Here is a 56879-nt window from a genome sequence, read left to right as displayed (position 1 = left end):
ATCTCGCCAGCGGCGCTCGCGGTCGCGAGCAGGTGTACGGCAACGGCGACGTCGAAGGCGGCCTCTGGTGGGCAAGCCAGGCCCAGGGCCTGATCCACGACATCGGCAGCTGTGAGGAGGTAGTCGACTCGATCCTCACAGACGCACAACACATCATCACCCGAACATTGCGCGACCAACTCGCCGGCTGAACGGGTCTTCTCACGCGACACCTGACACCCCGAAGACGCGCGCGGTCCGGCCGATAAGCTGGGCCGGGTAACCGCGTGACGGAGAGGATCGGCATTCGTGACCACGATGCACGACGTTGCCCGGGCGGCAGGCGTGTCCCAGGCGGCGGTCTCGTATGCGTACAACCAGCCTCACAAGCTGTCCGCAGCCCGGCGCGCCCATATCTTCCAGGTGGCCGCGGAACTCGGCTACGCCGGCCCCAACCCCGCCGGGCGCAACCTGCGCACCGGGCAGGTCGGTGCGCTGGGGCTGATGATCACCGACTCGTTGCGCTACGCCTTCGACGATCCGGCCACCTCACAGTTGCTGAAGGGCATCTCGGAAGTCGGTGAACTCGCCGAGGTCGCGCTGACGCTGCTGCCCTGCCCACTCGAGTCCACCCGGGTGGCCGAGGGTTCCGGGGTGCTGGTGCGCGGCGCGGTGGACGGCTTCCTCGCGTACGCGATGCCGGAGGGCCACCCCGGTATGCAGACGGCGATGAGCCGCCGGCTGCCAATCGTCGTGATCGACGGGCCGAATCCGGGCGGGCTGCCGCGGGTCGGAATCCGGGATCGGGAGGCCGCGAAGGAGATCGCGGAGCACGTGCTGTCGCTCGGGCACCGCCGTGTCGGGTTTCTCGTCGACCGCCTCGTGCCCGACGGCAAGGGCGGGCGCGTCGACGCCGCCCGCACCCGGGCAGCCCGCGACCACGTGATGAAGGAACGCCTCGCCGGCTACGCGTCCGCGTGCCGCAAATTCAAGGTCCCGTGGTCCACCGCCGTGGTCGTCGAAGCAGGCGGGTTCGACTACGAGTTGTCCCGCACCGCCGTCGAGACGCTGCTCGACGCCGGACCCGTGACCGCCGTCGTCGCAGCCTCCGACCTGCTGGCCCTCGCCGCGATCGACGTCGCCCAGGAACGCGGCCTCCGGGTGCCCGAGTATTTGTCGGTGGTCGGTTTCGACGACATTCCCGCGGCCCGAGCCGCGGGACTCACGACGGTTCGGCAACCCCTCGTCGGTAAGGGCCGCGAGGCCGCGCAACTGCTGCTCGACATCATCGGCGGCGGCGCGGGACGGGAAATCACGCTGCCCACCGAACTCGTCGTCCGCGAGAGCGCCGGACCGGCTCCCGCGGATCAGTGAGTTAACCTGCTGCGCCGCGTAGTTCGGGATTTCCGTCGACGATGGAGTAGAGCGCCTCGGTGATCGCCTTGACCCGGGCCAGGCGGGTCAGTTCCCGCGGCACCACCAGCCAGTAGGTGCGGTGGGCGATGAAGTCGTCGGTGAGGATCGGCACGAGGTCCTCGTCGAGCGCCCCGATGTAACTCGGCAGTGGCGCGATCCCGACGCCGTGCTTCACCGCCTGGTAGTGACCGGCGATGTTGTTGGTCTGGATCTGCGCCTGGAAATCCGGAATCAGCGCGTCGAGGATGCGCAGCGGTTCGACGTCGAGGAACGCGTCCACGTACCAGATCAGCGTGTGATGGCGCAGATCCTCGAGGGCCGTGATGGGGTCGTGCTCGCTCAGGTAGTGCCGTGACGCGTACAGGCGGAGGTCGTACTCCGCCAGTTTGCGGACCACCACGGACCGCGGCGAGGGTCGTTCGAGGGTGACGGCGATATCGAAGTCGCGCCCGGTCAGCAGGTCGTGGGTGGTCGACGTGACGAGTTCGGTGAACAGATCGGGGTGCTCGAACCGCACCGCCGCGAGACCCGGCACCAGCACGAACGACCCGAAACCGTCGGGCGTGATGATCCGGACGGTGCCGGTCAGCCCGCCCCGCGACGACGTCTCGTCGAGAGCGGCGAGGACCGCGGTCTCCACCGCTTCGGCGTGGGGAACCAGCCGCCTGCCCGCTTCGGTGAGCTGCCATCCCGACACCCCGCGGTCGAAAAGCCGGGTGCCCGTGTCCTTCTCGAGTCGGGTGATTCTCCGCGAGACGGTCGTGTGATCGACACCGAGTCGCTTCGCCGCGTCGGCGAGGCGGCCGGTTCTCGACAACTCCAGGAGGTAACGCATGTTGTCTGCGGTAAACATCGCCCTCACCCTCGTGCAAATCTGCAGTCCGAAGTGCCATTTTACTCGTTGACGCAGGCATTGTTGCCCAGCAGACTCGTGGTCACCCCACCTTTCCAGGAGTACATCCCATGGCCGTCATCTCCCATTGGCTCAACAACAAGACCTTCCCCGGCACCAGCGGCAACACCGCCCCCGTCACCAACCCGGCCACCGGCGCCGTCACCGGTCAGGTCGCGTTGGCCAGTGTCGAAGACGCCCGCGCCGTCATCGACTCGGCCGCCGCCGCGTTCCCCGCCTGGCGTGATACTTCGCTGGCCAAGCGCACCCAGATCATCTTCAAGTTCCGGGAACTGCTCAACGAGCGCAAGGGTGAACTCGCCGAGATCATCACCTCCGAACACGGCAAGGTCGTCTCCGACGCCCTCGGCGAAGTCTCCCGCGGCCAGGAGGTCGTCGAATTCGCCTGCGGCATCGCCCACCTGCTCAAGGGCGGCATGACCGAAAACGCCTCCACCAACGTCGACGTCTCCTCCCTCCGCCAACCCGTCGGCCCCGTCGGCATCATCTCCCCCTTCAACTTCCCCGCCATGGTCCCGATGTGGTTCTTCCCCATCGCCATCGCCACCGGCAACACGGTGGTGTTGAAGCCGTCCGAGAAGGACCCCACCGCCGCCATATGGATGGCCGAACTCTGGGCCGAAGCCGGACTCCCGGCAGGCGTGTTCAACGTGCTGCAGGGCGACAAGACCTCCGTCGACGAACTCCTCACCAACCCCGCCATCAAGGCCATCAGCTTCGTCGGCTCCACCCCCATCGCCCAGTACGTCTACGCCACCGGCACTGCCCACGGCAAACGCGTCCAGGCCCTCGGCGGCGCGAAGAACCACGCCATCGTCCTGCCCGACGCCGACCTCGACCTCGCCGCCGACGCCATGGTCAACGCCGGCTTCGGATCCGCGGGCGAGCGCTGCATGGCCATCAGTGCTTTGGTTGCGGTCGGGGACATCGCCGACGAGTTGGTCGCCAAAATCACCGAACGCACCAACACGTTGAAGATCGGCGACGGCACCAAAGACTCCGACATGGGCCCGCTGGTGACCAAGGTGCACCGCGACAAGGTCGCCTCCTACATCGACGCCGGCGAGGCCGCCGGGGCCACCATCGTCGTCGACGGCCGGCGGGTGCAGGCCAACGGCGGCAAGGACGGATTCTGGCTCGGACCGACCCTCATCGACCACGTCACCACCGACATGTCCGTCTACACCGACGAGATCTTCGGACCCGTCCTCTCCGTCATCCGCGTCGAGAGCTACGACGAAGCCCTCGAACTGGTCAACTCCAGCCAGTTCGGCAACGGCACCGCCATCTTCACCAACGACGGCGGCGCCGCCCGCCGATTCCAGAACGAGGTCGAGGTCGGCATGGTCGGCATCAACGTCCCCATCCCCGTCCCCATGGCCTACTACTCCTTCGGCGGCTGGAAGAACTCCCTGTTCGGCGACACCCACGCCCACGGCGCCGAAGGCGTCCACTTCTTCACCCGCGGCAAGGTCGTCACCACCCGCTGGCTCGACCCCAGCCACGGCGGCCTCAACCTCGGCTTCCCCCAGAACGCATAAGGAACCTCTCCCATGAGCGCACACCTCTCACTCCCCCGGTTCGCCCGGATCGGGGCCGGAGCAGTCGACGAGATCGGCTCGGTCGTCGACCAATTGGGTCTGCAGAGACCGGTTCTCGTCACCGACTCCTACCTCGTCGGCACCGGCGCGGCCGACCGGGTGATGGCCCTCCTGAGGTCGGTGGGCCAGGATCCGGCCCTGTTCGACGGCACGGTGCCCGACCCCACCACCGATTCCCTGGCGGACGGGCTGAGGATCGTCGCCGAGCACCGGGCGGATTCGGTGATCGGATTCGGCGGCGGCAGTCCGATGGACACCGCGAAGGCGCTGGCCGTGCTGTCCGCGAACGGCGGCGAGATGCGCTCGTACAAGGCACCGCACGTGTACACCGGGAAGGCGCTGCCGATCATCGCGATCCCGACCACCGCAGGCAGCGGCTCCGAAGCGACACAGTTCACGGTCATCAGCGACAGCGCGTCCGACGAGAAGATGCTGTGCCCCGGGCTGTCGTTCCTGCCGATCGCCGCGATCGTGGATTTCGAACTCACGATGTCGATGCCGCCGCGACTGACCGCCGACACCGGAATCGATGCCCTCACCCATGCCATCGAGGCGTATGTCAGCAAGAAGGCCCAGCCGTTCACCGACGGACTCGCTCTCGCCGCGATCCGCACCATCGGCAAGCACATCCGCACGGCCTACGCGGACGGTGAGAATCGCACCGCGCGGGAAGCGATGATGGTCGCGTCCACCCAGGCCGGCATGGCGTTCTCCAACTCGAGCGTGGCGCTGGTCCACGGGATGAGCCGGCCGATCGGTGCGCATTTCCATGTCGCACACGGGCTTTCGAATGCCATGCTGCTTCCCGCGATCACAGCGTTCTCCGTACAGGGCGCGGAGAGCCGCTACGCCGACTGCGCGCGGGCGTTCGGCGCCGCGTCGGAATCGGCAGGCGACTCCGTCGCCGCACAGTTCCTCGTCGAGACACTGAGCACGCTCTGTCACGATCTGAAGGTGCCGACCCCGCTCGAATACGGGATCGATCGCGACGCCTGGGACGGCCTGGTCCCCTTGATGGCAGAGCAGGCGCTGGCGTCCGGATCACCCGGCAACAACCCGGTCGCGCCCACCGCCGAGCAGATCGAGACGCTGTACGCGGAGGTCTTCGGCTAGGTACTACAGTCGCGTTCAGGGCAGGTGTCCCCGGGCTCGACAGTGGCATCGTCGGGCGCGGTGTTGATGGCACCGCAGGAAAGAAGCCACGATTGGAGGTGCCGCCACGCGGGACAGGAGGCTGTCCCGCGTCCGCGCGACAGTGAACTTTCGTCGAAAGCCCGGAATCAGTACGCACCGATTTTCTGAAGGAATCCGGCGTCGACAGGGAGCGTCACGCCCGTGATGTAGCGAGCCTGATCGGAGCTCAGCCAGACGAGGGCATTTGAGATGTCCACTGGCTCCACCCAGGGAACCGGAAGGATGTTGAGCGACTGCAGACCCGGCGCGAACACAGCTTCGGGATCGGCGGCATCCGGGTTGAACAGCTTCCGCATCTGATCATGGTGCAGGAGGTTTGTGTTCACAGCCGTCGGCTGAATATTGTTGGCGCGAATACCATGCCGGCCCACTTCGTTGGCCAGCGTACGAGTCAGCCCCACAACAGCGTGTTTCGCGGCAACGTAGTGCCCAAGATTTTCGAATCCCATAGCGCCACCCGTCGAACTGGTCATCACCACGGATCCACCGTTTCCGGCCTCGATCATTCGCGGTACGGACGCTTTGACTGCGTGCCACACACCGGTGAGCGCGACATCGATCATGTCTTTCCACTGTTCGGCGGTCAACTCCCACAACGTGTTAGCGCTCCAGATACCGGCATTGGCCGCGACAATGTCAAGCCTGCCGAACTCTCTGTATCCGGCGTCCACCGCAGCCGTCAGAGCAGACAGATCGCGCACATCGGCCTTGAGCGCCACCACACGCTTGCCCTGCTTCTCCACAAGCCGAGCCGTTTCATCGAGATCTTCCTGACTCGAAAGCGAGTACGGCACCGAATCGATGTTTTCGCAGATGTCGACCGCAATGATGTCCGCGCCTTCCTCTGCCAGCCTGATTGCGTGTGACCGCCCCTGCCCTCGTCCTGCCCCGGTAACGAAAGCAACTTTTCCCTCGACAGTTCCCATTGCGAAATCTCCTTCTTCACTTGTTTCGAACTTTCGAACGTGCATTTGGTGTGACGGCCGCCCATACGATCTACAGTGAAATCATCACGTTCTTGAGCCGCGTGAATTCCGTGACACCAGCGATGCCGCCCGCTCGGCCGTAGCCGCTGTCCTTTACTCCGCCGAACGGGGCGCCTGTAACACCAGGCGCCATGCCTCCGTTGATTCCGATGTTTCCTGTGTCCAACTCGGCGGCTACTCGCAATGCGCGCGAAAGATCCGACGTGTGAACGTAACCGGCAAGTCCGAATGACGAGTCGTTGGCGATTGCGATTGCTTCGTCGTCCTCGTGGAAGCGCATCACCGACAACACCGGACCGAATACTTCCTCTCGCGAGATCTCTGCGGAGTTCGATGCCTCGAATAGGGTCGGCTGAACGTGGAATCCGGGAGACTCTATACGTCCGCCACCGGTGAGTAACCGAACGGAGCTGTCATGCTTGGCTCGTTCGATCATGCTGAGAACTCGGTCCTGTGCTGACTTGTTGATCACCGGACCCATATCCGTTCTCGGATCTGACGCGTCACCGACCTGGAGTGCGTCGAGGCCCTGCACGACCAACTCGACATAGTCGTCGTAGATCGAGTCGTGAACGATGAATCGCGACGCGAGCGTGCACGCCTGCCCGGCGTTGTAGACGAGCCAGCCGATCGCATCTCCGGCGGCCTTACGCACGTCGGTGTCGGCGAACACTAGATCAGCAGACTTTCCACCGAGTTCGAGGAGCGCCGATTTCCCGGTCGCTGCGCACCCGGCGGCTACTTTTCGCGAGGTCCCAACGCTTCCGACGAAGCTGATCTTGTCCACACCAGGGTGACGCACCAAGGCTTCGCCAGCCTCGGCCGTGCCCGGAAGAACATTGACTACACCGGCGGGAATGCCTGCCTCGATGCACAGGCGGCCAAAGACATCCGAACTGAAGGGCGCCAGTTCGGAGGGCTTGAGGATCACAGTGCAGCCAGCTGCCAACGGAGACGAGACGCTCAGCCCGATCTGGCCGACCGGTCCATTCCATGGAATAATCACTCCTACAACACCAATCGGCTCAACGAGTGTGTAGTCGAAGACGGCGCCAGGCTTGGTCGGCACTACGGTGCCTGCTAGCTTGTCCGCCAGACTGGCCGCATACTCGAGCCCACCCAAGAGCAGTGGAAGCATTCCACCGGTGGACACCGGAATACCGGTCTCCAACGACTCGATGGTCAGCAGTTCGTCGGCATGATCAGCTAGCAGTGCGGCGAGCTTGTTCAGAATCCGACGGCGATCGGCCGGATCCCATCGGCGCCACTCATGGAAGGCCGATCGGGCGGCTTCAACCGCTTCGTCGACCTCGGATGCTCCCGCGAGCGGGACCAATCCCTGGACTTGCCCTGTCGAGGGGTTCACGTGCTCGTACGTCCCACCCGACCCGGCGGTGCGGCGTTCACCTCCGATCCACAGTCCTGCCGTCAACGTTTCGCGCATCCCACCGATTGTCGTCATCGCCATACCAACCTTCATCCAGGCTTCACTTAATCATAATTCTTATGATCAATATGACAGTCAGTGCAGAAAGTGTCAACGGTCTCATCGGAGTCGAGCAAGGCCGTGATGTAAAACCCCACAACGCATCTTGGCGGGCGCTTGCGTGCCGAGAACGGCGAGGAATTCAAACACGCTCCCGGAAGCCTCGAACCGAGGTTGCCCCTTGGAAGTGGACACCCGGACTTCATGCGGCGACCGACGACGTCAGACGACGCGATCAATCGTTGTTCGAACTCCGCTGGGGTGAGATCTCCGAGGAGGAGTGGCGGCAACGCCGATTGAAGTACGAGAACGCTCGAACGTTGGAAGAATGACTCGGCGAGGACATTTGTCGTAACTTCGACCGGTTATTCGAGCCTGCGGGATCCGCAATGTCGTGCGGAATGGTTCATCACTGTCGCGGTGAACCACCTTCCACCACCCACATGCGGCGTCGACGTCGCGACATTCAGATATTAGGCAATCGACCAGATAGCGATCCCCACCACAGCATCGAGCCGGCCAAGGCCATGCCTGGTGGGTGGCCAAGCGCAATCGGCGGCTGGCGGCACTTGACGGAGTTGTGAACCTCGACGATCGTGCGAACGTTACCGGGGGACATTGCGGCGGTGCCGGCCCTGCACTCCGGGGTGTACCGCGTCCTCCGACGGCGGACCGGACTTCACCATTCGACATGAACTACCTCCTACACGAGGTGCCCACCAAAGGGATCCACTCCAGTTTGCACACTCCGACTTCTTTCGCACGTGATTTCGGTGTAGACCGATCGCGGTGCGGTGTATCGGATGTTCTGGATCGCAGGGCGTTCCGGGGTGCCAGCCGATGTGATCTCGGGATCTTCCACGTCACGTAGAGACCTTCACAATTCCCGCTGACGTTTTCCGCGTTCCATCTTCGCCATCAGGGCGTGGCGTCACCCGACGCGTCCAAGAGCACGGCCTTCCCACGCGGGGCCGCCTCCATGTAGTCGCGGTCACGGATCACCATCAAACCTATGAGGGAAACACAGCCCAACGCGACAAAGTAGTACATCGGCGACGAGGGATCACCAGTTCGCTCGATAAGCCACGCGGCGACTAGCGGAGCACTTCCTCCAAAGATCGCCACAGGCAAGTTGTATCCAATGGCGATACCCGTCGACCGGGTCCGCACTGGAAGGATTTCCGTAACGAGGGCAAATGTCGACGAGGCATAAAGACCAAAGGTGGCCGCCATCGCCAGCAGGGGAAGAATCAGCTGACCCGGAGTCGATGTTGGGGAGACCCAGAAGAACCACAGCATAGAGAGGATGGAAAGCACTCCGGCAGCCATGAGGAACTTTCGGCGGTCGTGGCTATCGGTATAGCGGCCCCCGAGTGGCATCATGATCGCAGCCACAACGGTGGCTGCGGTGACGAGACCGAATCTAGCTCCCGTGCCGAACTCGAGGTACTGCGTGAAATACGTCGATGTGAAGGTCAGAACCAAGTAGAAATAGGAATTCATCAGCGTGACGATCGCGAAAACTATGACAATCGGACGCAGATTGGAATTGATCTCTCGAAGGGGAGACACAGCCAAATTACCATCTCGCTGCAGTTCCAAAAACTCCGGCGTTTCCTCGATCTTGGCTCGGATGATGAGCGCGATGACCCCAAGCGGCCCGGTGAGCAGGAACGGCAGTCGCCAGCCCCACTCACTCATGGCACTAGCCCCGACAAGGACCGCCAGACCGTTTGCGAAAAGACTTCCGAACAGAAGCCCAATGACTGACCCCATTACAACCAGGCTTGTGCCCCAGCCGCGCCTGCCCGCGCCAGCGTATTCTGCCATAAAGCTTGTCGCGGTTCCCATCTCGCCGCCCGCCGACAATCCTTGAATACATCGGACCACGACCAGCAGTGCGGGTGCAACAATGCCCACCCGTTCGTACGTCGGAAGCAGTCCGACAGCGAACGTTGACGCAGACATGAGTCCAACAATGGACACCAGGACGGCCTTTCGTCCGATCCGGTCGGCAAGCGGGCCGAAGACGAGCCCGCCGAGAGGACGAACAAGGAACGAAAGAGCAAAGACCGCAAGGCTGTTGAGCAACGCGGCGGAAGGGTTCTCCGAGACGAAGAAGTTGCCAGCGATATACACGGCCAGGAAGCCGTAGACCCCGTAGTCGTACCACTCGATGACGTGACCAGCGAGTGCGCCAGCGAATGCCCTACGCCGCGTGCGCGCGTGCACCAAAGCCATGGTTCACCTCCATTTTAGTTGATTATAATCATTATGCAGATAAGCCTAAAAGGATGATAATATTCAATCTCGTGCAGCGCAAGAGTGTGCAGCGACTTGTGGCCTGAATAGATCTGCCGGGCAGGTCCTTCACTTGCCCGCAGAGCCTCGGCATCCGTCCACGACGCAGGCTCGTCAGAAGGGCGGCTGCGGCCATCGACAAGGTGATGTGCCGGTACCAGGCCGGGTACCCGCGGACCTGATAGTGGTCGACTCCGGTCTCGTTCTTGGTGGTGTGAAAGCACTCCTCGATCGCCCAGCGACTGCCGGCCACCCAGCCCAACCCGGCGGGTTCGGTCGGCGGGACCGAAGCAGTTGTAGTAGGCGATCTCGTCAGGGTCGGCGATCACGGTGTGGCTCGGCACTGCCGCGGCTCCATCGAGATCACCATCTGTAACCTGTCGAGCGGCGAGAACGTATGCCACACTGCGGAATTCGAACCACAGTCGAATCTTGCCGACGTGGCCGTAAGTTTCGTCGCCGTTGGAATTACCAAACAACCGCCCCGACATCGAGGGCTCGGTCGATCAGCGTTCGACCCGCCGGGGTGGCACAGGTCGAGAACACCCCGATCCGGCAGTTCTCGGGCCAGCCAGCGGTCCCCGAGTACTGGCGTGCAACCCCGGCCGAGCGGGTGCCCTTCTTCAGGAACCCGGTCTCGTCGAGAATCAATACACCGGACGGATTCGCGAGGTGCTCGACCGCGTAATCGCGTACGTCGTAGCGGACAGCGTCGGGATCCCAGTCCGCCGTCGAAAGCAGTCGCCGCATCCGTCCGGCAACCGATCACCCGCGTGTTCGGACGGGTCCACGAATATTCCGCTCCCCGCCCGAGAGCAGCCCCTGCAGTATTCCACCGCATGCTTGCGGGGCTCGGACCTGGCGAAACGATGCCCGATCAAGGAATCGATCTCCGCCGGCCCCTCCGCACCTCAGCCACGCACACATACTGCGCACACACGGACGATGCATCCTGCGACTCTCGGAACTTGTGCCGACACACTGACAAGATCAAAATAGGCGCGGTTGTAGTACGAGGCAGCGGTGCCGTCCGGAGCTAGCGCTAGAACTCGACGGTTCCCCTGAGGTACCGCCGGTACGCCCCGGACAGGTAGACGCGGTCGCCGCGCACGTCGCAGTGAACGGTTCCGCCGCGCGCCGACAGTTGCCGTCCGACGAGGCTGCCCCGCCCCAGCGTGGCAGCCCAGTACGGCGCGATCTGCGAGTGCGCGGAACCGGTCACCGGGTCCTCCTTCACGCCGGCCGCGGCACCGAACCATCGCGACACGAAATCGACCCCGTCCGCGTCCGATGCCGCGGTCACGACGACGCCGCGCACCTTCAACGGGCTGATCACGGCGAAGTCGGGGGTCATCGACGCGATGTCGTGTTCGGATTCCGCGACGAACACGAGATCGGTGGCCTCCAGGCACTCCCGCACCGGGATGCCGAGTGCTGCGACGATCCGGGGATCGGCCGGGATCGGCACCGGCGGTTCGGCCGGGAAGTCCATCACCAGCGTCGCATCCGGTCCGCGGTCGACGGTCAGCCAGCCGCTCCGCGTCCAGAACTGGATCCGGTCGGCATCCGGGTGGACGTCCTCGAGGATCTGCGCGGCGGCGGCGAGCGTCGCATGACCGCACAGGTCCACCTCGACCACCGGCGTGAACCACCGCAGGTGATACGCCGGATGCGCCGGGTCGTGAGGCGTCGCATCCGCGGGAAGGCGCGCGGTGTAGAACGCCGTCTCGGACAGATTGTTCTCTTCGGCGAGTTGCTGGAGAACCGCATCGTCCAGCCAGTCGGTCAGCGGCATGATCGCCGCCGGGTTGCCCTCGAACGGTCCGGCGGCGAATGCGTCGATCTGATGGATGTCCAGCTTCATAACGTCCGATGGTGGCGGATACCCCTACGGTCGTCGAGGGCCATCCCGCACACTCTGGACCGGTCACACCTCGAGCCGTCACACGAGTCAGGCCCGGGCGAAGCTCATCGTCTCGCCTTCGACGCCGCGCATCCACAGGTCGTTGCACGCGGCCGCCAGTTCCGGCAGACCCTCCTCGATGGCGGCGAACACGTTGCCCGGCACCCAGCCGACGTCGCCGTTGAGCAGCAGGTTGTTGCGGCCGTAGAAGATCGCGAGGTCGGTAGCCCCCTGCGCGGCGTGCGCCTCGGAGCCGGGCTCGTACCCGTAGGCGGAGTTGCCGATCTCCCACGGCTCGAAGTCGAACAGGCACACGTCCCCGGGAATCGGTGTGACGGTGGGATTTTCCCGCCGCGGTGCCGCCGTGATCCGCGGGATCAGCGTGTACACCTCGTTGCGCGCGTACTTGGCGTGGTACGCGTCGCCGCTCTGCGGAAGGACGTCCCAGACGGCGTCGCACGTGAGCGGCGCGTCCTCGTCGAGAAGCCGGGCGCGGCACGTCACGCCGCGCTTGTCCAGGGTGATGGTGATGTAGCGAGCCATGTATGCCTCCTTCGGAGCCCGTGAGTACTTGTTAACCGCCCGCGGTTAACAAGTACTCACGGGTGCTGGTCACACTTCGTCGAGTACCTCGGACCAGATCTTCAGGGCGTCCTCGATCTGGTCCGCCGTCACGATGAGCGGTGGAATCATCCGTACCACGTTCATGTGGGCGCCGCAGGTCAACAGCAGCAACCCCTTCTTCGCTGCCAGTTGCTGCGCCGCAGCCGCTTTCGCACGGTCCGCGGTGCCGTCGGCGGCGGTGAACTCGCTGCCCACGAGCAGCCCGAGGCCGCGGACGTCGCCGATCCCGTCGATGGCCTTCCGGCGGGCACCGTCGAGCAACTGCGCGCCCCGGGCGGCGGCGTTGGCGACGAGGTCTTCCTTCTCGATGACGTCGAGCGTCGCGATCGCGGCCGCGCAGGAGACGGCGTTGCCGCCGTAGGTTCCGCCCTGCGACCCCGGCCAGCCCTTGGACATCAGCTCCTCGGACGCCGCGATGCCCGACAGCGGAAAGCCACTGGCCAGACCCTTGGCGATGGTGATGATGTCGGGGCGGACGTCGAAGTGCTGATGCCCGAAGAACTTGCCCGTGCGTCCGAACCCGGTCTGGATCTCGTCGATGACGAGCAGGATGCCGTACCGGTCCGCGCGTTCGCGGAGTCCCTGGAAGAACGCGGTGTTGCCGGGCACGTACCCGCCCTCGCCGAGCACCGGTTCGACGACGAACGCGGCCGTCTCGTTCGGCGCGGTGAGCGTCGCGAAGATGTAGTCGAGTTCCTTGAGCGCGAACGCGGTGGCCTCCTCCTCGGACCAGCCGTAGCGGTACGCGTTGGGGAACGGTGCCACGTGCACCCCGCCCATCAGCGGGCTGAAGCCGGCCGAGAACCGGGTGCCGGACGTGGTCATCGTCGCCGTCGCGACGGTGCGTCCGTGGAATCCGCCGTGGAAGACGATCACGTTGGGCCTGCCGGTCGCCTGCCGCGACAGTCGCAGCGACGCCTCCACGGCCTCGCTGCCGGAGTTCGCGAAGAACAGCGAGTCGAGCCCTTCGGGCAGCACCGACCCCAGGCGGTCGACGAGTTCGAGCATCGGCTGGTGCATGACCGTGGTGTATTGGCCGTGGATCAGGGAGCCGACCTGCCTGCGGGCGGCCTCGACGACGTGCGGGTGGCAGTGCCCGGTACTGGTGACGCCGATGCCCGCGGTGAAGTCGAGATAGCGGCGGCCGTCGGTGCCGTAGAGGTAACAACCTTCACCGTGATCGACCGTCACGGGTGTGGCCTGAGCGAGCAGTGGAGATAGCCGAGTCACGGGTAACCCTCCCACGCGTAGATGCCGTCGGATGTCGGCAAAGTGCATTGTCAGATTGTTGACAATATGTATAACATGGGGGCGTCCCTACGGCAACGGAGAACGGGGAAAAATCATGCTCGAGGACGCAGCAATCGGATCGGTGCAGACCGGCCTGTTCATCGGCGGCAAGTGGCGCGACAGTGCGCGCACCATGCCGGTCCACGACCCGTCCACCGGACAACTCCTGTGCACGGTCGCCGACGCCGACGCCGCGGAGGCCCGCGAGGCGCTCGACGCCGCGGTGGCCGCGCAACCGTCGTGGGCGGCCACCACGCCCCGCGAACGCAGCACCATCCTCATGAACGCGCACCGTCTGCTGCTCGAGAACGTCGACCGGCTCGCACTGGTCATGACACTCGAGATGGGCAAGCCTCTCGCCGAGGCGCGTGGCGAAATCGCCTATGCCGCAGAGTTCTTCCGCTGGTTCGCCGAGGAAGCCGTCCGCATCGACGGCGGCTACACGACGGCGCCGGGCGGCGGATCACGATTCCTCGTCACCAAACAGCCCGTCGGGCCGAGCCTGCTCATCACCCCGTGGAACTTCCCGATGGCGATGGGCACCCGCAAGATCGGGCCCGCGATCGCCGCGGGCTGCACGTCCGTCATCAAACCGGCCGCCCAGACGCCGCTGTCGATCCTGGCGCTCGCCGACATCCTCACCGAGGCCGGGCTGCCGGACGGCGTCGTCAACGTCGTCACCACGTCCAGCCCCGACGAGGTCATCACGCCCCTCATCCTCGACGGCCGGGCCCGCAAGCTGTCGTTCACCGGTTCGACCAAGGTCGGGAAGCATCTGCTGGAACTGTGCGCCCGCACCGTGATGCGCACGTCCATGGAACTCGGCGGCAATGCGCCGTTCCTCGTGTTCGACGACGCGAATCTCGACGACGCCGTCGACGGGGCGATGGCCGCGAAGATGCGCAACATCGGCCAGGCCTGCACGGCCGCCAACCGCATCCTCGTGCACAGTTCGGTCGCCGAGGAATTCACCCGCAAACTCACGCAGCGGATGGAGGCCCTGCCCGTCGGGCGCGGCACCGAGGACGGCGTCGTCGTCGGACCGCTGATCGACGAGGCCGCCGTCGCCAAGGTGAGCAGCCTCGTCGCGGACGCGATCGACCGCGGCGCCACCGTACTCACCGGAGGCGAGGCACTCGACCGCCCGGGCAACTTCTACCCGGCGACGGTACTGACGGGCGTGCCCGACGACGCCGAGATGTGCCACAACGAGATCTTCGGCCCGGTCGCCGCGATCAGTACGTTCGAGACCGAGGCCGAGGCCGTCGAGCGCGCCAACGACACTCCGTACGGGCTGGTGGCCTACGTGTACACCGAGAGCCTCAAGCGCGGCATCCGCGTGTGCGAGGCGCTGGAGTCGGGCATGGTCGGGCTCAACCAGGGTGTCGTGTCGAACCCGGCCGCACCGTTCGGCGGTGTGAAGGAATCCGGTCTCGGACGCGAGGGCGGGACCACCGGTATCGACGAGTTCCTCGAGACCAAATACATCGGGGTCGCCGTCTAGATATCTAGAGCCAGGTGTCTTCCGACGACGTGGTGAGGAACGCCTCGAGGTCGTCCCGCCACGGCGCGGGCACGGTCTTGTCCGGTTCGATGCCGGTGTACTGACCGCGGTAGAACAGCAACGGCCGCTCCTCCCTGATCTCGCTCAGGGAGGAGACCCGGCCGAACGCCACCCAGTGGTCCCCGCCGTCGTGCACGCTCTCGAGCGAGCAGTCGATGTGGGCGAGCGACCCGGTGAGGATCGGCGAACCCAGCGGCGACGCCGTCCAGTCGATTCCGGCGAACTTGTCCGGTTCGCGGGATCCGAACCGGGCGCACGTCGACTGCTGCTCTTCCGCGAGCACGTTGACGCAGAACACGCCGCTGCGCTCGATCGCCGCCCACGACCGCGACGTCTTCGTCGGGCAGAACAGCACCAGCGGCGGTTCCAGCGACAGCGCGGCGAACGACTGGCAGGCGAACCCCACCGGTTCGCCGTCGTCGACGGTCGTGATGATGGTGACCCCGGTGCAGAACTGGCCGAGCACCGTCCGGAACCGTCGCGGGTCGATCGCCTCGGCCGCGACGGCCCCGTCCCCGGTCATCTCGCTCACGGCTGCATCCCGACGCTGAAGTCGTGACCCCACAGGCTGACGGCCGTGCTCTCCCTCGCAATCCAGCTCTCGTCCTCCACCTGACGTCCCTCGCAACCGAATTCGACGTCGAACCCGCCGGGCGTCTTCATGTAGAAGGACAACATCAGGTCGTTGACGTGACGGCCGAGCGTGGCCGACATCTTGACCTTCTTGCGGAGCGCCCGGTCGAGGCACAACCCGACGTCGTCGGAGTTCTCGACCTCGATCATGAGGTGCACGATGCCACTGGGCGTGGGCATCGGCAGGAACGCGAGGCTGTGGTGCCGCGGATTGCAGCCGAAGAACCGCAACCACGCCGGTTTGCCGTCGGCGGGCCGCCCGACCATCTGCGGGCGCAGCCGCATCGAGTCGCGCAGGCGGAAGCCGAGGACGTCGCGGTAGAAGTGCAGCGACGCCTCGTCGTCCGTCGTCGAGAGGACGACGTGCCCGAGCCCCTGCTCACCGGTGACGAACTTGTGCCCGTACGGGCTGACCACCCGCCGATGCTCGAGGGCCGCGCCGTGGAACGCCTCGAGCGTGTTGCCGGACGGGTCTTCGAATGTGATCAGCTCGTCGACCCTGCGGTCCTGCAGTTGTTCTGCCGTGCCCTCCTTGAACGCGACGCCGGCCGCGGACAGGTTGTCGCGAACCTCCTGCAGCTCCGCCGCATTCGCCGTCTCCCAGCCCGACACCGACAGCCGATCGTGCTCCCCCGGGAAGATCACGAGACGAGCCGGGAAGTCGTCCATCCGCAGATACAGGGCGTCCGGGTCGGAACCCTTGCCCTCGACCATGCCGAGCACCTTGAGACCGTATTCGCGCCACGCGGCCATGTCGGTGGCCTCGATGCGCATGTATGCCAGTGAACGAATACTCATCACTTACCCTCGTCCAGGAGGAAATCGGTTGCCAGACGGTTGAACTCGTCGAACTTCTCCAGCTGCGCCCAGTGTCCGCAGCCGCCGAAGACGTGCAGCTGCGCCCGCGGGATCATCTTCAGCGCCACCAGTGCACCGTCGAGCGGGTTGACTCGGTCTTCGCGACCCCAGATCAGCAGCACCCGCTGGCGCAGCTTGTAGGCATCGCGCCAGAGCATGCCCAGTTCGAAGTCTGCCGAGGAGAACGACTTTCCCATCGCCTTCGCCGCGGCGAGCGACTCGGGGGTGCTCGCGGCGGCGAACCGTTCGTCGATCAGGTCGTCGGTGATCAGCTTCTGATCGAACACCATGATGCGCAGGAACGCCTCGAGGTTCTCGCGGGTGGGCTGGTAGCCGAACCTGCCGAGGTTCTTCACACCCTCGGTCGGGTCCGGAGCGAACAGGTTGACGCTCAGCCCGCCCGGCCCCATCAACACCAGCCGGCCGGCGCGGTCCGGGTAGTCCAGCGCGAAACGCACTGCGGCACCGCCACCGAGAGAATTGCCGAGCAGGTGGACGCGTCCACCGATGCCGAGGGTGTCGAGCAGATCCTTCAGCGCGGACGCACTGTGCACGAAGTACTGCGGGTGCTCGGTCGGCTTGTCCGACAACCCGTATCCCGGCTGGTCGACGGCGAGCACGTGGAACTTCTCGGCGAGGACCGGGATGTTCCTGGCGAAGTTCGACCACGACGACGCACCGGGACCGCCGCCGTGCAGCAGCACGATCGTGGTGTCGTTGCCGACGCCGGCCTCATGGTAGTGCAACTTCAGGTCGGGCCGGACCTGGGCGAACTTCGAGGTGGACTCGAACGTGAGGGCTTCTTCGGTCGTCGTCACGTGTTCTCCTAGACCATCGTGTCGGTGATGGGCAGCCCGAATTCGCCTGTGCCGTACATGACGTAGGCGCGCTCGGGATCGTTGGCCGCGTGGACGCGTCCGGCGTGCGCATCCCGCCAGAACCGCTGCAGCGGGGTGCCGTTGGCCAGCGCGGTGGCCCCCGAACTCTCGAACAGTTTGTCGATGGACGAAATGGCGCGGCCGGTGGCGCGCACCTGGTCGCGGCGCGCCCGCAGTCGCAGCTCGAACGGGACCTCGCGGCCGTCGACGAGCAGCGCGTATTCGTCGGCGACGTTGCCGGACAACTGCCGCCACGCGGCGTCGATGTCGCTCGAGGCCTCGGCGATGCGGACCTTCGCGAACGGGTCGTCCTTCGCCTTCTCGCCGGCGAACGCTGCGCGGACCCGCTTGCCCTGGTGCTCGACGTGGGCGTCGTAGGCGCCGTAGGCCATTCCGACGATCGGCGCGGAGATGGTGGTGGGATGGATTGTTCCCCAGGGCATCTTGTAGACGGGCGCGGAGTTGCGCTCGAGCCCGGGAGCGGTGAGGGTGCTCATCGCCTTGAAGCTGAGGACGCGGTGCCGCGGGACGAACACGTCCTCGACCACGACGGTGTTGCTGCCGGTTCCGCGGAGCCCGACCACGTTCCACACGTCGTCGATCCGGTAGTCCTCGCGGGGGATCAGGAAGCTGACGAAGTCGACGGGGCGGCCGTCCTTGATGACGGGGCCGCCGAGCACCGCCCAGGTGGCGTGATCACAGCCGGACGACCAGGCCCACGCGCCGTTGACCGTGTACCCGCCGTCGACGACCTGCCCTGCGCCCATCGGCGCGTACGACGACGAGATGCGGACGTCGGTGTCGTTGCCCCACACGTCCTCCTGCGCCTGCCGAGAGAACAGCGCGAGGTGCCAGTTGTGGACACCGATGATCGACGAGACCCACCCGGTGGAACCGCACGCGCTCGCGATCTTCCGCACCGCGGAGTAGAAGAGCACCGGATCCGCCTGATATCCACCCCACTGTTCGGGCTGGAGCAACCGGAAGAATCCGGTCTCCTGGAGCGCCTTCATGGAATCGTCGGGGATACGACGGAGATCCTCGGTCTCCTGTGCCCGCTCTCGCAGCGTCGGCAGTAGTGCGTCGAGCCGCTGCATCACCTCGTGACTGTCATGGTCACCCACAGGACGCTCCTGTCTCGTTCGATGGTTCACCTGTCTTCTGAGACTAGAACACGTTCCCATTTATGTCGAGATACCGGCAAAGGTGCTGTTTGACGGCCCGGGTCTGGAAGAAAGCCCCCGAAAATCTGGCGGATCGTGGCGAAGTTCTATAACGTGTTCTACTAACAGCATGAAGGGATGTGAGGGCACAATGGCGCAGATTCGCGAGATCGATGTGGGCACGGTCCAGACGCGCTTCGCGCGTGGTTGGCACTGCCTCGGTTTGACCAAGACGTTCACGGACGGCAAACCGCATTCGATCGAGGCATTCGGCACCAAACTCGTCGTCTTCGCCGACAGCAAGGGCGAACTGAAGGTTCTGGACGCGTACTGCCGGCACATGGGCGGAGATTTGTCGCAGGGCACCGTGAAGGGCGATTCCGTGGCCTGCCCGTTCCACGACTGGCGCTGGGGCGGCAACGGCAAGTGCACCAGCATTCCCTACGCACGCCGGGTACCCCCGATCGCCCGCACCCGGGCGTGGACCACGCTCGAGCAGAACGGTCAGCTGTTCGTCTGGAACGACCCGGAGGGCAACCCCCCGCCGGAGAACGTCACCATCCCCCGCATCGAGGGTGCCTACAGCGACGACTGGACCGACTGGACCTGGAACTCGATGCTCATCGAGGGCTCCAACTGCCGCGAGATCATCGACAACGTGGTCGACATGGCCCACTTCTTCTACATCCACTACGCGTTCCCGACGTACTTCAAGAACGTCTTCGAAGGCCACATCGCGACGCAGTACCTCAACACGAAAGGTCGCCCCGACGTCGGGATGGCGACGCAGTACGGCATGGAATCGCTGCTGCGCTCCGAGGCCGCGTACTACGGCCCGTCCTACATGATCAATCCGCTGTGGAACAGTTACGGCGGGTACGAGGTCGAGAGCGTTCTCATCAACTGCCACTATCCGGTGACGAACAGTTCGTTCGTGCTCCAGTACGGCGTCACCGTCAAGAAACCCACCGGCATCGACGACGTGACGGCCGACAAACTGGCCGCGAAGTTCACCGAGGGCATCGCCGAAGGCTTCCTGCAGGATGTCGAGATCTGGAAGAACAAGACCAAGATCGACAACCCCCTGCTCTGCGACGAAGACGGTCCGGTCTATCAGCTGCGACGCTGGTACGACCAGTTCTACGTCGACGTCGCCGACGTCACCGACAAGATGACGCAGCGCTTCGAGTTCGAGGTCGACACCACCAAGGCCAACGAGGCCTGGCAGCACGAGGTCGACGAGAACCTGGCCCGACAGAAGGCCGAACGTGAGGCCGCCGAGGGGTCCGAGAAGACGACCGCGGCGCGGTCCGACAGCAGGGAAGCGCAGGTCTGATCATGAGTGCCTCGACCGAATGGGCCAAAGCTCCCGACTTCGCCGGGCAGCCTGCTCGGCTCGAGGCCATTCGAGCGCAGACGGTGGCCGACAAGGCCACCTACCTCGACGACGGCATGAACGAAGTCGAGTGCCGTACGTGCGGAACCTGTGTGCTGGTGCGCAAGAACAGCCTCGAGCACACGAGCGTCCAGTGGACGGACGACCCCGCGAAGACGTGCCCGATCTTCCGGGACGCCGTCGGCGAGGGAAAGTCCACCGCGCTCCGGGAAGGGTGCCCGCGGCTGTGGGACAGCATCGATCACGCGGTGATGGAGGGGTTCATCGACGTGCGAGATCGAGTCGAATAGTCGCCGGTGCCCGCGCGCCCGGGTAGATCGCCCGATGTGACATTCGTGCAGTCAGGAGCTGCACGAATGTCACATCGGGCGCTTACGCTGGAATGTGCCGTCGGACGCGGCGGCGTCAGCCGAACCGCGGAGGCGTGCCATGACAGGCCGAATCGTGCACTTCGAGATCCCCTTCGACGACGGTGACCGCGCACGTGCGTTCTATCGCGACGCATTCGGGTGGGTCATCGCTGAGATCCCTGACATGGAATACAGCATGGTCACCACCGGACCCGTCGGCGAGAGCGGCATGCCCGACGAGCCCGGCTACATCAACGGCGGCATGATGCAGCGCGGGGAGGTGACCTCCCCCGTGGTCACCGTCGACGTCGAGAGCATCGAATCCGCCCTCGAACGGATCGAATCCCTCGGCGGGAAGACCGTCACCGGCAGAACACCCGTCGGGAACATGGGTTTCGCCGCGTACTTCACCGATTCCGAGGGCAACGTCGTCGGGCTGTGGGAGACCGCCCGCTGACCCGTGAGTACTTGTTAACCGCCGGACGTTAAGAAGTACTCACGGGCGGCGCAGCCGCATTCTCGCGCTGCAGTTCGAGCGCAATGTCGATGAGCTGGTCTTCCTGGCCGCCGACGAGTTTGCGTTTGCCCGCGCGGACGAGGAGTTCGGCGGACGAGACGCCGTACCGCTCGGCCTGGCGTTCGGCGTGCTTGAGGAAGCTCGAATAGACGCCCGCGTACCCCATCATCAGGGCCTGCCGGTCGAGGAGGCATTCGGCTGGCATCGCGGGCCGCACCACGTCCTCGGCGGCGTCGGCGATGGCGAAGAAGTCGATGCCCGTCTTGACACCGATCTTGTCGCAGACACCGACGATCGCCTCGACCGGCGCGTTTCCGGCACCGGCACCGAATCGTCTTGTGCTGCCGTCGATCTGCTTGGCGCCCGCCCGGATCGCGGCGATCGAGTTGGCCACGCCGAGGCCGAGGTTCTCGTGACCGTGAAAGCCGACCTGCGCGTCGGAGCCGAGTTCCTGCACCAGTGCCTCGACGCGGTCCGACACCTGCTCGAGCACGAGGGCGCCCGCGGAGTCGACGACGTACACGCACTGGCAGCCGGCGTCGGCCATGATGCGGGCCTGCTCGGCGAGCTTCTCCGGTGGGATGGAGTGCGCCATCATCAGGAAGCCGACGGTCTCGAGGCCGCGGTCGCGGGCCAGCCCGAAATGCTGGACGGACACGTCCGCCTCGGTGCAGTGGGTGGCGATGCGGCAGATCGACGCGCCGTTGTCCTGGGCGACGATGATGTCGTCCTTGATGCCGAGGCCCGGCAGCATCAGGAACGCGATCTTCGCGTTCTTCGCCGTGTCGACGGCGATCGAGATGAGTTCCTGCTCCGGCACCTTGGAGAACCCGTAGTTGAACGAGGACCCACCGAGTCCGTCGCCGTGGGTCACCTCGATGACGGGGACCCCGGCGCCATCGAGGGCACCGACGATGGCCCGGACCTCGTCACCGGTGAACTGGTGCCGCTTGTGGTGCGAACCGTCCCGCAGGGAGGTGTCGGTGACGCGGATGTCCCAGCTGCTGCTCATATTTCCCGTCGCTCCGCTCGCCCCTTCGAAATGGACCATAGTGCTCATGCCTCCACACTCAGGAGTTTCTGGGCGATCTCCTCGCCCACCTTGGTTGCCGCCGCGGTCATGATGTCGAGGTTGCCCGCGTACGGCGGCAGGAAGTCGCCTGCACCCTCCACCTCGACGAACGTCGTGACCGTCGCCTGCCCGCCCGACACGACGCTCGGGTCGTCGAACTGGGGTTCGTTCAGTAGCCGGTAGCCAGGGACGTACTGCTGGATGTCCGCCACGACGCGGTGGATGGACTCCGTGATGGCGGCGCGGTCGGCGTCCTCGGGGATCGCGCAGAAGATCGTGTCGCGCATGATCATCGGCGGGTCGGCGGGGTTGAGGATGATGATGGCCTTGCCGCGCTGCGCTCCGCCGATGGTCTCGATGCCGCGGCTGGTGGTCTTGGTGAACTCGTCGATGTTGGCGCGGGTGCCCGGGCCCGCGGAGACGGACGCCACCGACGCGACGATCTCGGCGTAGGGCACGTCGACGACGCGGGAGACGGCGTACACGATCGGGATCGTGGCCTGCCCGCCGCACGTGATCATGTTGACGTTGGGGGCGCCGAGGTGTTCACGCAGGTTCGCGGGCGGGACCACGGCCGGTCCGACGGCGGCGGGGGTGAGATCGACGGCGCGGATGCCCGCGGCCTCGTACCGCGGTGCGGCCTCCCGGTGCACGTACGCCGACGTGGCCTCGAAGACGAGGTCGGGTTTCTCCGGCTGGTTCAGCAACCAGTCGACGCCGTCCGCGGACGTCTCCAGCCCCATCGTGCGGGCCCGTGCCAGGCCCTCGCTCTCGGGGTCGATCCCGATCATCCAGCGGGGTTCGAGCCACTCGGATCGCTGCAGCTTGTAGAGCAGGTCGGTGCTGATGTTGCCCGAGCCGACGATCGCCACACTTGCCTTGGTCATGAACAGACTCCTACTTGAACTGCAGGGATACGGTGCCGAGCCCACTGAACTCGGCGCGGAAGTGATCGCCCGGGTGCGCGTCGATGGCGCGGGTGCAGGAGCCGGGCAGTACGATGTCGCCGGCCTTCAACCGCACGCCGAAGCTCTCGACCTTCTGCGCGAGCCAGGCGACGGCGGTCACCGGGTTGCCGAGTACCGCGTCGCTGCGGCCCTCGGCCTTGGTCTCGCCGTTGCTCGTCAGGACGGCGTCGATGGCCTTGATGTCGATGTCCGCCGGCCGCACCCGGTTCTTGCCGAGCACGAAGCCGGCGGACGACGCGTTGTCGGCGATCGTGTCCGGCAGCGTGATCTTCCAGTCGGTGATCCGGCTGTCGATCAGTTCGATGGACGGCGCGAATGCCACGGTGGCGTCGAGGACGTCCTGTTCGGTGCAGCCTGCGCCGGGGAGGTCGGCGCCCAGCACGAACGCGACCTCCACCTCGACGCGGGGGAAGCAGAACCGGGCGGTGTCGACGGGCTGGTCCTCGAACACCTCCATGTCGGCGAGCAGGTGCCCGTAGTCGGGTTCGTCGACGCCCATCATCTGCTGCATGGCGAGCGACGACAGGCCGACCTTGTGCCCGACGACCTTCGCGCCGTCCTGCAGCCGGCGGCGGATGTTGAGGAGCTGGATCTCGTAGGCGTCGACGACGTCGATGTCGGGATGGTCCGCGGTCAGGGGGCCGATGGGAGCGCGGCCGCGCTCCGCGGCGTCGAGCTGATCCGCCAACTCGGTGCGTAGTTGCGTCGAGAGCATGGTCTGAGGCCTTCCCTGAAGTTCGTTTAGGTGCGCACGCCCACCGGTTTTCACTGCAACGTGTTTCGTTCTTCTTCGTTGGCGTCAGTAATACTTCCTGGCAGAAAGGATAGACTGACAACCCCATCATTCTATAACGTGTTCTACATGAGCAAGCACGAATACGACATCGTGGTCGTCGGTAGCGGTGCCGGTGGAATGACCGCGGCCCTGACCGCGGCCCACAAGGGACTCAGCGTCGTCATCCTCGAAAAGGCAGCGCACTTCGGTGGCTCCACCGCACGCTCCGGCGGTGGCGTCTGGATCCCGAACAACGAGGCGCTGATCGCCGCAGGCGTCGAGGACACCACCGACGCCGCGCGGACCTACCTCCACAGCATCATTGGCGACGTCGTCCCGAAGGACCGGATCGACGCCTACATCGACCGCGGCCCCGAGATGCTGTCGTTCGTGCTGAAGAACAGCCCGCTGAAACTGCAGTGGGTGCCCGAATACTCCGACTACTACCCGGAGGCGCCCGGCGGTCGGCTCGGCGGGCGGTCCGTCGAGCCGACCCCGTTCGACGGCCGGAAACTCGGCGCCGACCTCGCGAAGCTCGAACCCGATTACGTCAAGGCCCCGTCGAATTTCGTGATCACCCAGGCGGATTACCGCTGGCTGAACCTGCTGATGCGCAACCCGCGCGGTCCGCTGCGGGCCGCCCGGGTCGGGCTCCGGTTCCTCGGCGCCAAACTCACCGGCAAACGCCTGCTCGTCCGCGGTCAGGCCCTCGTCGCCGGATTGCAGGCCGGACTGAAGGCCGCCGGCGTCCCGATCCTGCTCGACACCCCGCTCACCGACCTGTACGTGGAAGACGGTGTGGTCAAGGGCGTCAACGCCACGGTCGACGGACAGCCGCAGGTGTTCCGGGCGCGCCGCGGCGTGGTGATCGCGTCGGGCGGCTTCGAGCACAACGACGAGGCCCGCAAGAAGTACCAGCGGGCGCCGATCGGCACCGAATGGACCGTCGGCGCGAAGGCCAACACGGGCGACGGCATCTGGGCGGGCGAAAAGCTCGGTGCCGCGCTCGATCTGATGGAGGATGCGTGGTGGGGGCCGTCCATCCCGCTCACCGGCGGGCCGTGGTTCGCGCTGTCCGAGCGGAGCCTGCCCGGCTGCATCATGATCAACGAATCCGGCAAGCGCTTCGTCAACGAATCGGCACCGTACGTCGAGGCGACGCACGCGATGTACGGCGGGACGTACGGCCAGGGCGACGGACCGGGTGAGAACGTCCCGTGCTGGCTCGTCCTCGACCAGCGGTACCGCGACCGGTACGCGTTCGCCGGCGTCACCCCGCGGTCTCCGTTCCCCGGTCGCTGGCTGAAGGCCGGTGTCATCGTCAAGGCGGGCACCGTCGCCGAACTGGCCGGGAAGATCGGCGTGCCCGTCGACGCGCTCACCGAAACGGTCTCGCGCTTCAACACTTTCGCCCGCATTGGCAAGGACGAGGACTTCGGCCGCGGCGAGAGCGGATACGACCATTACTACGGGGATCCCCGCAACAAGCCGAACCCGAGCCTCGGCGCGCTCGAGAAGGCGCCGTTCTTCGCCGTCAAGATGGTTCCGGGCGACCTCGGCACCAAGGGCGGGCTCCGCACCGACCGCAACGCCCGCGTGCTCCGGGCGGACGGCAGCACCATCGAGAACCTCTACGCGGTGGGCAATGCCAGCGGTCCGGTGATGGGCCACACCTACGCCGGCCCCGGCGCGACCATCGGTCCGGCGATGACGTTCGGCTACCTCGCGGTCCTCGATATCCTCGACAAGTCCGCCCAGTCCGATTCGCCGACGTCACTGACCGGAGACGCCACCAATGCCCATTGATCCGAACATCGCCCTCGGGGCCGAACTGCCCACCCAGGAGTTCTCCTGGACGAGTTCCGACGTCCAGCACTACCACCTCGCCCTCGGCGCCGGAGCGCGCCCGCTCGACGAGAGGGAGTTGCGCTACCTGACCGACGGGACACCGCAGGTACTTCCGACGTTCGCCACGGTCGCGGCGAATTTCCACGCCACCGAGGCGCCGAGCGTGTCGTTCCCGGGAGTCGAGATCGACCTCGCCAAGGTGGTCCACGGCACCCAGGAAGTGACGGTGCACCGGCCGATTCCCCCGGAGGGCAAGGCCCGCACCACCACCCGCATCGCCGAGGTGTGGGACAAGGGCAAGGCCGCCGTCATCGTGCAGGAATCGGCGACCACCGACCTCGACGGCACCCCCCTGTGGACCGGGCGGTCGTCCATCTTCGCCCGCGGCGAAGGCGGTTTCGGCGGTGAGCGCGGCCCGTCCCGGTCCGTCACGTTGCCCGACCGGCCCGCCGACGTCGAGGTCGACACCCCCGTCCTCCCGCAGCAGGCACTGCTATATCGGATGTGCGGTGACCGCAACCCCCTGCATTCCGACCCGAAGTTCGCTTCCGCCGCAGGTTTTCCCGCCCCGATCCTGCACGGCCTATGCACGTACGGAATGGTGTGCAAGGCGGCCGTGGACGCGGTCCTCGACTCGGACGCAGCGCAGGTCGCGGGATTCCGGGTCCGGTTCGCCGGCGTCGTGTTCCCCGGCGAGACCCTGCACACGCGGATCTGGAAGGAACAGGGAAGACTCCTCATCTCGGCGACGGTCCCCGAGCGCGGTCACGCCCCGGCCCTGGCCGACGTGGTCCTGACCCTGACCGAGGGGTGACAGTTACCGAAATTTGACCGAATTCGCCCAGTTCGGGCGGATATTCGCAATTGTCAGGCACGACGCCGCAACACTTTGTACGCTGTCCGTGACCTCATCGAGACGTGTCAACCGATGGTCGGGGCGGTTCCACGGCTCTTCACGAGCAGTAGCGAACAAAGGGGGGACCTCGTGTCCCAGCGCAGTCCTCTCCGTCCCGTGCGCCGTGCCGCCGTTGCCGGTGCTCTCGCGTTCTGTGCGACCGCTCTCGTCGCTCTTCCCGCGAATGCCGCACCGGTGGCGGGCAGTTCCGACAGCGGCAGCACCGGCGGCAGTTCGATGGGTTCGTCCGTCCTCCCGACGCCCATTCCCACTCCGACGGGGCTGGCCGCGCTCGCGGCCGCGACGACCCAGACGGGCAAGCCCTATCTGTGGGGTGGGACGGGTCCGGACGCGTGGGACTGCTCGGGTCTGGTGCAATGGGCATTCCGGCAGGCCGGGGTGAACCTGCCGCGCACCACCTGGGAGCAGGCCGAGGTCGGTGCCCCCATTCCGCTGTGGGCGCTGGCTCCCGGCGACATCGTGGTGCTCAACGACGACGCCTCGCACATCGGTATCTACGCGGGCTTCGGTCAGGTCTTCAACGCGTACGGGCGCGGCGTTCCGGTGGGTCTGGCGCCGCTGTCGCAGTTCCACATCTACAGCATCCGCCGGTTCTGACGGCCGCCGACGTACGGCCACACCGCGACGACGAACAGCACCACCACCGCGACCGGTCCGAGCAGGGCCGCCCACGCGGGCACATCCGGCAGTGCCGCCGCCAGCACGGCCACGGTGCCGGCGGCGACGGCCCCCAGCAGTAGCGTCGGGATGCCCCGGGCGGGGCCGACGTAGGCGACGAGCAGCAGTGCTGTCGCCGCGACCCCGGCAGCGGCCGCCGCGGGCGCGGACGCGTCCCCCAGGACGAGCGCGATGAGCGCCCCCTGCACCGCGAGCACCGCAACCCATCTCATCGGTGCGCTCCCGACGGCCTGCGGGCCCGGTCCGCGAGGGCCAGCGCCAGATCCAGTGCGGAATCGTCGTCCCACGCCACCACCGGGACCCCGAGGACACCCATGTTCCGGTACATGTTCCGCCGCTCGAGCCGCCACATCCGGCCGGTCATCGGATCGAGTTCGTGCTCGAACGGCGGACCGCGCAGGACGTCGACGGCCACGACGACGTGACCGCGCCGCCGCAACTCCAGCAGCGACAGCGCGAACCCGGTGTCCAGCATGGTGGAGAACGCGATGACCACCGCTCGCGGCGGCAACGCGACCCGCGGGACCAGCGTGCCTTCAGCCGCGCCCTCGTCGGAGTCGAGGACGGTGTCGAGGATCCGGTAGAACTGCCTGCGCCCGATGTCGGCGCCGAGCCACCGCAGCCGGAGACCGTGGGCGACGACCCCGGCCCGATCGCCGCGTTGCAGGGCGGTCTGCACCACCTGCGTCGCCCCGCGGACGGTGCGGTGCAGACTCTCCGACGCCGGGCCGGGCGCCTGCGGGGTGGTGTCGAGTACGGCGACGACGTCCGCGGCGCGGTCCATGATCCGTTCGGTCACGTGGAGCCTGCCGCGCCGGGCACTGACGGGCCAGTTGACGCTGCGCAGCGGATCTCCCGGGGCGTGCGGCCGGATGTCGCCGAATTCGACTCCCGAACCGAATCGGCGAGTGCGATGTGCGCCGATGCGGTCCGGAAGCGGGGCGTGCGGGAGTGGCGTCGGCATCGGCGGTGCGAGCGGAAAGATCCGCAGTTCCGCGGCGGGCACCCGCGCCGTCGCGGTCAGCAGGCCGCCGCCCGCGCGCGCCGTGACGATCACGGCGGGTTCGTATCGGCCCCACCGGTCCGCCGACACCAGGTACTCGCCGTCGCCGGTCTGCTCGACCCGATAGCTGTCGGACGGCGCCGGTGTCACCGCCAGTTCCGCCGCGCCGCCGCACGCCGTCACGTCCACCGAGAACCGCACGGATTCGGATTCGAAGCACCGCAGCGTGCCGCCCGAACTGGCGACCCGCACTCCGGTGGCCGGTCGCGGCAGCCACGTCAGCGCACCGAGCGCGCCCAGCATCGGGGCGGCGAACACCGTCAGTTCCCACCACCGCCCCACGACGCCCACGGTCAGTGCCACGGCCGCGCAGGTCGCCAGGGCGAGGGCCGCCGGCGACGCCCGCCACGTCAGAGGCTGCTCCGTCATCGTGCCCTCGGCGCGGGGAGGCGGCGCAACAGTTCCGCGAGGACGTCGTCGCTGCGGATACGGCGCACCCACATCTCCGGCCGCAGGCTGATGCGATGCGCAACGGCGGGAACGGCCAGCGCCTTGATGTCTTCGGGAATGACGAAGTCCCGGCCGGCGAGGAGGGCGCGTGCCCGCGCCAGTTGGACGAGGTCGAGTTCGGCGCGGGGACTGGCCCCGACCTCGACCTGCGGGTGGTGCCGGGTGGCGTTCGCGAGTGCGACGACGTAGCCGAGGACGTCGTGATGAACACTGACCTGTTCGAGCGACTCCCGCATCGCCAGGAGGTCTGCGGCATCGACCACCTGCTCGACGACGACGGCGGCGGATCCCCTGTCCAGCCGGCGGCGTAGCATCTCGTGCTCGTCGGTCTCGGTGAGGTACCCCAGTCTCAGGCGGAGCGTGAACCGGTCCAGCTGCGCCTCCGGCAGCGGGTAGGTGCCCTCGTATTCGATGGGGTTGTCGGTGGCGAGCACGACGAAGGGACGCGGCAGGATCCGGGTGGTGCCGTCGACGCTGACCTGCCCCTCGGCCATGGCCTCGAGCAGCGCGGCCTGTGTCTTGGGCGGGGTGCGGTTGATCTCGTCGGCCAGCAGCAGGTTGGTGAAGATCGGGCCCGGACGAAACTCGAACCGTCCCGACGGCATGTCGTAGATGGTGGCGCCGAGTAGGTCGGCGGGCAGCAGGTCGGGGGTGAACTGGACGCGTGTGAAGTCGAGCCCGAGAGCCGCGGCGAAAGAGCGGGCCACCAACGTCTTTCCGAGTCCGGGCAGATCCTCGATGAGCACGTGTCCGCCCGCGAGCACGGCGAGCAGAATCGACGTGAGTTCGTCGTGCTTGCCGACCACCGCCCGTTCGACCTCCGCCAGCACGGCGTGGGCGCGCGCGGTGGTGACCTCGGCGGGCATCGTCACAGCTGCTCCAGTCGTTGCAGGATCCGGTCGAGGACGTCCCGGCCCGGACCGGGCTCCGTCCTGTCGACGCGCTGGACGCCGTCGGGATCGACCCACCGCCACAGGTCGCCGAAGAACACTTCACCGGCCGCCGCGGTGTCGGCGGGGTCGAGTCCCTGCCGCTGTCCGGTGGACTGCTGGAATTCGCGCGCCAGCAACGGACGCAGATGGTGATCCCAGTCGCCGCGTGTACCGTCCGCCCAGCTGATCAACGATTCCGTCCGCGCCATCCAACGAGCCGTCGCCTCGGCCCGTTCCGCTTCCAGGCCCGACGTCTCGTCGTCGACGTCTGCCGGTGCCATCCGTCGCCGAATCTCGAAGAGCACCAGTGCGGTCACCGCTCCCGCGATCAGCACGGCGGCGCCGTACCGGCCCGCGGCCACCAGTGGGACCTCCACGGCCAGTACCGCTGCGACACCGATTACGGCGACGGCGAGCATGCGTCGCTCCCCAGGTCGTCGAGCACGCGCCGGAGCAGGTGCGCGGCCTCGTCACGGTGGTGTTCGCCCATCGGATGCAGGCTGAACCGCGCCTCCGAGAACAGCCGGACCAGCGGGGCCGCCGCCTCGAAGCGCAGCGCCCCGAGTTGCACTGCGCGAGACAGCACTTCGGACGGCGTGTCCGAATCCCGCGGCTCGGCGCCCGGCGCCGTCCGCAAAGCGTCCTCCATCGCGGCGTAACTGGCGATGATGGCTTCGCGCGGCGGCAGACCGGTGGCCACGACCACGGCGAGACCTTCCTCCGCGGCCCGGGCCAACGACTGCGCGCCTGCCGGAGCGTCGGGGGAACTCGCCGCGGTCCAGGCGCCGACCCGGGACCGGAGGGGACGCCGCGCGACGCCACCGAGGATCAGCACCGTCACCAGGATCGGTCCGACAATCGCTGCCGCGGTCCATAATTCCGCGAGGTCCTCGCGGGCCTCGGCGACCGTGTCGGGCGGCGGGACGGTCTCGCCGGGCGCCACCTGGTCGGTGCGGTCGGCCCCCTCGTCGGTGGCCTGGCTCGATGTCGACTGCTGACGGCCCGGGGGTTCGTCGCCGCGGACGGATCCGAGGAGGAACGCCGCAGCCACGAGAAGGGAGGCGAACACCGCCCACCCGACCACGTGCCGGCGCGAGACCGAGGACCCGGTGTTCCCGGTCGGCCCGACCGTCGGCGGGTCGGGGGCGACCCGGGGCCGTCCACCGCGGACGGCCGACGCGAGCGCCACGGCCGCGACGACGACGGCGATCGCGGACAGGACGACCAGCGCCCGCGTCGCCCCCGCACCCGGCTCCGCAGTCGTGGCCGGGGTGTCGGGTGCGGGGACCGCCCTGACCACAAGGGTGACCGTCACGACGGCCGCCAGCAGGGCGACCGTGTGGACGACCCTGCTCATCACCCGACGGTCCGGCATCCTCACTCCCGAGTTGCCCCTCCATCGTGACACGCGGAGACCGTGAAAATCACTCGTTCACGGCGGCGGACGGCGCAGCATGTTCGGGACGCATCCATCGACGAAGGAGAGTTACTTGACCATGTCCCCGGTAACCGGAGCCGAACTGGCTCGTTCATTGGAACCCCTGGGGGTGGCGGTTCCCTCGGCCGTTCCCACGCATTGGTACAACCTGGCGGCGGATCTTCCGGAACCCGTTCCACCGCATCTACATCCGGGTACACGGGAGCCGCTGGGACCGGAGGACCTGGCACCGCTGTTTCCGGCGAGCCTGATCGAGCAGGAAGTCGCGACCGACCGTTACATCGAGATTCCCGAGACGGTTCGGGAGATCTACGGCATGTGGCGCCCGTCGCCGCTGGTGCGGGCGCATCGGCTCGAACGGGTGCTCGGCACGCCTGCACGGATCTACTACAAGTACGAGGGTGTGAGCCCGGTCGGCTCGCACAAGCCGAATACGGCTGTCGCGCAGGCCTACTACAACGCACTCGAGGGCACCACCAAGCTCACCACCGAGACCGGCGCCGGCCAGTGGGGCGCGTCGCTGTCGTTCGCCGGTGCGCTACTCGGTCTCGACGTCGAGGTGTGGCAGGTCCGCGCGTCCTACGACGCGAAGCCGTACCGCCGACTCCAGATGGAGGCCTATGGCGGCATCTGTCATCCGTCGCCGTCCGACCTCACCGACGCGGGCCGGGCGATTCTCGCCGAGCACCCCGACACGACGGGGTCGCTGGGGATGGCGATCAGCGAGGCCGTCGAGGTGGCCGCCAAGGATCCGCAGGCGCACTACTCGCTGGGCAGTGTCCTGAACCACGTCATGCTCCATCAGACCGTGATCGGCCAGGAGGCGATGGCCCAGCTGGAGGAGGCGGGCGAGCCTGTCGCGCACACGGTATTCGGTTGCGCCGGGGGCGGTTCCAACCTTGCCGGCCTGACCTTCCCGTTCCTCGGCCGCAACCTGCGCGAAGGCACCACCACCCGCCTCGTCGCGTGTGAGCCGGCGGCCTGCCCGTCGCTGACGCAGGGCGAGTACCGCTACGACTTCGGCGACGTCGCGGGGCTGACGCCGCTGTTGAAGATGTATACGCTCGGCAACGACTTCGTTCCGCCTGCGATCCACGCGGGCGGTCTGCGGTACCACGGCATGTCGCCGATGGTCTCGCACGCCGTCGCGCTCGGACTGATGGAGGCGACCGCGATCGAGCAGGACGACGCACTCACCGCGGGCCTGCTGTTCGCCCGCGCCGAGGGCATCATCCCCGCGCCGGAATCCACGCACGGTGTGGCCGCGGCCATCGCGCACGCCCGCACGGTCACCGAACCGGAGGTCGTGGTCATCGGACTGTCCGGCAACGGCCAGCTGGACCTCCCCGCCTACAGCCGGTACGTCTGATCGATCCACCGCCGGGGCAGATCTTCGGGTCTGCCTCGGCGGTCACCGACTCAGCGTCGACAACCGGCTCACCAGGCGGTCGACGTCGAGGGTCCCCGTGAGTCCGCTGAACATGCCCTCCCACGGCGCGTCCGCCACGACGGTCAGCGCGGTGCCGCGGTCGTACAGCACGTCGACGACGTTCGCGAACCGCCGCACGGTGTCCGCGCCGGCCTCCCGCAGTCGGGGCACACCGGTGATCACCCAGCAGCCGAACCGCTCGGACAGGTCGAGGTAGTCGGCGGGCGCGGTCGGGGTGCCGCACAGCGCCGCGAACTCGAACCAGACCGTCCGGTCGCGTACCGCCGCTGCCGTCACGGTGCGCGTGCCGACGGTCAGGGCGACCCGCTCGGACGGCGCGGGACCCTCGATTGCGGACGCGGGGACGAACCGGCCCGCAGCGAATCCGGCAGCCGGCGCTCCCGCGGTGCGGTAGTCGACGGGTCCGGCCACCCTCACGACGGTCAGATTCCGTTCCAGCACGGCGATCGACGGCGCGAACAGGTGATGGAACAGCGGATTCGGCAACAGCCCGTCCGGTGGATAGTTCGACGTCACGACCAGCGTGATGCCGCGGGCGAACAGTGCCTTCAGCAGGCGCGCCACCAGCATCGCGTCCCCGACGTCGTGGAGGTGGAACTCGTCGAAGCACAGCAACCGGACGTCGCCCAGCGCCGCGTCGATCGCGAGGTCGATGGACCCCAGCGTGTGCGCGTCGGCGTGGAGGCCTCGGAAGAACGAGTGAAAGTGCACCCGCCGTTTCGGGACGTCGGAAGCCGTGTGGAAGCGATCCATCAGCCACGTCTTGCCCCGTCCGACGGGCCCCCACAGGTACACGCCGCGAACCCCGGGTCTCCCCTGTGCCAGGCCGTCGGCGGTCTCGTCCAGGACGGCCGCGGCCGAGCGCTGCGCGTCGTCCAGCAGAACCTCTACATCCACGGAAGGAGACACTACGAACGGAGAGTCTCGGGCGACAAGCAGATGTGAGCAGGGAGACTGTGCGGCGCGACGGCCCGAACGCGGCAGACCAGGCGACGAGAATCCCGCATTTCTGGGAAGATCGTGACGTGAACCCCCAGTACCTCAGCCGTCTCCCCGACAGCGGTTTCGATCGCGTCGACGCACTCCTCGCGCCCGTCGACGACGACCTCGCGGCGGCGTTTCCGGGTGATCGGCAGCAACCGCAGCCCATCCACACCGTCTACGTGAGCGCGGCGGACGCCGGTCCGGACACCCCGAGGGTGTGGGGTGAGCAGGCTGTCGAACTGCTGGACAGGTACGCGGATGCGCTGTCCGAAATCGGCACGACCGGTGCACTTCCCGACGTGCGCGCGACGCTGGGGCGCAGTCCGATCCAGGATCTGCGGATCGACTTCGAGGACGGCTACGGCTGGCGGAGCGACGACGTCGAGGACGCGGCCGCACTGGAGACGGGTCGCACGCTGCGACAACTCTCGTCCGACCCGTCCGGGCCGCGGTCGCTGGGGATCCGCGCGAAGGGCCTGGCGCCGCACGAGCGCCGCCGCGGCATCCGCACGCTCGAACTCGTCCTCGAAGGCGCGGGTGGGGTTCCCGACGGCTTCGTGTTCACCGTGCCGAAACTGCGTGCGGCCCAGCAGGTCACCGCCGTCGTCGCGTTGTGCGAGGAACTGGAGAGCGCGTACGGGCTTCCCGACGGGTCGCTGCGCTTCGAGTTGCAGATCGAGAGCCCGCAGGCCGTCCTCGGGCCGGACGGCACCGTGACCGTCGCGAAGGCGATCCAGCTCGCCGAGGGACGCTGCACCGGATTGCACTACGGCACTTACGACTACAGCGCGGCCTGCGGAATCGCCTCCCGGTTCCAGTCGCTCGAGCACCCGGTGGCCGACCACGCCAAGTCCGTCATGCTGGTGGCGGCGGCCCAGACCGGGGTGTGGGTGTGCGACGGATCCACCCAGGTGGTCCCGCAGGGCAGCGACGAGGAGATCCGCGCGGCGCTGGCCCGGCACTACCGGCTCGTCACCCGGTCGCTCGAACGCGGGTACTACCAGGGATGGGACATGCATCCCGGACATCTGATCACTCGCTGGCTCGCGACGTTCGACTTCTACCGCGACGCGCTGCCCGCCGCGGCCACCCGCCTGCAGGCCTACCTCGACCGCCAGGGCGGCGGGGTGATGGACGAACCGGCCACCGCGCAGGCCCTCGCGACGGTGGTGCTGCGGGGGCTGGCGTGCGGCGCGTTCGACGAGGACGCGGTCCGTGCGCAGGCCCCGGGATGCACGGTGGACACGCTCCGCGACCTCCTCACCCGGGCGGTGGTTCCGGAGATCTGACCGCCTCCCCGGCCACGAGGACCACCCGCACCACCCCCGCCGAGGTCCTACACTTGGCCCACGCCCGATCAGGAGGTAGCAGCACCCGTGACCCCGAACGCTTTGACCCCGCCCAGCTTCCGGATTCTGCCGGACCTGGCCGTACGCACACTCGGCGGCGCCGTCGTGTGGGCCAACGACGAGCTGTTCGCCGAGCGGGAGAACCTCATCCGCCCGACGGCCGCCGAGTACCAGCCGGCGACATTCGGGCACAAGGGTCAGGTGTACGACGGCTGGGAGACCCGGCGGCGACGCGTGACGGGCACGGACGAGGCGATCGTCCGGCTCGGGGTTCCCGGTGTGGTGCGCGGCGTCGTGGTCGACACCGCCTGGTTCAAGGGCAACTACCCGCCCGAGATCTCCGTGCAGGCCGCGTCCGTCGACGGCTACCCGTCCGCCGACGAACTGGTCGCCGCCGACTGGACCACGATCGTCGAGCGCAGCCCCGTTCAGGGTGACACCGAGAATCCGTTCGCGGTCGACTCCGACGCACGGTGGACGCACGTGAAGCTCACGATGCACCCGGACGGCGGTGTCGCCCGGCTCCGCGTGCACGGCGAGGGCCGTCCCGACCCCCGTTTCCTCGACGCGGGCCCCGTCGATCTCGCGGCCCTCGAGAACGGCGCCCGAGTCACGTCCTGTTCCAACATGTTCTACGGTTCGCCGCAGAACATGCTGCTCCCCGGTCTCGCCCGGGTGATGGGCGACGGCTGGGAGACGTCCCGCCGCCGCGACGACGGCAACGACTGGGTCGAGATCCGGCTCGCCGCCCAGGGCACGGTGTCGCTGGCCGAACTCGACACCTCCTACTTCCTCGGCAATGCCCCCGGCGAGGCGAGCCTCCTCGGCCGGGACGACGACGGCGAGTGGACGGAACTGCTGCCGCGGACGCGCCTGCAGCCCGACACGAGGCACCGCTTCGTCATCGACAGCGACCGGCCCGTCACGGAGGCCCGGCTCGACATCTTCCCGGACGGCGGCATGGCGCGGTTGCGGTTGTGGGGTTCCCTGACCGAGGCGGGTCGGGCAGGGTTGACGGCATGACCCACGGTTTCGACGACAGCTATCCACGTGACCTGGTCGGATACGGGCCGCACCCGCCCGATCCGCAGTGGCCGGGCGGCGCGAAGATTGCCGTCCAGTTCGTCCTCAACTACGAGGAGGGCGCCGAGAACAACGTCCTCCACGGCGACGACGCGTCGGAGACGTTCCTGTCCGAGATGGTCGGTGCGCAGCCGTTCCCGAACCGGCACATGAGCATGGAATCGATCTACGAATACGGTTCCCGCGCCGGACTGTGGCGGGTGCTCCGGGCGTTCGAGCGGCGCGGACTGCCGCTCACGATCTTCGCGGTGGCCAAGGCCATGCAGCGGAACCCGGAGGCCGTCAGCGCCTTTCGCGAACTCGGTCACGAGATTGCCTGCCACGGCCTGTGGTGGAAGTCGTACCAGCTGTCCGACGAGGACGCCGAACGCAGGGACCTGGCGGAGGCGGTGGAGATCCTGCGGGACCTCACCGGCGAGGCCCCGCTGGGCTGGTACACCGGCCGCGACTCCCCGGTCACCCGGAAGCTGGTGGTCGAGCACGGTGGCTTCGAGTACGACTCCGACTCGTACGCCGACGACCTGCCCTACTGGGTGAAGGTCGACGCCCCCGGGAAGGGCCTCGTCGACCACCTGGTGGTGCCGTACACCCTCGACACCAACGACATGCGGTTCGCATCCCCTGGCGGTTTCCCGAGCGGCGAGCAGTTCTTCGCGCACCTGCGGGACGCCTTCGACGTTCTGTACGCGGAGGGCACGGCCGGGGCGCCGAAGATGCTGTCCGTGGGTCTGCACTGCCGCATCGTCGGCAGGCCCGCCCGCACCGCGGCGCTGGAGCGTTTCCTCGACCACGTGCAGTCCCACGACGACGTGTGGGTCGCCCGCCGCATCGAGATCGCCCGCCACTGGCGCGCCGTCCACCCGGCCTGAGGACGGCCCGATGCCCCCGCGAAGACCGTCCTTGCTGGTCACGAACCTGGCCAACCGGGATCCCGGCAGCTCGCAGACCGTGATCCTGGAGGAACTGCGCCGGGTGATCCTCAGCGGCGGCGCCCCGCCGGGCACCCCGATTCCGGTGGACGAGGTGGCCGAGCATTTCGGTGTCAGCCGCATCCCGATCCGGGAGTCGCTGAAGACGCTGATCGGCGAGGGTCTCGTCGATCACCGGGCCAACGCCGGGTACACCGTCGCCCGGCTGACCGTCGACGAACTCGAAGAGCTCTACCTGGTGCGGGGCGTCCTCGAGTCGGCGGCGCACTCGGTGGCCATCACCCTCGCCGACGAGGCCGACGACACGAGGGCCCGGGAGACGTACGCGGCGCTCGACCGCTCGGTTCTCGAGGACGACCTGACGGCGTACCACCGGGAGAGCCGCAACTTCCACCTCGCCCTGGCGTCGCCGTGCCGGATGCAGCGGCTGCTGCACATGTTCGAGGCGGCGTGGAACATCACCGAGCCGGTGCAGCCGATGTCGCAGGTCGACACCCCGGAGCGGTTGCGGCTGCACCTCGGGCACCGCGACATGCTCGCGGCGTTCCTCGCCCGGGACGCCGCCGCGCTGAAGGCGGCCACCGATCGGCACAACGAACAACTCGACACGGTGATCGCGGCCCTGCCCACGGACACCGGAATCTTCCGGGACACGCCCGGGTAGGCCGTCCGGCAAGATATATTCTGGGCCCGATCGGCGCCCGCGAGAATATATCTTCGCCGTCACAGTCAGGAAATATCCGAAAACTACTTTTGCTCCCAGCGCTTCGGTGGTGTGCTTTTCACCGAGGCACCCTCACGTCGAAGCAGTCGTCTCCGGACTGCACCAGGGAGCAAAACGATGACTCAGACAGCGCCCTCCTCCTCCGAAGGGGAAACCGTCCCCGGTGCACACCTGGCCGGCGCCGGGCTGATCAAACCCGGCTACCACCCGCGACTGACCAACGACGACCTCGCGCCGCTGAAGACCCAGTCGTGGTCGTCGTACAACATCTTCGCGTTCTGGATGTCCGACGTGCACAGCGTCGGCGGATACGTCACCGCGGGCAGCCTGTTCGCGCTCGGGCTGACCAGCTGGCAGGTCCTCGTCGCCCTGGTGGTCGGCATCGCGATCGTCAACGTGTTCGCGAACCTGGTGGCCAAACCCAGCCAGGTCACCGGTGTCCCCTACCCGGTCATGTGCCGCAGCGCCTTCGGCGTCCTGGGCGCGAACGTCCCGGCCGTCATCCGCGGCCTCATCGCGGTGGCCTGGTACGGAATCCAGACCTACCTGGCGTCGCACGCGTTCGTGATCCTCGGTCTGAAGATCTGGCCGGGCCTGGCGCCCTGGGCGGACGTGCACGAGCACGGATTCCTCGGACTGTCGGCGCTCGGCTGGGCCGGGTTCATGACGATGTGGGTGCTGCAGGCGCTGGTCTTCTGGCGCGGCATGGAAAGCATCCGCAAGTTCATCGACTTCTGCGGCCCCGCCGTCTACGTCGTGATGTTGATGCTCGCCATCTACCTGATCAGCGAAGCCGGCTGGTCGAACATCAGCCTGAACCTCGGCGAGGTGAACTACACCGGCTGGTCGGCGGTGCCCGTGGTGCTGGGTGCGATCGCCCTTGTCGTGTCGTACTTCTCGGGCCCGATGCTCAACTTCGGCGACTTCTCCCGGTACGGAAAGACGTTCGCCGCGGTCAAGCGCGGCAACTTCCTCGGCCTCCCGGTGAACTTCCTGTTCTTCTCGATCCTCACCGTCGTCACCGCGTCCGCGACCCTGCCCGTGTACGGCCGCCTGATCACCGATCCGGTCGAGACGGTCGCGCAGATGGACAACCTGTTCGCCGTCGTCCTCGGTCTGCTCACCTTCATCGTCGCCACCATCGGTATCAACATCGTCGCCAACTTCGTGTCCCCGGCATTCGACTTCTCGCACGTCAGCCCGCAGCGCATCAGCTGGCGCACGGGCGGAATGATCGCCGCCGTCGGATCCGTCCTGATCACCCCGTGGAACCTGTACAACAACCCGGAGGTGATCCACTACACGCTCGAGACGCTCGGCGCCTTCATCGGGCCGCTGTTCGGAATCCTCATCGCGGACTACTACCTGGTGCGCAGGCAGCGGATCGTCCTCGACGACATGTTCACCATGTCGCACGACGGAACATACTGGTACAAGAAGGGTTACAACCCGGCCGCGATCATCTCCACCGTCGTCGGCGCGCTCGTCGCGATGGTTCCCGTGATCCTCAAGGCCCAGCCGTTCGGACTCGACGTGTGGGGCATGGCCGGCGCCGCCCAGTACTCGTGGTTCCTGGGCATGGGCATCGGATTCCTCTGCTATTTCGCGCTGTCCACCGGCGCGCGTCGTGCGCACCGCACGGGCCCGGCCGAGGTGTAGGTCGAGGAACGTGCACATCAAGATCGTCAATCCCAACACCACCCGGGCGATGACCGACAAGATCGGCGACTGCGCCCGCTCCGTCGCCGGGCCCGGGACGCTCGTGGAGGCGGTGAGCCCGCAGATGGGCCCCGCCTCCATCGAGAGTCACTACGACGAAGCACTCAGTGTCCCCGGGCTTCTCGAGGAGATCGCGCGCGGCGAGGAGGCCGGCGTGGACGGGTACGTGATCGCCTGCTTCGGCGATCCGGGCCTCGACGCGGCCCGGGAACTGGCCTCCGGCCCCGTGCTCGGCATCGCCGAGGCGGCCATGCACACCGCGAGCTTCCTGGGCCGCGGGTTCAGTGTCGTCACCACACTGGGACGCACCCGGGGGCGGGCGTGGGAACTCGCCGAACGGTATGGCATGCAACGCTTCTGCCTCGGGGTGCACGCGTGCGAGATCGCGGTCCTCGACCTCGACCGCGACCCGGATGCGGTGAAGGTGATCACCGAGGCCTGCCGCGTCGCCCTCGACCGGGACGGTTCGGACGCGATCGTGCTGGGCTGCGCGGGCATGGCGGACCTGTGCGCGGCCATCTCGGCGGAACTCGGCGTGCCGGTGGTCGACGGCGTGGCGGCCGCGACCCTCATGGTGCAGTCCCTCGTCACGCTCGGTCTGCGGACCGGCGCGCGCGGCGAGTTCGCGGCTCCCCTGCCCAAGAAGTACACCGGACTGCTCGAGGGTTTCGGTCGCTGACCCCGAATGGCTGCGGTCTGTGCGCCATAGTGGTAGCCAGAGGTACCGAAAAGGCGCACGAGCGAGGAGCCGTCATGACCGAACCGCCCGGCCTGATCGCGTTCAACGCGCTGAGCGACGCGCGGGCCGCCGACCTCCTGGTGCAGTGCTGCGCGTCGACGGTGTGGGCGCAGCGGATGGCCGCAGGCAGGCCGTTCCCGTCCGCCGACGCGCTGCACACCGCCGCCGACGACGTCCTGGCCGACCTGACCGAGTCCGAGATCGACGCGGCCCTGGCCGGTCATCCGCGGATCGGCGACCGCGCGGACAACCCGTCGTCGGCGCGCGAACAGTCGGCGGTCGCGTCCGCCGACGACGACGTCCGCGCGCGCCTGCGGTCGGGTAACGAGGAGTACGAGCAGAAATTCGGGCACGTCTACCTGGTGTGCGCGTCCGGTCGGTCGGCGCAGGAACTACTCGACGTGCTGCACGCGCGTCTCGGCAACGACGCCGCGACGGAACGCACGATCCTGCGGACCGAACTCGCCGCCATCAACCGGCTGCGCCTGGAACGCCTTCTCGGCGAGATCGGAGACACGGTCCCCTGATGTCCAAGATCCTGAGCACCCACGTACTGGACGCCACCGACGGCGCACCCGCGACGGGGGTGCACGTGCAGCTGGTGTCCTCGGCCGGCGACGTCCTCGCGAGCGCGACGACCGATTCGGACGGCCGCATCGCCGAGATCGCGCCGGACGGCTTGACCGCAGCCACCTATTCGCTGGTCTTCGCCACCGGCGACTACTTCGCCGCCCGCGGCCGGGAGACGTTCTACCCGGAGGTGACCGTCACGTTCGTCCTCGACGACCCGCAGCGGGGGTATCACGTCCCGTTGCTGTTGTCCCCGTTCGCCTATTCCACCTACCGCGGGAGCTGAAGAATGACCGACCTCACCGGCGCCATCGTCCTGGGCGAGCACCAGTACGGCAAGGCCGAGAACCGCATCGTTCGGATCTACCGCGACACCCCGCGACACGAAATCCGGGACGTGAGCGTGTCGACGTGCCTGCGCGGCGACTTCTCGGCGGCGCACCTCGCCGGCGACCAGAGTTCGGTGCTGCCCACCGACACCCAGAAGCAGACGGCGTACTCCTACGCGAAGGAGAAGGGACTCGACTCCATCGAGGAGTACGGGCTGACGCTGGCACGGCACTTCGTGGACGACGTGGCCCCCGTCGAAGGCGCTCGCATCGAGATCGAGGAATACTCGTGGCAGCGCGCCGTGGTCGACGGAGCGGAACACGACCACACCTGGGTGCGCAAGGGCGAGGAGGTGCGCACCGCGGCGATCACCGTCGACGCCGACGGCACGTGGGTGGTCGGCGGGCTCAAGGATCTCGTGATCCTCAAGTCCACGGGCAGCGAATTCTTCGGATTCCTGAAGGACGAGTACACGATCCTCGAGGAAACCCACGACCGAGTGATGGCGACGTCGCTGGTCGTGCAGTGGCGGTTCGTCACCACCGACGTGGACTGGAACAGCGTCTACGCCGGCATCAAGGAGCAGATCGTCGCGACGTTCGCGACCGTCCATTCCCTCGCCCTGCAGCAGACCCTGTACGAGATCGGCAAGGCCATCCTGGAGCGCTACCCCGTGCTCGCGGAGGTGCGGCTGTCCGCCCCGAACAAGCACCACTTCGCCCACGACCTCGCCCGTTTCGGCGTGGAGAACGACAACGAGGTCTTCCACGCCGCCGACCGCCCGTACGGCCTGATCCAGGCCACGGTGAAGCGTTCCGACGCCCCGGACCCCGGGCCCGCGTGGTCCGCGTACGCGGGGTGGCTCAGCTGATGTCCGACGTCCCCGGCACGGTCGTCGTCGCCGGTGCGTACGTCGCCACCGTCGACACGTCGGGTACCGAGCATCCGGACGGCTACGTCGTCGTCCGGGGCAACCGCATCGTCGACGTCGGTGCCGGCCGCGCGCCGGAGATCGAGGGCGCACGGGTCGTCGACGGACGCGGCTGCCTTCTGATACCCGGACTGGTGAACACCCACCACCACCTGTACCAGTGGATCACTCGCGGGCTCGCCGCCGACGACAACCTGTTCGGCTGGCTGACCACCCTCTACCCGATCTGGGCGGGCATCGACGCCGAGGCCGTCCGGACCGCGGCTACCGGCGGTCTCGCCTGGCTGGCGAAACACGGGTGCACGACCACTACCGACCACCATTACGTCGTGCCCCGCGACGGCGGCGACGTGTTCGGGGCCGAGATCGAGGCCGCCCGGACCGTCGGGCTGCGGTTCCACCCCAGCCGGGGGTCGATGGACCTCGGCCACAGCCAGGGCGGGTTGCCACCCGACTCCGTGGTGGAGCGTCTCGACGACGTCCTCACAGGCACCCAGGACGTCGTCGACCGCTGGCACGACCCGGCGCCCGACTCGATGCTGCGGGTCGCGGTGGCGCCCTGCTCCCCGTTCTCCGTCACCGCCGACCTGCTGACCGAGGCCGCGGCCCTCGCCCGGTCCGCCGGCGTACGACTGCACACCCACCTCGCGGAAACCGTTGACGAGCAGGACTTCTGCCTCGACCGGTTCGGCTGCACCCCGGTGCAGTACATGGAGCGACTCGGATGGGTGGGACCCGACGTCTGGTACGCCCATGCCGTCCACCTCGACGACGTCGCGATTACCACCCTGGCCGGCACCCGTACCGGTGTCGCCCACTGCCCCACGTCCAATGCCCGCCTCGGCGCCGGGATCGCCCGGGCCCGGGACCTCTACGCGGCCGGGGTCCCGCTAGGGCTCGGTGTCGACGGCGCCGCCAGCAACGAGGCGTGCAACATGCTCGAGGAGGCCCGCCACGCCGTGTTGTTCGCCCGGGCCCGCGGCGGCCCGCGCGAGATGACGGTGCGCACCGCGCTCGAACTCGGCACTATCGGCGGGGCCCGGGTGCTCGGCCGGGACGACGAACTCGGCTCCCTCGAACCCGGCAAACTGGCCGACCTCGCGCTGTGGCGGGTCGATACCCTCGCGCATTCCGGCATCACCGACCCGGTGGCAGCTTTGGTTCTCGGGGCCACGGCACCGCTGGAGTTGCTTCTGGTGAACGGGCGCGCCGTCGTCGAGCGTGGAAGAGTGATCACCGTGAACGAGGACGACGTCGCCGCGGAGGTCGAGCAGGCCCACCGGGCCCTGGTGCGCAAGGCGGGGTGAGACCATGGATCTGTCGTTCGTGACGGAGATCTCGGCGCCGCGCAGCCGGGACGACCTGCCCGCCCCGGAGCCCGGAACGGCGTACCTGGCGGGCGGCACCTGGCTGTATTCGGAGCCGCAACCGACGGTCACCCGGCTGGTCGACCTGGCCACCCTCGACTGGCCTGCGATCACCGTCCACGACGACGGACTCGAACTCGCCGCGACGTGCACCATCGAGAACCTCTGCAATGCACCGCTTCCCGCCGAGTGGTCGGCGAAGAACCTGTTCCGGCCGTGCGCCGAGTCGCTGGTCGCGTCGTGGAAGATCTGGCACACCGCGACCGTCGGCGGCAACCTCGCGCTGGCGCTGCCTGCCGGCGCGATGATCACGCTGTGCTGCGCGCTGGACGCCGAACTCCTGATCTGGACCCCCGACGGCGGCGAACGCCGGGTTCCGGTGGACCGGTTCGTCACCGGGGCGGGCCGTACGACGCTGGGGGCCGGTGAACTGATCCGCAGCATCCACCTCCCCGCCGCCGCGTTGCGGGGCCGCACGTCGCTGCGGAAGATCGCGTACTCGCCGCTCGGACGGTCCGGTGCCCTGCTCGCCGGACGCGTCGGCGCGGACGGATTCACGCTGACCGTCACCGCGTCGACCGTCCGCCCCTTCGTCCTGCGTTTCCCTGCCGTTCCCGGCACCGATCTGTTGAGCGCTGCTCTGGCCGAACGGATCTCCCCCGACGACTACCTGACGGACGCGCACGGCGCCGCGGACTGGCGTCGTCACGTCACGGGCGTCCTCGCCGAGGAGATCCGGAGGGAGCTGGAATGAAGTTGACGGTCGACGGTCAGTCGGTGGACGCCGACGCACGGCCCGGTCAGTGTCTGCGCACCTTCCTGCGGGAACAGCAGCGGTTCGCGGTCAAGAAGGGCTGCGACGCCGGGGATTGCGGCGCCTGTTCCGTGCTGCTCGACGGCGCCCCGGTGCACTCCTGTGTGGTGCCGGCGCATCGCGCGGAGAACCGCGAGGTGACCACCGCCGCCGGTCTCGGCAGTCCCGACCGACTCCATCCCGTGCAGCAGCAATTCGTTGACGCGGCGGGATTCCAGTGCGGGTTCTGCACACCCGGGATGGTGGTGACCGCGTCCGCGCTCGACTCCGCGCAACGCGCCGACCTGCCGCGCGCACTGAAGGGGAATCTGTGCCGCTGCACCGGCTATCGCTCCGTCCGCGACGCCGTCGGCGGCGTGTGCACCACCGAATCGGACAGTGCCGGTGAGTCGTTCGGACGTTCGATACCCGCACCCGCGGCCACCCGGGTGGTGTGCGGCGCCGAACCGTACACGCTCGACCTGGCCGTCGACGGGCTGACCCACATCCAGATCCTCGGCAGCCCGCATCCGCACGCCCGCATCACCCGTCTCGACACGTCCGCCGCCGAGCGACTGCCCGGCGTCCACGCGGTGCTCACCCATCGCGACAGTCCGGGCGTGGCCTTCTCCACCGCGCGTCACGAGTTCCGCACCGACGACCCCGACGACACCTACGTGTTCGACACGATCCTCCGGTTCCGCGGGCAGCGCGTCGCCGCGGTCGTCGCGGACTCCGTCGACATCGCCCGGCGCGCACTGCAGTTGATCGAGGCGGAATACGAAGTCCTCGAACCGGTCTTCGACCCCGACCTGGCGCGCCGCCCGGGTGCCCCCCTGCTGCACGGCGACAAGGGCGCCGAGTCCCGGATCGCGGACCCGGCCCGGAATCTGGTGGCCGAGGTCCACGGCGAGACCGGCGACCTCGCCGCCGGGCTGGCGGCGGCGCGGGGCACGGGCGCGGTGGTGGAGGGCACATGGCAGACCCAGCGCGTGCAGCACACGCACCTCGAAACCCACTCGGCCATCGGCTGGCTCGACTCCGACGGTCGCCTCACCCTCCGCAGCAGCACCCAGGTGCCGTTCCTCGTCCGCGACGAACTCGCTCACCTGTTCTCGCTCGACCGCGCACAGGTCCGGGTGTTCACGGCCCGTGTCGGGGGCGGCTTCGGCGCGAAGCAGGAGATGCTGGTGGAGGACCTCGTCGCCCTCGCCGTGCTGCGCACCGGCCGACCGGTGCAGTACGAGTTCACCCGGACCGACCAGTTCACGATCGCCCCGTGCCGACATCCCATGCGGGTGTCGGTGAAGGTCGGTGCCGACGGCGACGGCACGCTGACGGCACTCGCCGTCGACGTGCTGTCGGATGCCGGAGCGTACGGCAATCATTCGGTGGGGGTGATGTTCCACGGTTGCAGCGAATCCGTTGCGCTGTACCGGTCGCCGAACAAGCGGGTGGACGCCCAGGCCGTCTACACCAACAACCTGCCGTCCGGGGCGTTCCGCGGCTACGGGCTGGGGCAGATCATCTTCGCGGTGGAGTCCGCGCTCGACCAACTGGCCGCGGAGTTGGGGATCGATCCGTTCGAGTTGCGTCGTCGCAACGTGGTGGTCCCTGGTGACGACTTCGTCGATTTCGAAGTCGAACACGGCGACCTCACGTACGGCAGTTACGGACTGGACCAGTGCCTCGACCTGGCGGAGGCCGCCCTCCGCCGCGGCAACGACGCGCTTCCACCGGACGGGCCGCAGTGGCGGGTCGGCGAGGGCATGGCGGCGTCCATGATCGCGACCATTCCGCCGCGGGGGCACTTCGCGGACGTGTCCTGCACCCTCGTCGAGGGCAGCCGGTACGAACTGCGGGTGGGCACGGCCGAGTTCGGGAACGGCACCACCACCGTGCACGCGCAGCTCGCCGCGTCCGCGCTCGGCACCACCGCCGACCGGATCACGGTGATCCAATCCGACACCGACGTCGCCGGGCACGACACCGGAGCGTTCGGTTCGGCAGGCACGGTCGTCGCCGGGAAGGCGGTGCATCTCGCGGGAACCCGGCTGCGGGAGCAGCTGTTCGAGGTCGCCCGCCGCGTCGCCGGTGCCGCCGAGGACAGCGACTGCGCGCTCACACCCGACGCGGTCGTGGTCGCCGGGCGGACCGTCGAACTCGACAAGCTGGTGCCCGAGGGACCGCTCCGGGCCGAGGGCCACCACGACGGCACCCCGCGGTCGGTGGTGTTCAACGTGCACGCCTTCCGGGTCGCGGTCGACACCGTCACCGGGGAGGTCCAGATCCTGCAGTCCATCCAGGCGGCGGACGCCGGCACGGTCCTCAATCCGCAGCAGTGCCGCGGGCAGGTCGAGGGCGGCGTGGCGCAGGCCATCGGCAGCGCGCTGTACGAGGAGATGCTGCTCGACGGCGCCGGGACCGTCCTCAACTCGCAGCTGCGGAACTATCACATCCCGCAGCTCGTGGACGTGCCGGACACCGAGGTCTACTTCGCGGACACCTACGACGAACTGGGCCCGCACGGCGCCAAGTCGATGAGCGAGTCCCCGTACAACCCGGTCGCCCCGGCACTGGCCAACGCGATCGCGGACGCCACCGGCGCGCGGCTTCGGCGGCTCCCGATGACCCCCGCCGCCGTCTGGCGTGCGGCTTCGCCGCCCGTGAGTACTTATTAACGTCGGGCGGTTAAGAAGTACTCACGGGCGCGACGCGCAATCGGCCGCTGCCCCTTGACCAGCTTGTTCTCGGCGACGTCCGCCGGGAACCAGCGGGCGTCGTCGACCTCGGGGAACTGCTGAATCTTCCCCGACCGCGGCGGCCATTCCAGGTCGAACGTGTTGCTCTCCACGAAGGCGACGTCTTCGCTCACCTCTGCCGCGTACACGGTGATCACCTTGCGTGAGGGCTGCCGGAATTCGCCGAGTAACTCGTACTCGACCGCAGGCGGCGGTGCGCCGATCTCTTCCTCGTATTCCCGCAGCGCGGCCGCGTACGGATCCTCGCCGTCGACGTATTCGCCCTTGGGGATCGACCACGCGGCCTCGTCCTTGCGCGCCCAGAACGGGCCACCCATGTGCACGATCCACAACTGGAGCACCCCCGCATCGTCGGTGCGATACAGGAGTACTCCAGCGCTGGTGACGGTCATGGGACCACGTTAGGCCGCGGCGTCCTCTCGCTGGTCGCTCAACTCGATCGTTTCGATCTCCTGGGCGTAGTGGAAGTGCGGGCGGCGGTGTCCGAGGAACGAACCGCACCACGACATCACCGCGACGTACCGGTTGCGGAATCCGACCAGGTAGACGAGGTGCACGGCGAGCCACAGGAACCAGGCGAGCACACCGGTCAGCTCGATCTTGCCGACGCGGGTGATGGCACGGAACCGGTTGATGATCGCCATGCTGCCCTTGTCGCGGTACGTGAACGGCGTGCCGAGGGCGCGTTTCCCGGTGATGATGGCCGCGACGTGGCGTCCACCCTGCATCGCGAACGGCGACTGCGCGGGCAGGTTGTTCAGCGACGCCATGTCGCCGATCGCGTAGACGTCGTCGTAGCGGCCCACTGTGAGGTCCTCGTCGACGAGCAGACGGCCGCCGCGCCCGGTCTCGCAGCCGGTGCGGTCCGCGAGCACCGCCGCGAAGTCGTTGGCCTGGATGCCTGCCGACCAGATGATCGTGTCCGCCGTGAGGCGCTTCTCGAATCCGGTACTCGGCGACGACAGGGTGGCGCCGTGCTCGTCGATGTCGGTCACCATCGTGCCGAGCACCAACTCGACACCGGCCTTTTCGAGCGAATCCTGGGTGTATTTGCTGAGCTTGCCGCCGAACACCGGCAGCGCCTCCCCCGCACCCTCGACGAGGGTGACGGTGACGTCTTCGGACGTGACGTCGCGGAGCGACTTCTCGAAGTAGCGGCCCGCCAGTTCCTTGATCTGACCTGCGAGTTCGACACCGGTCGGGCCGGCACCGATCACGATGAAGTGCAGCAGGTCGCGGCGGCGTTCCGGGTCGGAGGTGGTGTGCGCCTCCTCGAAGCAGCGGACGATCTGCCTGCGCAGCCGGTCGGCGTCGGCGACGGTCTTGAGCGCGTACGTGACCTCGGCGAACTCGTCGCGGCCGAAGTAGGCCTGCCGGGCACCCGTGGCGGCGATGAGGCTGTCGTAGCCGATCGTGTGACTCACGCCGCCGGCCTCGTAGACGACCTCTTTCTTGTCCGGGTCGACGTCGACGACCCGGCCCAGGCGGACGTCGCCGCTGGGGTACTTGGCGAGGATCGCGCGGATGGACGGGGCGATCTCGCCGGGCGAGATGACACCGGTCGCGACCTGGTACAGAAGGGGTTGGAACAGATGCTCGGTGGTCTCGGAAATCAGCACGAACGGCGTGCCGGCCTTGCCGAGCTTCTTCGCCGCCGCGAGTGCGCCGAATCCCGATCCCACGATGACGACCTGTGTGCGATCCACCGAAAACCTCCTACTGCTTCAATGCGTCTACTTAGCTCCGCGTATGAGCTCCACATTAGGGATCGACCGGTGTCAATTGCCAATAAGCTGGGGAAATCGAAATAGTGTTATCTCGATCGCTCATAAGTCTTCCCCGAAGGACGTAACCTCAGGTCATGGAGTTCCGACAGCTTCGCTACTTTCTCGCGGTCGGCGAGGAGGGCAGTTTCTCGCGCGCCGCACAACGCTGCTTCATCTCGCAGTCGGCGATCAGCCATCAGATCGCCAAACTCGAAACCGAGTTGGGCACCACCCTGCTGGAGCGCTCGACGCGCGCCACCCGGCTCACCGCGGCGGGCGAACGACTGATGCCCATCGCCGCCGAGATGATGGGGCTCGAGGCGCGCGCGCTGTCGGTGGGACTCGATCCGCGCAACCGTCTCCGGATCAGCGCGAGCATGAGCTTCGCGACCCAGAGCCTGGAGGCGATATCGCTTGTCCGCGAAGACTTCCCGCAGCTCGACATCGAATTCGTCATCAAGGATTTCACCGACCGGATGACCGCGGTCGCGTCGGGCGACGCCGACCTCGCACTCATCCGCGGCGGCGTCGACCGGCCGGGCCTCGAAACCGTGGAATTCGGGCTCGAAGACCTGGTGATCGTGACGTCGAGCAAACACCCACTGGCCGGGGTCTCGACCGTCGACCTCAGCGAACTGGCGCCGTACCCCCTCCTACTGCCGCCACGGAGCAGCCAGATCCTGATCCACAACGTGGTCGAGGACGCGTTCCGGCAGGTCGGGCAGCGGGTGATGCTCGGGCCGTCGATCCCGAGCGACCACACGGCCACCCTCGACGTCCTCACCACCCCGCGGTCGTGGACGGTGCTGTACGCCGACACCGCCGACGCGACGCCCCGACGGGGGTTGAGTTTCCTGCGCGAGGCGCACGACCGACTGCGCATCCCGGTGTGCGGGGTAGTCCGGAGCGGAACCGCGACGCGACCCGAACTGACCCACCTGTTCCGTGCGCTCGCGCAGTCGATCGCCGGGACCGGCGGAACGGCCGAAATCTAGACGTCGATCAGACCGTGCCTGTCGACCCACGGCAGCACGCGGTCGAGCATCGCGTCGGGAACTTCGAGCTGCGGAGTGTGCCCCACGTCCGCGAGAATCACGCTGTCCCACCGCGGATTTGCCGTCGCCACCTTGCGTGCCGCCGCGACCGGGACCAGCCGGTCGCGGTCGCCGTGGAGCAGCAGCACGGGCTGTGCGATCGACTGCATGACGTCGAGATACCGCCGCGGACGCGCGAGCACGCGCATCAGGGAACGACTGGCCTGAAGGAATGCCGCGTCCTCGGACGGCAGCGCGCGGCGATAACCCACGAGCGCCGTTGCGGCGTCCAGGGAATCCTCCGACGCCCGGCTCGGATCGGCGAAGCACAGGTCGATCGTGCGCTCGACCAACTGCCGGTCCGTCATCTTCCGGCTCGAGTACTGCAGGAACCGCTCGCCCACGAACGGGGTGAAGTACATCGCGAACTGTGCGGCGATCCGTGGGTTCGGGATCCGTTGTGCGACAGGCAGTGCGGGGTCGACCAGGATCAGGGCCGAGACGATCTCCGGGTGCGCCGCCGCCTCGAACAGCGAGATCATGCCGCCCATCGAGTTGCCCATGAGGATCACGGGACGACCGACGACCTCGCGCAGGAAGCGGTGCAGCACCTTCGCGTTGGCGCCGACTCCCGTCCGGCGTCGCCCGGACGGGCTGAGCCCGAACCCGGGGAGATCGACGGTGAGCACGCGGGTGCGCTCCGCGAGCACCGGTGCGATCCGCACCCAGTTCAGGTGCGAGCCGCCCAGTCCGTGGACCATGACCACCGGAGGGAACCCGGTGTCCTCGCCGTATTCGACCCAGTGCACGGGACCGTCGAGGTCGACGATGCTGCCCGCGCCACCCCATCGCTGCGCGAACTCCTGCTGGGCAGGTTCGCCGACTCTGTTCGGATCCACCATGCGTCCGTCCGTTCCGATAGGGCGTGCCGTCTGTTGGGCCTGCCGAGGCCACCGGCCAGTCTACGGAAGCATCGTCGTAATGTTGGGACACATGCAGCGCGGGACGGGGAGAGTTCGATGACGATCGGGGGCGTGCTGCTCGCGGCCGGGGCCGGTTCGCGCATGGGCAAGCCGAAGGCACTCGTCGTCGGCTCGGACGGGGAACCGTGGCTCGCGCGCGGGGTCCGAATCCTGATGGAGGCCGGATGCGAGCCCACCATCGTGGTGCTCGGTGCCCGCGCCGACGAGGCCGAGCACCTCCTGCCCGACGGGGTCCCCGTCACCGTCGGAATCGCGGACGACTGGCAGTCGGGGCTGTCCGCGTCCCTACGTCGCGGACTGGAGGTCGCGACGACGTTCGACGACGTCGACGCCGTCGTCATCACCCTCGTCGATCTCCCCGACCTCGGCGCCGACGCCGTCCGGCGGGTGGCGGCGGTGCCCGGCGACACCCCGGCCGGCGACGCCCGGTCGGCGCTGCGCCAGGCCCACTACGGCGGACGCCCCGGCCACCCGGTACTGATCGGCCGGGACCACTGGCTCCCGTTGCGGCGCAGCCTCACCGGGGACTCCGGCGCACGGAAGTACCTCGCCGCGCACGGCGCCGAGACGGTCGACTGCTCCGATCTGGGAACGGGACGCGACGTCGATTCGCCGCGCGAACTCGGCTAGACCGGCGCACCGTCAGCGGCTGACGGCCTTCTTGTACCGCCGGATGGCAAACGGCACGAAGATCACCAGCAGCACTGCCGACCACAAAAGTGAGGCGATGATCGGGTGCTGCAACGGCCAGGCGTCGGGAACGGTCATGGCCGGGTTGGTGTTTCCGAACAGTTCCCGGACGGCCTGTGTCACCGCGGACACCGGGTTCCATTCGGCGATCACCTTCAGTGGGCCGGGCAGGTTGGTGGTCTCGACGAATGTGTTCGCGATGAAGGAGAGCGGGAAGATGACGATGAAACTGGCGTTGTTGAACACTTCCGGAGTGCGGATCCAGAGCCCGACCACCGCCATCACCCAGGACAGGGCGTAGGCGAACAACAGCAGGAGCAGGTAGCCGAGGAGCGCTTCGCCGAGACTCGAGTGGATGCGCCACCCGATGATCAGACCGGTCAGCGACATCACGACGAGGCTGACGATGTTGATCAGGACGTCCGTGGACGTTCGGCCGAGGAGGACGGCGGACGGGGCCATCGGCAGCGACCGGAATCGGTCGATGATCCCCTTCTGCAGATCCTCGACCATCCCGAGGCCCGTCCACGTGGCCCCGAAGATGACTGTCTGCGTGAAGATTCCGGCGATCAGGAATTCGCGGTACGACATTCCGGGAACCTGGATCGCGCTACCGAAGACGTACGCGAACAGCAGCACGAACATGATCGGCGACAACGTGGTGAACACGATGAGGTCGGGGACGCGCTTGATCTTGATCATGTTGCGTTTGGCGATCGTGAGCCCGTCCGCGAGCGCGGTGTGCACGGACGCCGTCTGTGGGGCGCTCATGAGACTTGCTCCTCTTCGGCTTCGTGTCCGGTCAGGGTGAGGAAGACGTCGTCCAGGGTCGGTCTGCGCAGACCGACGTCGAACACCTTCACTCCTCGATTCGAGAGTCGGCCCAGTGCCTCGACGAGGGCATCGGCGCCGCCGGACACCGGCACCGTCACCCGGCGGACGTTCTCTTCGACCAGGATGTCGCCGGCGGCGAGGGGAGCTAGTTCTTCGCGCACCACGGAGAGGTCGACGCCCTCCCGCACGCTCAGCTCGATGCGTTCACCACCAACGCGGTCCTTCAGTTCGTCGGCGGTTCCGCGCGCGATGACGGAGCCGTGGTCGATCACCGCGATCTGGTCGGCGAGGCGCTCGGCTTCCTCCATGTACTGCGTCGTCAGCAGCAGGGTGGTGCCCCTGGCGACGAGGTTGTCGATGACGTCCCACAGCGCCAGCCGGGCGCGGGGGTCGAGTCCGGTGGTCGGTTCGTCCAGGAACAGCACTTCCGGCTCGGCCACCAGCGCTCCGGCGAGGTCCAGACGGCGGCGCATGCCGCCCGAGTAGCCCTTGACGGGGCGATCGCCCGCCTCGACCAGGTCGAACTGTTCGAGCAGTTCGCGGGCTCGCGCCTTACTGCGTTTGGCCCCGAGGTGGTAGAGCCGCCCGACCATGTCGAGGTTCTCGAAACCGGTGAGGTACTCGTCGACGGCCGCGTATTGCCCCGACGCGCCGATCCGGGACCGGAGCACCCGCGCGTCGTGGACGACGTCGAGACCGGCGACCTGCGCGCGGCCTGCGTCCGGGACGAGGAGGGTGGTGAAGACCCGCACCGCCGTGGTCTTGCCTGCGCCGTTCGGGCCGAGCAGGGCCATGACCGTTCCAGAGGGGACCGCGAGGTCGACCCCGTCCAGCGCTGTGACCTTGCCGTACTTCTTGACCAGACCCTCTGCCGTTATCGCATCGACCATCAGAAGTTCCCATCCGTTGGCGTGTCGACCCAGTGTGACTCGAGGCACCGACAGGTGCAGGGGAATATTCGCCGTTCCGGGCAGGCCCTGTGCGGCGGTAGTCTGAAATTCGAGCAGGTCAGCGCGCAGATCTTCGGCAGGAGACCAGGATGTCGGATGCGGCGTCGGAACTCCGGACGGGCCGTGCGGCCTTCGAGCGGGGAGACTGGCGCGACACGTACGCACGCCTGTCGAGCGCCGATCGGCAGGACCCGCTGCCGGGTGCCGACCTCGAACTGCTCGCCACCGCCGCCTACCTGCTCGGTGAGGACGACGCCAGCACCGAGTGGTGGGAGCGGGCGGTGCACGAGTGGACCCGCACGGGTCGACCGGTGCGCTCGGCGCGGTGCGCGTTCTGGCTCTCGTTCGGCCTGCTCATGCGCGGCGAGCACGCCCGCGGCGGCGGTTGGCTGGGCAAGGCCCAGCGACTGCTCGACACCGCGGGTGTGGACTGCGCGGAGCGTGGCTACCTGCTGGTGCCGCAGGGGCTGCGCCGGATCGACGACGGCGACGGCACCGCGGCCCGGGACATCTTCCGCGCGATCACGGACGTCGGCATCCGGTTCGCCGACCCCGATCTGACGACGCTCGGAGTGCTGGGCACCGGCCATTCGCTCGTCCTGCTGGGGAACGTCGAGGAGGCGGTCTCCGCGTTCGACGAGGCGATGGTCGGGGTGACGTCCGACAACGTGTCCCCGGTGGTCGCGGGGATCGTGTACTGCGCCGTGATCGAGCAGTGCCAGAACATCTGCGACCTCCGGAGGTCGAGGGAATGGACTGTGGCGCTGGAGGAGTGGTGCTCTTCGCAACCCGGCCTCGTCCCCTACCGCGGTCAGTGCCTCGTCCACCGTGCCGAGATCCTGCAACTGCAGGGCGACTGGCCGACGGCGATGGACTCGGCGCGGCGGGCGCACGAACGACTCGGCGCGCAACCCGCGGCCGGGTCCGCCGCCTACGTGATGGCCGACCTCCACCGCCTGCGCGGCGAGGTCGCGCAGGCCGAGAAGTTGTTCCTCGAGGCGAACCGCTTGGGCAGGCGCCCGCAACCCGGACTCGCGCTGCTGCGGATGGCGCAGGGTCGGGTCGGCAGCGCGGCCGCGTCGATCCGCTGCGCGGTGGACGAAGCCACCGGCGACGTGGAACGCGCCCGACTGCTGCCCGCGTGCGTGGAGATCCTGCTCGTCGCCGGCGACGTCCCGGCGGCGACGTCCGCTGCGGACGAACTCGACTCGACGGCAACCCGGTTCGCGATTCCCTATCTGTGCGCCCTGGCCGCGCAGGCTTCGGGATCGGTGCTGCACGCAGAGGGCCGGGGCAGCGACGCGCTGACCGTCCTGCGCGACGCGTGGCGGCGCTGGCAGGAGATCGGCGCGCCCTACGAGTGCGCGCGGGTCCGGGAGTCGGTCGCGCTGGTGTGCCGCGACCTCGGCGACGACGACACCGCGCAGATGGAGCACGATCTCGCGTCCGCCACGTACCGGCAACTGGGCGCGCTCCCCGACCTCGAGCGACTGCGGGTGGAATTCAGTCCCGACTCCGCGGACTCCACTCCGCTGACCCCGCGTGAAGTGTGCGTGCTCCGCCTCGTCGCGGCGGGCAAGAGCAACCGGGCTGTCGCGACGGAACTGTTCCTCAGCGAAAAGACGGTCGCGCGGCACCTGAGCAACATCTTCGTCAAACTGGGGATCTCGTCGCGGTCGGCGGCCACCGCCTATGCCTACGAGCATCACCTCGTCGGCCCGGCTACATGAAAGTACCCATACGGTCGTACGTATCTGCGCCTTTCTCCCGACGCGCCCGGATCGGTCCGCTCAATAACGTTGAGCACAACCACCGAACGCCGAGGGAAGAAGGCACACCATGTCCACGGAACGTTTCGACACGATCGTGATCGGTGCCGGGCAGGCCGGCCTCGCCACCGGCTACCACCTCGCCCAACGCGGGCAGCAGTTCGTGATCCTCGACGCCCACGACCGCGTCGGGGACGTGTGGCGGGAACGGTTCGACTCGCTCCGCCTCTACAGTCCCGCACAGTACGACGGGCTGCCCGGCTGGGGAATCCCCGCCCCCGCGTGGTCGTGGCCCGGGAAGGACGAGGTCGCCGACTACTTCGAGGCCTACGCGGAGCGGTTCGCGCTGCCGGTCCGGACCGGCATCACCGTGGACGGGCTGACCCGCCTCGGCGACCGCTACGTCGTCACCGCCGGAACGGACCGATACGAGGCCGGCAACGTCGTCGTCGCGTCCGGCACCTGGCAGACCCCGGTCATCCCCGACCTCGCCGACCGCCTCGACCCCCGCATCCGGCAACTGCATTCCAGCGACTACCACAATCCCTCCCAACTGCAGGACGGGCCGGTGCTGGTGGTCGGGTGCAGCCACTCCGGCGCGGACATCGCCCTGGAGGCCTCCCGTTCGCACCGCACCACGATCTGCGGTCCCGTCCGCGGCGAGGTGCCGTTCGACCTCGAGGGACGCGCCGCACACGTCGCGATCCCGATCATGTGGTTCATGGCGAATCACGTTCTGACGGAACGCACCCCCGTCGGCCGAAAGATGCGCGCCCACGTCCGCTCGGGCGGCGGCCCACTGCTGCGGGTCAAGCGGGCCGACCTGGCCGCGGCCGGTGTGGACCACTTCCCCGCGAAGGTCACCGACGTGCGCGACGGCCGACCGGTCCTGGACGACGGCACCGCACTCGACGTCCGCAACGTGATCTGGTGCACCGGGTTCCGCAAGGACACGACCTGGATCCAGATCCCCGTCACCGGTGCGGACGGGTGGCCCGATCAGTCCCGTGGAGTCTCACCCGACCATCCGGGACTGTATTTCGTGGGACTGCCTTTCCTGCAGGCGTTCGCGTCGATGCTCACCGGCGGCGTGGGCCGCGACGCCGGGTACGTCGCGAAACACATTGCGCGCAGGCAGTCGCGGGCCGGTGTCAGGCCGTCAGCACCAACCCCGACGTAGGCACCCCCGTGCCTGCGGTGACGAGGACGTTCTGCGCACCGGAGACCTGGTTGACGGACGTGCCGCGGATCTGCCGCACGCCCTCGGCGATGCCGTTCATGCCGTGGATGTAGGCCTCCCCGAGCTGACCTCCGTGGGTGTTGAGCGGCAGGCTGCCGTCGAGATCGATGGTGCCGCCGGCGATGAAATCCTTGGCCTCGCCGCCACCGCAGAAGCCGAGCTCTTCGAGCTGCATCAATACGTATGGAGTGAAATGGTCGTACAGGATTGCCAGATCCATGTCCTGCGGTCCGAGTCCGGCCTGATCCCACAGCTGCCTGCCGACCAGTTCCATCTCGGGCAGTCCCGCGAGCTCGGGCCGGTAGTAGCTGGTCATGATGTACTGGTCGCTGCCGCTCCCCTGGGCTGCCGCCGCGATCACGGCCGGCTTCTGCTTCAGGTCCTTCGCCCGCTCCGGCGACGTGACGACGATCGCGATGCCGCCGTCGGACTCCTGACAGCAGTCGAGCAGGTGCAGCGGTTCGGCTATGAACCGGGAATTCTGGTGGTCCTCGAGGGTGATCGGCTTGCCGTGGAAGAAGGCGTTCGGATTGGTGGCCGCGTGCTTGCGGTCGGTGACCGCGACCCGTCCGAAGTCCTCACTCGTGGCGCCGTATTCGTGCATGTACCGCTGGGCGACCATCGCGACGAACGCTGCAGGCGTCGACAGGCCGTGCGGGTAGGAGAACGCGTTGTCGGTGCCGGACGAGTT

At 67.7% G+C, this 56879-nt stretch carries 54 protein-coding genes and 2 pseudogenes (2 of these 56 cut by a window edge); 28 read left to right on the top strand and 28 right to left on the bottom strand.

Annotated elements, in window-relative coordinates; translation table 11 throughout:
* On the top strand, window positions 1–191 hold the 3' portion of the coding sequence (locus I1A62_RS32085) for a nitronate monooxygenase family protein (protein WP_219456302.1). The gene continues 790 nt to the left of window position 1, outside the view; the window shows 191 of its 981 coding nt (coding positions 791–981); its start codon lies off the left edge, out of view; the stop codon is at window positions 189–191.
* 97 nt (window positions 192–288) lie between these two features.
* Window positions 289–1353 (top strand): LacI family DNA-binding transcriptional regulator, encoded by a 1065-nt coding sequence (locus tag I1A62_RS32080; protein WP_219456300.1) that lies wholly within the window; start codon window positions 289–291, stop codon window positions 1351–1353.
* A gap of 1 nt (window position 1354) precedes the next feature.
* On the opposite strand, the gene I1A62_RS32075 is transcribed toward I1A62_RS32080, so the two are convergent.
* On the bottom strand, window positions 1355–2248 hold the full coding sequence (locus tag I1A62_RS32075) for a LysR family transcriptional regulator (protein WP_219456299.1): 894 nt from the start codon (window positions 2246–2248) through the stop codon (window positions 1355–1357).
* A 110-nt stretch (window positions 2249–2358) separates the two neighbouring features.
* Between I1A62_RS32075 and I1A62_RS32070 the strand changes: the two genes are divergently transcribed.
* Window positions 2359–3849: a CoA-acylating methylmalonate-semialdehyde dehydrogenase gene (locus I1A62_RS32070; protein WP_219456297.1), complete on the top strand. Its 1491-nt coding sequence runs from the start codon at window positions 2359–2361 to the stop codon at window positions 3847–3849.
* A gap of 12 nt (window positions 3850–3861) precedes the next feature.
* Window positions 3862–5022 (top strand): iron-containing alcohol dehydrogenase, encoded by a 1161-nt coding sequence (locus I1A62_RS32065; RefSeq protein WP_219456296.1) that lies wholly within the window; start codon window positions 3862–3864, stop codon window positions 5020–5022.
* Between the two features lie 167 nt (window positions 5023–5189).
* Here the strand turns inward: I1A62_RS32065 and I1A62_RS32060 are convergent, their stop codons facing one another.
* The 8 genes and pseudogenes from I1A62_RS32060 to I1A62_RS32025 form a co-directional block, all read right to left on the bottom strand.
* Window positions 5190–6029, bottom strand: a complete 840-nt coding sequence (locus tag I1A62_RS32060; RefSeq protein ID WP_124396311.1) for a mycofactocin-coupled SDR family oxidoreductase — start codon at window positions 6027–6029, stop codon at window positions 5190–5192.
* Window positions 6030–6099: 70 nt separating this feature from the next.
* Window positions 6100–7551, bottom strand: coding sequence for an aldehyde dehydrogenase (locus I1A62_RS32055; protein WP_225858538.1), 1452 nt, complete (start codon window positions 7549–7551; stop codon window positions 6100–6102).
* A gap of 942 nt (window positions 7552–8493) precedes the next feature.
* Window positions 8494–9816, bottom strand: coding sequence for an MFS transporter (locus tag I1A62_RS32050; RefSeq protein ID WP_219456294.1), 1323 nt, complete (start codon window positions 9814–9816; stop codon window positions 8494–8496).
* Window positions 9817–9979: 163 nt separating this feature from the next.
* A pseudogene (locus I1A62_RS47320) lies at window positions 9980–10193 on the bottom strand (IS701 family transposase); the annotation flags it as partial.
* A 181-nt stretch (window positions 10194–10374) separates the two neighbouring features.
* Window positions 10375–10655: pseudogene (locus I1A62_RS32040) on the bottom strand (transposase); the annotation flags it as partial.
* A 263-nt stretch (window positions 10656–10918) separates the two neighbouring features.
* Window positions 10919–11740: a PhzF family phenazine biosynthesis protein gene (locus I1A62_RS32035; protein WP_219456292.1), complete on the bottom strand. Its 822-nt coding sequence runs from the start codon at window positions 11738–11740 to the stop codon at window positions 10919–10921.
* 87 nt (window positions 11741–11827) lie between these two features.
* Window positions 11828–12322 carry a DUF3830 family protein gene (locus I1A62_RS32030; protein ID WP_012691631.1) on the bottom strand — a complete coding sequence of 165 codons (495 nt, stop codon included), beginning with the start codon at window positions 12320–12322 and terminating at the stop codon, window positions 11828–11830.
* Window positions 12323–12391: 69 nt separating this feature from the next.
* The gene (locus I1A62_RS32025; RefSeq protein ID WP_219456291.1) at window positions 12392–13633 is read right to left on the bottom strand and encodes an aspartate aminotransferase family protein; all 1242 of its coding nucleotides are present in this window, start codon (window positions 13631–13633) and stop codon (window positions 12392–12394) included.
* A 115-nt stretch (window positions 13634–13748) separates the two neighbouring features.
* Between I1A62_RS32025 and I1A62_RS32020 the strand changes: the two genes are divergently transcribed.
* Window positions 13749–15197 (top strand): NAD-dependent succinate-semialdehyde dehydrogenase, encoded by a 1449-nt coding sequence (locus I1A62_RS32020; protein WP_219456289.1) that lies wholly within the window; start codon window positions 13749–13751, stop codon window positions 15195–15197.
* Between the two features lie 4 nt (window positions 15198–15201).
* Here the strand turns inward: I1A62_RS32020 and hsaB are convergent, their stop codons facing one another.
* The 4 genes from hsaB to hsaA are packed head-to-tail and all read right to left on the bottom strand — an operon-like array spanning window position 15202 to window position 18750.
* Window positions 15202–15780, bottom strand: a complete 579-nt coding sequence (gene hsaB, locus I1A62_RS32015) for a 3-hydroxy-9,10-secoandrosta-1,3,5(10)-triene-9,17-dione monooxygenase reductase subunit (protein ID WP_219461541.1) — start codon at window positions 15778–15780, stop codon at window positions 15202–15204.
* Window positions 15781–15785: 5 nt separating this feature from the next.
* Complete coding sequence (gene hsaC, locus I1A62_RS32010) at window positions 15786–16688, bottom strand: iron-dependent extradiol dioxygenase HsaC (RefSeq protein WP_219456287.1); 903 nt, start codon at window positions 16686–16688, stop codon at window positions 15786–15788.
* Window positions 16688–17566: a 4,5:9,10-diseco-3-hydroxy-5,9,17-trioxoandrosta-1(10),2-diene-4-oate hydrolase gene (hsaD, locus tag I1A62_RS32005; RefSeq protein WP_219456285.1), complete on the bottom strand. Its 879-nt coding sequence runs from the start codon at window positions 17564–17566 to the stop codon at window positions 16688–16690. Before hsaD ends, hsaC begins: the two co-directional genes overlap by 1 nt.
* 8 nt (window positions 17567–17574) lie before the next feature.
* Window positions 17575–18750: a 3-hydroxy-9,10-secoandrosta-1,3,5(10)-triene-9,17-dione monooxygenase oxygenase subunit gene (gene hsaA / locus I1A62_RS32000; RefSeq protein ID WP_308340757.1), complete on the bottom strand. Its 1176-nt coding sequence runs from the start codon at window positions 18748–18750 to the stop codon at window positions 17575–17577.
* Between the two features lie 190 nt (window positions 18751–18940).
* Between hsaA and I1A62_RS31995 the strand changes: the two genes are divergently transcribed.
* The 3 genes from I1A62_RS31995 (at window position 18941) to I1A62_RS31985 (ending at window position 20992) form a co-directional block, all read left to right on the top strand.
* Window positions 18941–20125: a Rieske 2Fe-2S domain-containing protein gene (locus I1A62_RS31995; protein ID WP_219456283.1), complete on the top strand. Its 1185-nt coding sequence runs from the start codon at window positions 18941–18943 to the stop codon at window positions 20123–20125.
* 2 nt (window positions 20126–20127) lie between these two features.
* Window positions 20128–20475 carry a hypothetical protein gene (locus I1A62_RS31990; protein ID WP_219456281.1) on the top strand — a complete coding sequence of 116 codons (348 nt, stop codon included), beginning with the start codon at window positions 20128–20130 and terminating at the stop codon, window positions 20473–20475.
* A gap of 139 nt (window positions 20476–20614) precedes the next feature.
* Window positions 20615–20992 carry a VOC family protein gene (locus I1A62_RS31985; protein ID WP_072939361.1) on the top strand — a complete coding sequence of 126 codons (378 nt, stop codon included), beginning with the start codon at window positions 20615–20617 and terminating at the stop codon, window positions 20990–20992.
* A 28-nt stretch (window positions 20993–21020) separates the two neighbouring features.
* On the opposite strand, the gene dmpG is transcribed toward I1A62_RS31985, so the two are convergent.
* Genes dmpG through I1A62_RS31970 form a run of 3 tightly spaced genes read right to left on the bottom strand, consistent with a single transcriptional unit; the run spans window position 21021 to window position 23807 of the window.
* Window positions 21021–22064, bottom strand: coding sequence for a 4-hydroxy-2-oxovalerate aldolase (gene dmpG, locus I1A62_RS31980; RefSeq protein ID WP_219461537.1), 1044 nt, complete (start codon window positions 22062–22064; stop codon window positions 21021–21023).
* A 44-nt stretch (window positions 22065–22108) separates the two neighbouring features.
* On the bottom strand, window positions 22109–23011 hold the full coding sequence (locus I1A62_RS31975; protein WP_219456280.1) for an acetaldehyde dehydrogenase (acetylating): 903 nt from the start codon (window positions 23009–23011) through the stop codon (window positions 22109–22111).
* Between the two features lie 10 nt (window positions 23012–23021).
* The gene (locus tag I1A62_RS31970) at window positions 23022–23807 is read right to left on the bottom strand and encodes a 2-keto-4-pentenoate hydratase (protein WP_124396302.1); all 786 of its coding nucleotides are present in this window, start codon (window positions 23805–23807) and stop codon (window positions 23022–23024) included.
* A gap of 147 nt (window positions 23808–23954) precedes the next feature.
* Between I1A62_RS31970 and kstD the strand changes: the two genes are divergently transcribed.
* From kstD to I1A62_RS31955, 3 genes are all read left to right on the top strand, one after another.
* Entirely contained in the window at window positions 23955–25673 is a 1719-nt protein-coding gene (gene kstD, locus I1A62_RS31965; RefSeq protein ID WP_219456278.1) for a 3-oxosteroid 1-dehydrogenase, read from the top strand.
* Window positions 25663–26529 (top strand): MaoC/PaaZ C-terminal domain-containing protein, encoded by an 867-nt coding sequence (locus I1A62_RS31960; protein WP_219456276.1) that lies wholly within the window; start codon window positions 25663–25665, stop codon window positions 26527–26529. Before kstD ends, I1A62_RS31960 begins: the two co-directional genes overlap by 11 nt.
* Window positions 26530–26727: 198 nt before the next feature.
* The gene (locus tag I1A62_RS31955; RefSeq protein ID WP_276137956.1) at window positions 26728–27228 is read left to right on the top strand and encodes a C40 family peptidase; all 501 of its coding nucleotides are present in this window, start codon (window positions 26728–26730) and stop codon (window positions 27226–27228) included.
* Here the strand turns inward: I1A62_RS31955 and I1A62_RS31950 are convergent.
* From I1A62_RS31950 to I1A62_RS31930, 5 genes are read right to left on the bottom strand one after another with little or no spacing between them, the layout of a single operon-like run.
* The gene (locus tag I1A62_RS31950) at window positions 27207–27521 is read right to left on the bottom strand and encodes a hypothetical protein (protein ID WP_124396298.1); all 315 of its coding nucleotides are present in this window, start codon (window positions 27519–27521) and stop codon (window positions 27207–27209) included. The genes I1A62_RS31955 and I1A62_RS31950 overlap by 22 nt on opposite strands.
* Complete coding sequence (locus I1A62_RS31945; protein WP_219456273.1) at window positions 27518–28741, bottom strand: DUF58 domain-containing protein; 1224 nt, start codon at window positions 28739–28741, stop codon at window positions 27518–27520. Before I1A62_RS31945 ends, I1A62_RS31950 begins: the two co-directional genes overlap by 4 nt.
* The gene (locus I1A62_RS31940; protein WP_087559456.1) at window positions 28738–29694 is read right to left on the bottom strand and encodes a MoxR family ATPase; all 957 of its coding nucleotides are present in this window, start codon (window positions 29692–29694) and stop codon (window positions 28738–28740) included. Before I1A62_RS31940 ends, I1A62_RS31945 begins: the two co-directional genes overlap by 4 nt.
* Window positions 29691–30173 (bottom strand): hypothetical protein, encoded by a 483-nt coding sequence (locus I1A62_RS31935; protein WP_124396295.1) that lies wholly within the window; start codon window positions 30171–30173, stop codon window positions 29691–29693. Before I1A62_RS31935 ends, I1A62_RS31940 begins: the two co-directional genes overlap by 4 nt.
* Complete coding sequence (locus tag I1A62_RS31930; RefSeq protein WP_219456271.1) at window positions 30155–31129, bottom strand: DUF4129 domain-containing protein; 975 nt, start codon at window positions 31127–31129, stop codon at window positions 30155–30157. The genes I1A62_RS31935 and I1A62_RS31930 overlap by 19 nt, the downstream gene beginning before the upstream one ends.
* A gap of 121 nt (window positions 31130–31250) precedes the next feature.
* Between I1A62_RS31930 and I1A62_RS31925 the strand changes: the two genes are divergently transcribed.
* Complete coding sequence (locus I1A62_RS31925) at window positions 31251–32561, top strand: TrpB-like pyridoxal phosphate-dependent enzyme (RefSeq protein WP_374710846.1); 1311 nt, start codon at window positions 31251–31253, stop codon at window positions 32559–32561.
* 42 nt (window positions 32562–32603) lie between these two features.
* On the opposite strand, the gene zapE is transcribed toward I1A62_RS31925, so the two are convergent.
* Complete coding sequence (zapE, locus tag I1A62_RS31920; RefSeq protein WP_124396316.1) at window positions 32604–33521, bottom strand: cell division protein ZapE; 918 nt, start codon at window positions 33519–33521, stop codon at window positions 32604–32606.
* A gap of 146 nt (window positions 33522–33667) precedes the next feature.
* Here zapE and I1A62_RS31915 point away from each other — a divergent pair, with 146 nt between their 5' ends.
* The 12 genes from I1A62_RS31915 (at window position 33668) to I1A62_RS31860 (ending at window position 46841) form a co-directional block, all read left to right on the top strand.
* Window positions 33668–34915 carry an aldolase/citrate lyase family protein gene (locus tag I1A62_RS31915; protein WP_219456268.1) on the top strand — a complete coding sequence of 416 codons (1248 nt, stop codon included), beginning with the start codon at window positions 33668–33670 and terminating at the stop codon, window positions 34913–34915.
* A gap of 87 nt (window positions 34916–35002) precedes the next feature.
* Window positions 35003–35998 (top strand): allantoicase, encoded by a 996-nt coding sequence (alc, locus tag I1A62_RS31910; protein ID WP_219456267.1) that lies wholly within the window; start codon window positions 35003–35005, stop codon window positions 35996–35998.
* Window positions 35995–36927 carry an allantoinase PuuE gene (gene puuE, locus I1A62_RS31905; RefSeq protein WP_219456265.1) on the top strand — a complete coding sequence of 311 codons (933 nt, stop codon included), beginning with the start codon at window positions 35995–35997 and terminating at the stop codon, window positions 36925–36927. Before alc ends, puuE begins: the two co-directional genes overlap by 4 nt.
* A 10-nt stretch (window positions 36928–36937) precedes the next feature.
* Entirely contained in the window at window positions 36938–37651 is a 714-nt protein-coding gene (locus tag I1A62_RS31900) for a GntR family transcriptional regulator (RefSeq protein ID WP_072939418.1), read from the top strand.
* Between the two features lie 177 nt (window positions 37652–37828).
* A complete protein-coding gene (locus tag I1A62_RS31895; RefSeq protein ID WP_219456264.1) occupies window positions 37829–39370 on the top strand; it encodes an NCS1 family nucleobase:cation symporter-1 in 1542 nt (513 codons plus the stop codon).
* A 10-nt stretch (window positions 39371–39380) separates the two neighbouring features.
* Window positions 39381–40109, top strand: a complete 729-nt coding sequence (locus I1A62_RS31890) for an aspartate/glutamate racemase family protein (RefSeq protein ID WP_219456262.1) — start codon at window positions 39381–39383, stop codon at window positions 40107–40109.
* A gap of 74 nt (window positions 40110–40183) precedes the next feature.
* Window positions 40184–40696, top strand: coding sequence for a 2-oxo-4-hydroxy-4-carboxy-5-ureidoimidazoline decarboxylase (gene uraD, locus I1A62_RS31885; protein WP_219456261.1), 513 nt, complete (start codon window positions 40184–40186; stop codon window positions 40694–40696).
* Window positions 40696–41025 carry a hydroxyisourate hydrolase gene (uraH, locus tag I1A62_RS31880; RefSeq protein WP_219456259.1) on the top strand — a complete coding sequence of 110 codons (330 nt, stop codon included), beginning with the start codon at window positions 40696–40698 and terminating at the stop codon, window positions 41023–41025. The genes uraD and uraH overlap by 1 nt, the downstream gene beginning before the upstream one ends.
* 3 nt (window positions 41026–41028) lie before the next feature.
* On the top strand, window positions 41029–41940 hold the full coding sequence (gene pucL / locus I1A62_RS31875) for a factor-independent urate hydroxylase (RefSeq protein ID WP_219456257.1): 912 nt from the start codon (window positions 41029–41031) through the stop codon (window positions 41938–41940).
* On the top strand, window positions 41940–43307 hold the full coding sequence (locus tag I1A62_RS31870; protein ID WP_219456255.1) for an 8-oxoguanine deaminase: 1368 nt from the start codon (window positions 41940–41942) through the stop codon (window positions 43305–43307). Before pucL ends, I1A62_RS31870 begins: the two co-directional genes overlap by 1 nt.
* Before the next feature lie 4 nt (window positions 43308–43311).
* On the top strand, window positions 43312–44121 hold the full coding sequence (locus I1A62_RS31865) for a xanthine dehydrogenase family protein subunit M (protein ID WP_219456254.1): 810 nt from the start codon (window positions 43312–43314) through the stop codon (window positions 44119–44121).
* A complete protein-coding gene (locus I1A62_RS31860; protein WP_219456252.1) occupies window positions 44118–46841 on the top strand; it encodes a molybdopterin cofactor-binding domain-containing protein in 2724 nt (907 codons plus the stop codon). Before I1A62_RS31865 ends, I1A62_RS31860 begins: the two co-directional genes overlap by 4 nt.
* Here I1A62_RS31860 and I1A62_RS31855 read toward each other — a convergent pair.
* Window positions 46838–47314, bottom strand: a complete 477-nt coding sequence (locus tag I1A62_RS31855) for an NUDIX domain-containing protein (protein WP_219456250.1) — start codon at window positions 47312–47314, stop codon at window positions 46838–46840. The genes I1A62_RS31860 and I1A62_RS31855 overlap by 4 nt on opposite strands.
* A 9-nt stretch (window positions 47315–47323) precedes the next feature.
* Complete coding sequence (locus I1A62_RS31850; protein ID WP_124396280.1) at window positions 47324–48628, bottom strand: NAD(P)/FAD-dependent oxidoreductase; 1305 nt, start codon at window positions 48626–48628, stop codon at window positions 47324–47326.
* Window positions 48629–48783: 155 nt separating this feature from the next.
* On the opposite strand from I1A62_RS31850, the gene I1A62_RS31845 reads away from it, so the two are divergent.
* A complete protein-coding gene (locus I1A62_RS31845) occupies window positions 48784–49683 on the top strand; it encodes a LysR family transcriptional regulator (protein ID WP_218270841.1) in 900 nt (299 codons plus the stop codon).
* Here I1A62_RS31845 and I1A62_RS31840 read toward each other — a convergent pair.
* Complete coding sequence (locus tag I1A62_RS31840; RefSeq protein ID WP_219456249.1) at window positions 49680–50624, bottom strand: alpha/beta fold hydrolase; 945 nt, start codon at window positions 50622–50624, stop codon at window positions 49680–49682. The genes I1A62_RS31845 and I1A62_RS31840 overlap by 4 nt on opposite strands.
* Before the next feature lie 117 nt (window positions 50625–50741).
* Here I1A62_RS31840 and I1A62_RS31835 point away from each other — a divergent pair, with 117 nt between their 5' ends.
* Entirely contained in the window at window positions 50742–51335 is a 594-nt protein-coding gene (locus tag I1A62_RS31835) for an NTP transferase domain-containing protein (protein WP_219456247.1), read from the top strand.
* Window positions 51336–51347: 12 nt separating this feature from the next.
* Here I1A62_RS31835 and I1A62_RS31830 read toward each other — a convergent pair whose 3' ends face one another.
* Together I1A62_RS31830 and I1A62_RS31825 are read right to left on the bottom strand one after the other, a co-directional pair.
* The gene (locus tag I1A62_RS31830) at window positions 51348–52166 is read right to left on the bottom strand and encodes an ABC transporter permease (RefSeq protein WP_124396276.1); all 819 of its coding nucleotides are present in this window, start codon (window positions 52164–52166) and stop codon (window positions 51348–51350) included.
* Entirely contained in the window at window positions 52163–53119 is a 957-nt protein-coding gene (locus tag I1A62_RS31825; RefSeq protein WP_124396275.1) for an ATP-binding cassette domain-containing protein, read from the bottom strand. The genes I1A62_RS31830 and I1A62_RS31825 overlap by 4 nt, the downstream gene beginning before the upstream one ends.
* A 149-nt stretch (window positions 53120–53268) precedes the next feature.
* On the opposite strand from I1A62_RS31825, the gene I1A62_RS31820 reads away from it, so the two are divergent.
* Both I1A62_RS31820 and I1A62_RS31815 read left to right on the top strand, forming a co-directional pair.
* Window positions 53269–54909 (top strand): helix-turn-helix transcriptional regulator, encoded by a 1641-nt coding sequence (locus I1A62_RS31820; protein WP_219456245.1) that lies wholly within the window; start codon window positions 53269–53271, stop codon window positions 54907–54909.
* A gap of 109 nt (window positions 54910–55018) precedes the next feature.
* Window positions 55019–56128 carry an NAD(P)/FAD-dependent oxidoreductase gene (locus I1A62_RS31815; protein ID WP_124396273.1) on the top strand — a complete coding sequence of 370 codons (1110 nt, stop codon included), beginning with the start codon at window positions 55019–55021 and terminating at the stop codon, window positions 56126–56128.
* On the opposite strand, the gene I1A62_RS31810 is transcribed toward I1A62_RS31815, so the two are convergent.
* Window positions 56100–56879: the 3' portion of a lipid-transfer protein gene (locus I1A62_RS31810; RefSeq protein WP_219456244.1), read on the bottom strand. Its footprint extends 390 nt past the window's final position; only the last 780 of its 1170 coding nucleotides appear in the window; its start codon lies beyond the right edge, outside the window; its stop codon occupies window positions 56100–56102. The two genes, I1A62_RS31815 and I1A62_RS31810, sit on opposite strands and share 29 nt — an antisense overlap.

It is taken from the genome of Rhodococcus sp. USK10 (genome assembly GCF_019378875.1).
GTDB classification, from domain to species: Bacteria; Actinomycetota; Actinomycetes; order Mycobacteriales; family Mycobacteriaceae; genus Rhodococcus_F; species Rhodococcus_F pseudokoreensis.
This window is presented reverse-complemented; position numbering and strand designations above follow the sequence as displayed.

Bases quoted from the DNA above. Each gene is read 5' to 3' on its own strand.
- I1A62_RS32075 (WP_219456299.1), bottom strand. From the start codon at position 2,248: ATGTTTACCGCAGACAACATGCGTTACCTCCTGGAGTTGTCGAGAACC.
- I1A62_RS32070 (WP_219456297.1), top strand. From the start codon at position 2,359: ATGGCCGTCATCTCCCATTGGCTCAACAACAAGACCTTCCCCGGCACC.
- I1A62_RS32065 (WP_219456296.1), top strand. From the start codon at position 3,862: ATGAGCGCACACCTCTCACTCCCCCGGTTCGCCCGGATCGGGGCCGGA.
- I1A62_RS32060 (WP_124396311.1), bottom strand. From the start codon at position 6,029: ATGGGAACTGTCGAGGGAAAAGTTGCTTTCGTTACCGGGGCAGGACGA.
- I1A62_RS32055 (WP_225858538.1), bottom strand. From the start codon at position 7,551: ATGACGACAATCGGTGGGATGCGCGAAACGTTGACGGCAGGACTGTGG.
- I1A62_RS32050 (WP_219456294.1), bottom strand. From the start codon at position 9,816: ATGGCTTTGGTGCACGCGCGCACGCGGCGTAGGGCATTCGCTGGCGCA.
- I1A62_RS32035 (WP_219456292.1), bottom strand. From the start codon at position 11,740: ATGAAGCTGGACATCCATCAGATCGACGCATTCGCCGCCGGACCGTTC.
- I1A62_RS32030 (WP_012691631.1), bottom strand. From the start codon at position 12,322: ATGGCTCGCTACATCACCATCACCCTGGACAAGCGCGGCGTGACGTGC.
- I1A62_RS32020 (WP_219456289.1), top strand. From the start codon at position 13,749: ATGCTCGAGGACGCAGCAATCGGATCGGTGCAGACCGGCCTGTTCATC.
- hsaB (WP_219461541.1), bottom strand. From the start codon at position 15,780: ATGACCGGGGACGGGGCCGTCGCGGCCGAGGCGATCGACCCGCGACGG.
- hsaC (WP_219456287.1), bottom strand. From the start codon at position 16,688: ATGAGTATTCGTTCACTGGCATACATGCGCATCGAGGCCACCGACATG.
- I1A62_RS31995 (WP_219456283.1), top strand. From the start codon at position 18,941: ATGGCGCAGATTCGCGAGATCGATGTGGGCACGGTCCAGACGCGCTTC.
- I1A62_RS31990 (WP_219456281.1), top strand. From the start codon at position 20,128: ATGAGTGCCTCGACCGAATGGGCCAAAGCTCCCGACTTCGCCGGGCAG.
- I1A62_RS31985 (WP_072939361.1), top strand. From the start codon at position 20,615: ATGACAGGCCGAATCGTGCACTTCGAGATCCCCTTCGACGACGGTGAC.
- dmpG (WP_219461537.1), bottom strand. From the start codon at position 22,064: ATGAGCAGCAGCTGGGACATCCGCGTCACCGACACCTCCCTGCGGGAC.
- I1A62_RS31975 (WP_219456280.1), bottom strand. From the start codon at position 23,011: ATGACCAAGGCAAGTGTGGCGATCGTCGGCTCGGGCAACATCAGCACC.
- I1A62_RS31970 (WP_124396302.1), bottom strand. From the start codon at position 23,807: ATGCTCTCGACGCAACTACGCACCGAGTTGGCGGATCAGCTCGACGCC.
- kstD (WP_219456278.1), top strand. From the start codon at position 23,955: ATGAGCAAGCACGAATACGACATCGTGGTCGTCGGTAGCGGTGCCGGT.
- I1A62_RS31960 (WP_219456276.1), top strand. From the start codon at position 25,663: ATGCCCATTGATCCGAACATCGCCCTCGGGGCCGAACTGCCCACCCAG.
- I1A62_RS31950 (WP_124396298.1), bottom strand. From the start codon at position 27,521: ATGAGATGGGTTGCGGTGCTCGCGGTGCAGGGGGCGCTCATCGCGCTC.
- I1A62_RS31945 (WP_219456273.1), bottom strand. From the start codon at position 28,741: ATGACGGAGCAGCCTCTGACGTGGCGGGCGTCGCCGGCGGCCCTCGCC.
- I1A62_RS31935 (WP_124396295.1), bottom strand. From the start codon at position 30,173: ATGCTCGCCGTCGCCGTAATCGGTGTCGCAGCGGTACTGGCCGTGGAG.
- I1A62_RS31930 (WP_219456271.1), bottom strand. From the start codon at position 31,129: ATGCCGGACCGTCGGGTGATGAGCAGGGTCGTCCACACGGTCGCCCTG.
- I1A62_RS31925 (WP_374710846.1), top strand. From the start codon at position 31,251: ATGTCCCCGGTAACCGGAGCCGAACTGGCTCGTTCATTGGAACCCCTG.
- puuE (WP_219456265.1), top strand. From the start codon at position 35,995: ATGACCCACGGTTTCGACGACAGCTATCCACGTGACCTGGTCGGATAC.
- I1A62_RS31900 (WP_072939418.1), top strand. From the start codon at position 36,938: ATGCCCCCGCGAAGACCGTCCTTGCTGGTCACGAACCTGGCCAACCGG.
- I1A62_RS31895 (WP_219456264.1), top strand. From the start codon at position 37,829: ATGACTCAGACAGCGCCCTCCTCCTCCGAAGGGGAAACCGTCCCCGGT.
- uraD (WP_219456261.1), top strand. From the start codon at position 40,184: ATGACCGAACCGCCCGGCCTGATCGCGTTCAACGCGCTGAGCGACGCG.
- uraH (WP_219456259.1), top strand. From the start codon at position 40,696: ATGTCCAAGATCCTGAGCACCCACGTACTGGACGCCACCGACGGCGCA.
- pucL (WP_219456257.1), top strand. From the start codon at position 41,029: ATGACCGACCTCACCGGCGCCATCGTCCTGGGCGAGCACCAGTACGGC.
- I1A62_RS31870 (WP_219456255.1), top strand. From the start codon at position 41,940: ATGTCCGACGTCCCCGGCACGGTCGTCGTCGCCGGTGCGTACGTCGCC.
- I1A62_RS31865 (WP_219456254.1), top strand. From the start codon at position 43,312: ATGGATCTGTCGTTCGTGACGGAGATCTCGGCGCCGCGCAGCCGGGAC.
- I1A62_RS31860 (WP_219456252.1), top strand. From the start codon at position 44,118: ATGAAGTTGACGGTCGACGGTCAGTCGGTGGACGCCGACGCACGGCCC.
- I1A62_RS31855 (WP_219456250.1), bottom strand. From the start codon at position 47,314: ATGACCGTCACCAGCGCTGGAGTACTCCTGTATCGCACCGACGATGCG.
- I1A62_RS31845 (WP_218270841.1), top strand. From the start codon at position 48,784: ATGGAGTTCCGACAGCTTCGCTACTTTCTCGCGGTCGGCGAGGAGGGC.
- I1A62_RS31840 (WP_219456249.1), bottom strand. From the start codon at position 50,624: ATGGTGGATCCGAACAGAGTCGGCGAACCTGCCCAGCAGGAGTTCGCG.
- I1A62_RS31835 (WP_219456247.1), top strand. From the start codon at position 50,742: ATGACGATCGGGGGCGTGCTGCTCGCGGCCGGGGCCGGTTCGCGCATG.
- I1A62_RS31830 (WP_124396276.1), bottom strand. From the start codon at position 52,166: ATGAGCGCCCCACAGACGGCGTCCGTGCACACCGCGCTCGCGGACGGG.
- I1A62_RS31825 (WP_124396275.1), bottom strand. From the start codon at position 53,119: ATGGTCGATGCGATAACGGCAGAGGGTCTGGTCAAGAAGTACGGCAAG.
- I1A62_RS31820 (WP_219456245.1), top strand. From the start codon at position 53,269: ATGTCGGATGCGGCGTCGGAACTCCGGACGGGCCGTGCGGCCTTCGAG.
- I1A62_RS31815 (WP_124396273.1), top strand. From the start codon at position 55,019: ATGTCCACGGAACGTTTCGACACGATCGTGATCGGTGCCGGGCAGGCC.